Source organism: Deinococcus misasensis DSM 22328, from assembly GCF_000745915.1.
GTDB lineage: Bacteria > Deinococcota > Deinococci > Deinococcales > Deinococcaceae > Deinococcus_C > Deinococcus_C misasensis.
In genome coordinates this window covers 173,015-230,685 of the sequence record NZ_JQKG01000003.1, presented here as the reverse complement: position 1 = coordinate 230,685, position 57,671 = coordinate 173,015, and the positions used below count along the sequence as shown (strand labels likewise).

The window sequence follows — 57,671 nt, the reverse complement described above, 5'->3', positions numbered from 1 at the left end:
ATGAAAATGGAGGTCAGGAATGTCAGACAGACCATCCAGCAACCGTGCACGCAGGGTCAGCAGGTGTTGCTGAATGGCCCTCCCCTCTTCGCGCATGATTCGGGCAGCCATGCCCAGACCCACCACACCGGGCACGTTGGTGGTTCCAGCACGCAAATTCCATTCCTGACCTCCGCCGTAAATCAGCGGTTCCAGAGGAATGCCAGAGGCCCCTCCGCGCACAAAAAGTGCCCCCACCCCTTTGGGACCGTACAGTTTGTGTCCACTGAGCGACAGCAAATCCACATCCCAGTCAATCACATCCAAGGGAAGTTGTCCGATGTACTGCGTGGCATCGGTGTGCATGTAAGCTCCCACCTGATGGGCCATCTCAGTGATGCTGGGAATGTCCTGCAAGGTCCCAATTTCGTTGTTGGCTGCTTGCACGCTGACCATCAACACTTCGTCGTTCAGGTGGGAGGTCAGGACCTCCAGATCCAACCGTCCAGTGGGAGTGACTGGCAAAACCACCAGTTCAAAGCCTGCTCTGGCCAGAGGGTCTTTCAGGTTCAAAATGGCTTTGTGCTCGATGGCTGTGGTGAGGATTTTTCGGCGTTTTCCTGCGTGCTTTCGGGCCACCCCCAGGAGGGCCAGATTGTTGCTCTCGCTGGCTCCACTGGTGAAGATGATTTCGCTGGAAAATGCACCCAGCAGCTCTGCCACCTGTTCTCTGGCCTGCTCGACAGCATTTTTGGCTTGCCTGCCCGGAAGGTGCAGGGTGCTGGCAGGATTCGCAAAATGATTCGTAAAAAAGGGCAGCATGGCCTGCACCACCCGTTCATCGCAGGGGGTGGAGGCACTGAAATCCAGATAACTGGTCATGCTTCACCCCTCATGCGGTTCAGGAAAGCTTCCAGTTCCTCTGAAGACATCAATGGGGCCTGCAAGCGGGTGACTTTGCCCGAGGCTTCCAGATACAGCATGTCTCCGTGCCCCACCAGATTTTCTGCACCGGGCTGGTCCAGAATCACTCTGGAGTCAATGCTGGTGGTGACTTTCAGGGCAACGCGCGTGGGCAGGTTGGCCTTCAGCACGCCAGTCACCACATCCGTGCTGGGCCTCTGGGTGGCGAGAATCAGGTGCAACCCGAGTGCGCGCCCCACCTGTGCAAGGCTCATCAGGTCCTGCTCGAAGGCTTTGCGCTCCTTATCGGGAATGACCGTCAGGAGTTGGGCGTACTCGTCGATCACGGCAACCACCATCGGGAGGGCCTGCTCGGGGAACCTGCGGTTGTACTCTTGAATGTTGAACACCCGTGCCTGTCCGATGATGTCCTGCCGACGGGGCATCTCCTCGTGAATCAGGGCCAACAGGCGTTCTTGCGCTTCTCTGGCGTCCAACAGCACCCGGTTTCCATTCATCAGGTGGGGCAATCCGCCGAACATTGCAAAATCGGTGCGTTTGGGGTCCACGATCATCAATTGCAACTGCTCTGGAGTGTGTTTGGCGGTCAGGCACACCAGCAGGTTTCGCAAAAACACCGATTTCCCAGAGCCGGTCACCCCGGCCACCAGCAAATGCGGAAAGGTGGCAAGGTCTGCTGTGACCATGGTTCCATCGGGTTTCTGCCCGAGCACCACCGGAAGGGTGCCGGGACCTCCTGCGGAAAGGTTTTCCAGGTGGGGCAAAAAGGGAATGGTTTCTTTTTCTGCTCTGGGAATGTCAATCCCGATGAAGTGCGTGGAAGGCACATTGTCGATGAACGGCACCGAAGGCAGGGCCATTTCCCGCTGCAAGTTCACAGCCTGCTTCTGCAATTTGGCGAGGTCTTCTCCGGGCCGCAAACGCACCTTGAAGCGCACAATGGCGGCCCCCACATCGGCTTCTTTCGGGTTCACCGGAAACACCCCGAGGTTGTAGTCCCTGAGCAGGCGTTGAAGCTTGCGGGCCTGCTCTTCCAGCCAGACCTGCAAACGCTCCTGTGCAGGATTTGCAGGTTCCTGAGCCTCATCAAGGGTCATGGGCAAAGATTCTGGTGGAGGCATCACCATCACCGCGCTTTCGGTGGCTTTGAAGGGCACCGAGGAGACAGAAACCGCTTCATGTGTCATCAGAATGGGCAGGTTTTCATGCTCAGATGCCCACACGGGTTCAGGTGGGGACTGCTCTGGTTCTGGTGCTTTTTCCAGTTGTTCCCAGAGGTCGTCGGCAATCTCGATGTGCCGGGTGCTGGCCATTTCACGCAGGGCTTCCCGCAAGGCAGTGCGACTGTAGTGACGGGCGGTGAACTTCACCCCGAGTTGGCTGGCAAGCAGCGGTTCAAAGTCCTGTTTGAGGGTTTTGGATTCGGCGAGTTTCAGGTTTCCCTGCCCGTTGTGGCAGAAAATCCAAGTCTGGCCCTGCACCTCCAGCTCAAAACGTCCAGCCCGCAAGGCTTCGCGAAAAGCTTCCCAGAGAGAAAGTTCCCGTCCGGTGATTTCCATGTTTCCAGCCAGTGCTTGATAAAGCTGGTTGTACCAGTACGCATGGTCCAGATGCACTTTGTGGGGTTTGAAGATCTGCAAGATGCGTTCGGTGCCACGGGTGACCTGCACTTCGGCGTCGCGGGCTTCACGGTCAAAATGGTCGGTGCTGACGCACTTGGTTTCCACCACCCGCATGCACAGTTTCACCTGCCCGGTGGCTGTGTGGTGAAGGCGCACATGCAGCAAGTCGGGCATCTTGTCCCTGAACCAGTGCCGGAAATCATCGAGGTACAGCCAGGTCTGCATCTGGACCTGCTCTGGCAAACCGGACAGCTCCTGCTCGATGCGGAAACGGGCGGTCACCAGTCCGATGATCTCGTTCAGGTAGGCTCCGGGACCCGCAGCCCGCAAAACGATGTCCCCAGAGACATCCCGCGCATGGTCCACCATTGCCGCAGCAAGCTGGGTGAGGATGTGTGCTTGAAAACCGGGCAGCAACTGGTGCCCGAGGTTGCTTCCCAGTCTGCGCACCACCACTTCCCGAACCTGCCGTGAGGAGGACACGGTCATTTTGTGCTGTTTCAATGGACCGAGCCCCAGAGAGTAGCGGATCACCTGAACCGCCTCGGGGAAATTCTGTTCCAGCAGATAACGGTCCACGGTGGTGTCGTAACACACCACCCAGTTGAAGTGTTCGTGGAGTTGCCTCAGTTCACGGTCCCAGTTTTCAAGGGTGATGCGCAACTGAAAGTCGAGGCCCTCCCCCTGAATTTTGCGTCCACGGTGGTGCACAAGGGCCTGCATGCGGTAAAAATCCAGCAGCAGACCGGTTTTCCATCGGGAGGTGAGGTCCACCACCCGGTCCAATTCCTGCCGGTTCACCGGCAACGGTTGGCTGGCAAACTGGGGAACATACCCAGAGAGGGGAAGCAATTCTGTCGGATCGTCACTGGTGTCCTCTACCCTCTGGCCTTTCTCTGAGAGCACATCGGCAAGGATCGCCAGATCGGTTTCTTTGAGACCTTGCAGCACTTCCAGCAGCGGTCCCTGCACCACCCTCAGGTTCACTGCCGGGAAATAACTTCCAGCCAGAGGCAGGGTCTGTTCCTCGTGCTGAACGGTCCATTCGTTCACCTGCTGGTGCAGGGCCACCCCATTGTCGAGGGTGTGCACGGTGAGGTTGAATTTCAGGTTCCATCCCCGTTTGGCAGAAAGTTTGAGCAGTTCATCGGCCAATACACCCGGAAGGGCAGCGTTGCTGCACTGCAAAAGGTAAACCTCCACCCCATCCCGTACGAAAGGGTAGGTTTCAAGGTAATCTTCGATCACCTTGATCAGGGAACGGGTGGCCATCTGGGCATCTGCTCGGGTGTCGGTTCGGCGTGATCCCTGAAGTCCCTGCAACGGCGCATACAGGCTGTACCCCATGTGTTCCTGCATGGACACCAAATATTCCGAATGGACCGATCCTTCTTGCTGGTGTGCCAAAACCGCAGGCAAACTGGCCGAAGCATACAGCCGGTCCAGATCTTCCCGCATGGCCTTGAAATCCACGGCTTCCACGGCTTTCTGGGGATCCAGCAGTTTCCAGATCAGAGCATGCAGTTGGTGGTTGCGCTCAATCCACCAGTGGAGTTTGAGGGGATGCAAAAACGGCATCACCCACTGACCGCTGCGGTCTTCGATCTGCACCATCCATGCCCGGTTGATGAGCGGAAACGCCAGCCGGGACGCCAGCGTGTGCCGGGACAGGTGTAGGTGACAGAGGCCCAGCAAGGTTTCGTAAGCCTCCAGCAGGCGGTACACGTTGACCCGTTGCAACCCGTTTTGCAGGGTCAGGCCCACAAAAGCCTTCCACTGGTCGAGCAGGTGGAGCATGGCCTCCTGAAGGTCCAGAGCCCCTGCATTGTGCAGGCCATACTGCCGACCCAGCACCTCCTGCACAAAAGGCACATCGATGGACTTTGCACTGGAAGCGTAATTCCCGAGGCTTCTGAGGGGTTGCTCCAGATCGATGCCCTGCCCTCCCGTGGTGCCGGGAATGCCGTAGGTCGGAATGCACATCTGCTGGTGCTCAATGGTGTGCAAAAGCTGCTGGTGGATGGTGGCGTTCACATCTTCAGGCTCGTACACCCACACCAGATCCATGGTCTGGCCTCGGGCCTCCACTTTGAACAGCAATTCAGAGCGAGGAGGTTCAGGGTCTTTGGGGTCCATTTCCTCATTCCACTCCGGGGTGATCTCCCAGAGCTTTTTCAGGTCCCATTCGATCATGGGGAAGGCCTCTGCAATGTGACCGTACAGGGCACGGAAAGTCTGTAAAGCCCGGGCAGAAGGTTCTTTTTTGCCTTTCTCTGGCTTGAAGGCAATTTTGAGGACGGGGTTCTGTTCGTCTGAGCGGTCTGTGGGGTCGAGGAGGTCCATGGCGCAACGGGTCACCTCGATGGGAAAATCTTTGCCTTCCCGTTTGCGGCTGCCCCGTTCCTTGCGCAGGGCTTGCAAGATTTTTTTGTCCAGCACGTCTGCCAGATCATCCAGCACCTGTTCGATGTCTTCCACCTGCGGGGCTTTGCCTTCCTGCAAATCCTGCAACAGGTTTCTGAGGGCGTCGCTCTGGTTTTCCAGACGGACATCCCGTTCTTTCAGGGCCAGCTCGATGTCTGAAGCGAGGTTTTGCCGAACATCTTTCTTGTTGATCTTGGCCCGTTTGGACAGGGCAAACTGCACCTCATCCCAGTCCAGTTGCAAGGCAGACAGCAACTCGGGGCCATGAAGGGGCTCGGCCAGAAAACGCCGGAGGGTGGTGGCTTTTTGCTCGGGATTGAGGCCACCAGAGGCGCTCTCGTCTTCAAAATGGAACTGGTTTTGTTCGATCAGTTCCAGATGGCTGCGCTGCTTGCTGGGTTCGATGTGCTCAGAGCCCAGAGAAGCCACCTGCAAAATGCTTTTCAGCAGGCGGTCCTGCTTGGCTGTGCCGATCACCTCATGCTGGCTCTCACAGCGGAAAAGGCCCAGAAAAGGCAAGGATCGGGCAATGGCTTTTTGCAAGGTCATGCCACGGTTTTCCAGCAGGGCTTGATGCACCCCGGTCAGGAAACTGGACAGGTCCCGCAACTGCGGTTTACGCAGGGATTCCAGACGCGTCAGGAAGGAAGTCAGCACCGTCATGTCCTCGGGGCTGAGCTGGTGGTCCGTGAAAGCCGCCCCAAAAAGTTGCCTGAGACCTCCATCGGTTTTCCCCGAGGTCAGGGCCGCCTCATCGATGGTGAAGATGTTTTTGAGGCTCTGGGCGTCTGACGTGGGCACGTTCATCACCAGCAACAGCACCTCATCGGGCTGCACATGGTTGCGGTACCACGTTGCTGAGCGGTTTTCCTCCACGGACTGCCCTTCAAAACCGGGCAGTGGGCTGGTGGTCCGGACCTGAATGGGTTTCCCTCCCAGCACAAAACCCATGTTTGAGAGGGCTTGCAGCAGTTCCAGATAGGTGCTGTCATCAAACCCCTCGATTTTGATGAACCCGCGGGATTTGCTCTGTGCGGAAACCACCTGATGTTCAATGGCTTTGACCAGCGCACGGGTGATGGTGTTCATGCCTGCCCTCCCTGCACCATGGCTGTGGCATCCGAATATTCAAAGGCCAGCCCGGCATTTTTCAATTTCTGCAACAAAACCGCCTGATTGTTTTCGTAGTATTCGGCGTTCAGGCGGTGACGCTCGAAGAGGCCAGAGTTTCTGGCCTGCCTCAGGCCCACCACCAGACCGTATTTCTCAAAGAGCAGGTCCAGAAAATCCGTGAACTCCATGCGGTCTGCTGGCCCGAGGTTGGCGTACACGAGGGTTTTGAGCAAGCTGTTTTGCAGGACATAGCGCTGCGGACTGCCCACCAGAGGGGCCACAAAACCGCAGTACTTGGCGAGTTTTCGGTGCACCCCTTCAAAATTCTTGTTGAAGTCGTTCATCAGGAGGGACTCCAGCTTGTCCTGAAAGAGCTTCCTCTGGGCCTCGATGCCCCGGTCACCGGTGAGTTTGCTAAAACGGGATTCCAGATCCATCTGGTGACCGGAAAGTTCTTTCTTGGACACTGGATAGTGGTCGCCCAGATGCTGGATGAACGCCGCAAGGTTGTCCGTCCAGCCGGTCCCTCCGGGAAACAGGGTTTGCAACTCCTGTTCAAAATGGCACTGCACCGCCACCCGGATCTGGCTTTCCTGCTCCCGAAATTGCACCGCCGACGCCCGCCTCAGGCTGCTGTCCCGGCTGTTTTCGAGGAGGTCCACCAGCAGATGGGGCAGGTTTCCTTCTTTGCCAGAGTGAACCCGTGAACGGTGGTAAATGTACTGGGTGATCTGGAAGGCCATCAGGTAAGACAAGAGGGTCAAGAGTTCGGTGGCGTCCAGTTCGGCATGCAGCAGTTGGTTCACATCGCAGGCCATCGAATGAAAGAAAGCCGAATTGGGCTCTGGGATCCAGCCAAGGTAGCCGTTTCCTCGACTGCCTTCTTCGGTGTCCTCCTCTTCCCAGTCTTCTTTGCCTGCAGAAGGATGCCAGAGTCCATCAATGAAATCGGCCAGTTTTCCGATGCTGGGCTGGCTTTCTTTCATCAGGAATTTGAGGCGCGAGGTGATGGAGCAGGCCAAGTTGGGATCTTCGCGGGTGCCTGCAGAGAGCATCAGGTAATACAGCTGTCCTCCACGCACAAAAAAGTTGGCTGCGGTGAATTCCATGCCCCGGTCAAATTCGTGGTCTTCAATTTCAGCGGCTTCATCCGGGTTGAGGTGCTGGCTTTTGGCCTTTTTGCGCAGGGCCTCCCAGAACAGCAAAGACTCGTGGGCCGGAAACAACGCCCGTGCAAACCATGAGCGGTTGCTTTCCACCGCAGTGAACGACTTCAGCAAAGACCTGGCCGATTCCACCGCATCAAATCCGCTGTCTGCTTCGGTGCCCAGAGCATTGAGTTTCACCAGTTCGCTCTGGCGCAGTTTGCCCAGCAAACGTTCCAGCGCATGGTCGTCTCTGGGGTGTCTGGACTTCTCGGTGGCCGAGTAAAACACAAAGCGGCGCAGTCCCAGACGGGTGGCTTTCTTGAAACCGAGGGTTCTGCGGTCCTGCTCTTCATGTTCTCGGATGCCCCGTCCAAGCTGGTAATCAAAACCATAAAGCACATTCAGGAATTCCAGCAGATACTCCATGGGGTCCTGCCCGATGCGAAAACGGTGGCCCCAGATGTAGGCACTCACCGGATACTGTTTTGGGCCGTTTTCGTAATTGCCATACCAATGCATGTTCATCCCTCCACACTCCGGGGAAGCCGCAACCGCTCTGGACGGTAACCCGCATGGCTCAGGGCAAAAAATTCAATCTGCTCTCCCGAGGGTGCGCTCTGGAAGCGGGTCAGCAATTCGTCTTTCAGGTGGCGGATGTCCAGATCGCATTCCTCGGCCAGCACGTTGGCGGTTCCTCCGGACGCCCTGCGCATCACATGTTCAAAACGCAGCAAATTCACTTTCCAGCGCACCGGATCCGGGCTGAGCTTCACATTGGTGATGTTCAAGGTCATCTGGGGCTGGACAGGCAAAAAAGACTGCTCTGGGAGCTGCACCTCCAGATCCAGTTGCTCGAATGGAATTTTCTGCCGGATGATGGGAATGCTGGTCCGTGCCCCCTGACCGTAATGGGAGGTCACGTACAGGTGGTCGGTTTCCTGCACAAAAAGCCCAGAGAACGCCCGGTTGAGGCCCAGCACCATTTTGCGCACCGGCCATTCCATGCGTGCATTTTTGGGGTCTTTCAGCAACTTCAGGTAACTGGACAGGTGCTGGAACGGCAGCAAGCTGAGGACCGCTTCTTCATCGTGCCATTCGAAGAAGACTTTGCGCCTGCAATGGGGAAGCCAGCCTTTCACAAAATCCACGGCCTTCTCCAAATGATCTCCAAGAAGATAACTTTCCCTCTCCTGATGAAAGAGGGTGTGTCCCAGATCAATGGCAGGGGCGAACACCTGCTGGTAGGCCGGGTGCCCACTGGCCTGATGGTCACTGATGATGAAGTGGTCCACCTGAAACACCGATTGGGTGGCCACATCCAGCCGTCCCATCAGCTTGAGGGCGGTGGCCTTTTTGCGGAAGGTTTCGGTGGCTTCCAGACCCCAGAGGTTGTTGTAATAAGCGAAATTTCTGGCCTTGGCGCGCCACTCGCTCTGGTGTTTTTGCTGTTGCCTGACTTTCTGGCAGGTCAAACCTCCGGTCAGGGTGAAGGCCATGTGCACCAGTTGATCGCGGATGGTGACATGATGCTCCAGATGCTCCAGCAGTTCATACATCCGCAAGACCCTTTTCTGAACCGTGCTTTTGCCAAGCTGGGTGGCGTTGTGCAGGATGGGGCAGTCCGCTCTGGCAGCGCAATTTCCACAGGCGGTCCATTTGGGCCTCTCGGTCATCCAGTCCAGCACCTGCGGGATGTACCCAGAGGTGGGAATCCGGTTCAGGTCGATGATCAGGACGGCTTTTCTCGGGTCTGGTCCCTGCTGAAGTTGACGGTCCACTTCGGCCTGCAACTCGGGGAGGCCCAAAGAGGCCAGTTGTGCCCGCAATCGCCCTTCGTTGGCAGCAATCAGAAAGGGCATGGACGGTGCGCCCAGCAAACGGCGGTGCAAACCTTTGAGGATGGATTCCGAAGACTGCACCCCCATTTCAGAGAGGTCTTTGATCACCCTGAGGGGATGCGCATTCCGGTCAAAATCCTGCTTGACCGCGTCCCGGTCCCAGCCGGGAAAATCTCGACCTGTGAATTTCTCGATGATTTTGCGGCACAGGTAAGTCTTGCCATCTCCAGCATTTCCGGTGAGGATCACCGCAGGGGGACGGTCCTGATCGAACAGTTGAAACAGCCTTTCCCCCACTTCGGTTCTGAGGGCCAGAGGTTCAATGCCATCGGTTGCGGTGTTGGAGGTGAATTCATCAAAGGCGGCTTCGTGCTCGGGGGAAGCGGTGGTGTAGCGGTTGAGGTGGGTCACAAAAGGGTTCATGCAGGGCACCTCCTCACAGGTGACAGATGGAACAGCCGACCTCTTCTTCGCTGTCCATCTCTCCGGTGAAAGCTTCCGCAAGGGTTTTGGGTCTGCGGCGGGCAGCGGCCCTTTTGCGGCGTTTCTCTTCTTCTTGCTTGATTTGCAAAACCCGCTCTGGACGGGCCAGTTCTGCAAGGCTCTCCCCCTCGCGCCAGGTGTACCCCTCCTCGGGTTTCTCGTAGCGCATGGCCTCCTCGAAGCGGTCCGGGTGACGTTCCAGCAAACCCACCCATTCGATGCTGCGCTGGAAAAAACAGAAGGTGCACCCCGAGCGTGAACGCCACTCGTAGTATTTCGGGATGCCGACACTGCTCTCTTCAAGGAGGCGGAAAACATCCTCTCGGGTGATTCCGGCTTCCTTGAAGGGATAAACCGGGGTGACGTTGGGTTTGGAGGTGATGTGCCCGTCCCGGTGCTCGTCGGCCCGGATGGCGATGTAGAGTTTCACCGGGTCCGTGCCGATGTATTTTTCAAAAGGTTCAATTTTCAGTTGCCGGGTGCACCAGCGCATGTTGGGAGAAGGCAAGTAGCCCCGGTACATGTCCAGCCAGTAATCGAAACCCCGTTCATGCTCATCTTCCAAGAGTCGGGTGATGGGTTTGCCCAGAAAGGCTTCCAGACGGGACAGGTATTCGTAGGTCTCGGGGAGTTCCTTGTGGGTGTCGCAAAACAGGTACTCCATCTCGATCTCTGGGTGGTGTTCTTTCATGTGAATGGCCAGAGCGGTGCTGTCTTTGCCGCCTGAGACCAAAAGCACGTGCCTGAGGGATTCAGTCATGTTGTCCTCCAATCACTTTCTGAGTCAGCAGGGCGAGGGCCGAAAGCACCACATTGGGGTCCATGGCCTGTGTACCAGAGCGGAACTGGGAGAGCAGTTTTTCACTGAGCTGTTCGGCTTCGGTTTTCTGGTCTGCACGCAAACTGAACACCTTGCGGTCTTCTTTGAAGTCCTGTCCGAGCACCCCAATGCGGATCACCTGCACCGCAGTTTCTTCGTGCACAGCGTGGTTTTTTTCAAGCACCAGTTCTTCCAGACGGGCAAAATCGCTGGCCAGTTGCCCGAGTTTCACCCCGAAAGCAACCACATCCCCATCCCGCCAGTCGGTGACAGGCTTCCCGAGGTTCACAATCCGTCCGAGTTGTTCACGCCACTGCTGGGCATTGCTGACCAGATTGGAGAGTTGCTGCACCAGAGCGGTCAGGGCCGCATCCGCAGTGTAGTTTTTGAGTGGGATGGCCCTCTGGCGCAGGTTTTCTGCCAATTCAGCAAATGGAGCAGAAAGGTTGAAGGCTTCCCGCACCTGCTCCTCAATCTGGTACAGCACCCCGGAGTAGGCAGAGCCCATGGCATTCAGGCAGGCCAGCAACCAACCGCTGAGAGATGGAGGATTTTCATCCTGTGACACTGCATCACGGTAAAGGTTGAGCAGGTCATGGGTGACCAGTTTCACCGGGTCTTTGATGCGCAGCAACATGTCCCGCAGCAGCACTGCTGAAGGGGGATCGAGTTTTCGGGTGAACCGGCTGTAGGCGGGCAGTTTTGCGGCCACCAGAATCAGGGGTTTCACCACGTCCATCAGGGCCGGAAGGTCCTGTCCATCATCCTTGTTGGCATAAATACGGATGGCTTCCTGCATCTCCTGCAAGGCTTCAAGCGCTTCACCTGAAAACTCCAGTTGCTGAATTTCAAAGAGGTCCGGGCGGCGCATCATGCGTTCCAGCACCTCGATCCGCAACTCTGGCACAAAAAGCCCTTCATCGAAAATGGCGATGCTGTTGCGCAGGTGGATCAACAGGGCAGACACAAAAACCGGAATCGGACCTTCAGCAATCCCGTAAGGGGCCTGACGAAGCAGGTCAAACAGTGCGGTGAGGGGGGTGCGCTGCTCTTTGTGCTGGCCCAGAAAATCCAGCATGGCCTGCCACATCTTCTGGTAACTGCCCGTAGGATGGGTGAAAAACCATACCCCATCTTTTTCTTGATGGAAGCCGCCTTTTCTCAGGATGGCTGCATACATGCTGTACTCAGGAGGAAAACCTTCCATGCCCAGACGGGTTTCGTGGGAACGGGTCAGCATGGCCTCGAACAGGTTGCGCCGGGCTTTGGCAGACTGCGAAGACAACTGGTTGCGGTTCAGAAGCTCATTGTGAATGGTGGGGGCATCCGGATAAATGTCATCCAGAATGCGGCTGATCCACTGCTGGAAGTGCCTTGCATCTGCAACCTCTTGCTGCATTCCGGCGTGGTACCACACAGACTGGGACGGCTCAAAGCGGTATCCCTTCACCCCGAACAGGGCTCCGATGATGTTTTCGAGCCTCTGGCGGGTCAATTGAATGCGACCATCGAGTTCTTTTTTGGCCACCGGGTCCCCTTCGAGTTCGGTGCTGGTGCGGCGAATGGTTTCCCAGGCCAGCAATTCACGCAAGACCCCTTCAAGACCCACCACTGCTTTTGGGAATGCAAAAATCAGGTTGTGGTGGTCTGCATGGTGGCAGGCAATCATTTGCAGTTGCTTCTTTTCCGCTTCGGAGTGGCTCAGCACGTAAAGGATCTGGTGCTTCTGGTGGCCCAGTTTGGAAATGTAAGAGGAAAGCTCCGTGGATCGGCCTTCAAAAATCTTCACCTCAAAAGAACGCAGGTTTCCGGTGCGGATGTAGTGGGCACGGGCCACATGGGGATAGAGTTCCAGATGCTTTTCCAGCGCCCGGGCCAGTTGAATCTGGCCCATTTTCCCGAGGACCTTCTCAAATTCAGCATCCAGATCAATGTCCGAGCCGTCCCAGAGCACATAAGACTGGTCGTACTTGCGGTACACCACAATGGAGCGGCGCACCAGTTCCTCAAGGGCAGCTTGCACATCCTTGCCACACGCAGCCTGCAAGGTTTCCGGGGTGGCTTTCAGGCCCACCTGAGCCCCATAATGGGCAACCAGTCCAAGGGTTTGCACCAGTTGATGCAGGAAGGGATCCGCTTGCTGCCCAATCCGGTCACAGGCCACCTCGATGGCACTCCAGCGTCGGGCAAGGTCGCTCTGGTAGGCTGCACTTCCGAGGGTGTGCACCACGTACTGGTACAGGTGGTGCATGCCGTACATTGGCAGGTGGTCCTGTTCGGCTTGCTGGGTGGTCAGAAAATCCATCAGGCCGTAAGGCTCGGTTCCCGTCAAAAATGCAAACAGGGAACGCTCGTTCTGGGCCAATTTGCTGCGAAACAGGGGCCACAAAATCAGTGCCGTGAGGGGTTCAATGGGCAAACACTCTGGAAGCAGGGTGTCCAGAGCCGGAATCCTCTTACGGGCCTCATCCAGCACACCGTTTTTCAAAACAGACTGCACGTGCTGCTGATAGGCTTGCAGGATTTCGGGGGTGCTCTGAAACTGCACGGCACTGGCAATCAGGCGCAGAAACTGCTCGGCAGGTTCCTGAAAATTCACATCGGTGAACCGTCCCTGAATCTTCTGCCATTCTGCGCGCGCCGTGGGATCGGCTTGCATCAGGTAATCCCCAAAACCCGAGTGCAAAACGGTGATCAGGGCAATGGGAATTTCGCTGCGTGAAACATACTCGGCCAGTTCCTGCATCACGAAAAGGTCTACGGTATCTGGGTGCTGGCCTGCATGCTCCAGAAACTTTCCAAACTCGTCCAGAATGAACAGCACTCCACCTCTGCCCTGCTTGTGGGCATGTTCAGCCACGATGTGCAGCAGATCGGTGGGTTTGGTGTTGGTCTCCTCCCAGTGGGCCAGAGGGGTTTCCAGCTCTGGGAAAGCCGCGGTGGCAGCTTCAAAAAGGGCCGCTTTGAGGGTGATGTGCAGGGGCTTGCGCTGTCCCACCACCAGCACAGGAAAAAAGGGAGGCAAATCAAAACCTGCTGCACCTTTGACAGCCTGCCCTTGCTGGGTGCGAGGGGACTGAAAAGCCAGAACATCGGTCAGAAACAGGGCAAAACTGGATTTTCCAGAGCCGTAAGGTCCGGTGATCGACCATGTGCGAGGCTGCCCGGTGTGGGCAAGCCCCTGCAAGATCCTCGTGGTGAGTTGTCTTGCGTTGGGGGTCAGGATGTACCCCTCCAGATGTCGGGCATCCTGCCAGTCTTTGACCAGTTGCACCGAGCGGTGAAAACGGCCCTGCACCGACACCATTTCACTGAGCAGGGGAACCATCAGTTTCCTCCTTCCCAGCCGTAATGGGCTTTGAGCAAATCGAGTTTGTCCTGTTCAGCCCACGAGCGGTTGCGAATCAGACTGCGCATTCCAGCCGTGTCGTCAAAATGGATTCCAGTGATGGCCTGAAGCTGCTCAAGGCGGTTCAAAAAAGCCGTTTCAGTGAGCTTGAAGGCTGCTCCCGGTGCGCCGGGATGGTACATGAAACGCTCGAGGCCAACGGTGGTGACCTCGGGGTAGACTTTCTGCCAATGGTCCACGAGTGCATAGGCAAAAATCAGGTCCGGCAGGCTGCGGTGTTCTCCGCGCACAAATTCAAAGGTGTTGCGGTCCACGCGCCGCATCAGACCCAATTCCACCAAGGGAGAATCGAAAGACTCCTCTCCCACATGGCCTTTCGGATTCAAGGCGGGCAGGTACGTGCGCACCAACACCTCAAAATCCCGGTCCATGGAATTCAGGTTGGCCCGCACGCCCGGAATGCTCTGCACGTGATCAAAAGTCCACGACACCACCTCCTGCCGGGTGAAGGTGTCTGTGCGAAACACCGTGAACAGCAGGTGCCACAGGGTGGCCTCCTCGGGGTGGGACAGGAGTTGCCAATGCAAAAGCCACAGGGTTCCGGGGTCCTCAAGGTAGGGGTCCAAACCTTGGGCAGAGAGCAGCGTTTGGGCAAGGGGAAGCGCCTGATAGCTGCCTTTTTGACCCGTGAGTGGGGCAATCAGACGCAAAGCCTGACACCAATGCCGGATGCTGCTGACCATGTTTTTTCCCACCCCGAGTTCGGTGGTGGCATCTTCAAGGAGAAACAGGTCGGGTTGGCATTCAAGGTGTTGAATGGCTTTGGGCAGCCAACTGTACCTGAGTGCAAAAGATTCATGTCCACTGAACGAGTAACGGGAGAGCACACTGCTTTGCATGTCTTCACCTTTCGAAGCAAAAGGAATTTCAGGTCCCGAGCAGAAACATGCATCAAGCAAAAACACACCATAAAGCAATGTGAGATGTCGAGACATTGCTTGAATCCCTGCTCGGGTCTATGGGTTTAAATAGAATGGTAAAGACGCCTTGCGACACGAAATGACGTGCATCAAAAATTTGTTCAAATGGCGTCACGAAATGAAAAATAAGCAATATTCAGAAAAGCCTTTCTTTGATGCTATTTCCATCCCACAAACAAGAATTCTCCACAGGCGTCATTGCCTAAGGGTTTTCCCTATTAACCCAAGATTGAACTTCATATTTATCCAAAAACATAACGAGGCTTTGACTTCTTGAGATGTGCTTAAATCCCTTGCGCTCTGTTCTGGGCCATTTGGCAAAAGAATGAGAATCTGATGCATTGTTTGGCATCAGATTCAGGCAGATTGGAATGGCGTGATGGACGTGAACAGGTTTGAACATCGCAACTCACCTGAAAATCAGACGGTTTTCTTTTGTGACATGTTTTTTGAACTGTCAATCAGCTGATTCCCTGCACCCCGAGTGCAAAAACCCCATCCGGCGTAAAGAACACCCACTCTGCCCGCCCAACCTCCTGACCGTTGTCCTTGCGGTAGAAACGCCCAGAGCGGTAAGGGTTGTAGCTGATGTGGATGGCTTCCTCAGGCAAAGAAACGGTATCCACAGGTTCTCCGACCACAAAAGCATGCACTTCCTTTTGCCGGTTGCGGATCACCCTCTGGCGGGTCTTTTCATTCACCTCAAAGGTGCAATTTCGCAATGTGAGGTGGGTGGCATAACCCACCACTTTGCTCCCCTGACGCAGGCTGTACTGTTTTTTATGCAGGTTCTTTGCCACCCGGATCATGCATTGGCCTCTGGCTTGATTGTCCAGCAGTGACATGAGAATGACCAGAGCCTTTCATGCAATGCACGAAAGATCGATCAGAGGATGCAACCAGAGCACATCACCCCTCGTGGATCCCCGTAAAAACAGGTGGATCTTTCAGGAGATCAAGGCACACCACCCGCAGGGTGCGTTCACCTGTCAGTTTCATCGGAGGCAAGTGTTCTGGAAGGCCGGAAACGCTGGGATAAATCAGCCATAACGTTTTTGTGCTCTGGTCTTTTTGAAAGACTTCACTGTAAGCCAGCATCTGGTACGCATCTGCATTCAAAATTCCGTAAGCAGGAATCTGGTCTGGATCAAGCCGTTTCCATTTGGTGTCTGCAACGATCACACCCTCAGGTGCAGTGATCAACAGGTCTGGCCTCAGCCGAAAAACACTTTTATCAAGCACTTTTCCCAGAGCCTTTCCAGTCACCTGGGTTTTCACTTCCCACTCTGGAAATTGGGAACGCAGAAGATGTGCCACATAAGTTTCATACACCCGATTCATGTCGAACAGTACGGCAGTGGCCCGGCTCTGCCCTCCTGCCGTGAGGGGATTGAGTTCATAGAGCACCAGTTTGGACACATCCAATGCAGGTGCAAAATGCCGGTATCCTCGTTCCAGCTTCACGCTCTGGAAGTCCTGCTTCACCTGACGGCTGGGTGAAACATGCTCCAGAGCCTGCAGCAATTCCCGGGCAAGGCGTTTGCTGTCGTTGCGGCGGGTGAGGCGGGCAATGCGTTCTACAGCCAGGCGTGCGAGTCGGGTTTCAGGCCGATCTGGCAAAAATTCGTCGTACTTCACGTGCAACAGATGCATCCTGTGGTGGGGTTGTTTGACCTGCTGTGGAATGTTCAGACGGCCCTTTAAACCCAGCCGTTCCTCCAGAATTTCCTGATACGTGTGCGGCAGGCCATGCTGGATGGCTTTTTTGAGGACCTCGAGTGCGTAACGCAGCACCACCTCAAAAAGTGGCATGCCTGCAGCATTGAGGTCTGCAGGCAATGCTGCCCGATAATTGTTTCCTCCTGCCGCAAGCATCTTGAACAGCATTGTTCTGCTGGCTGTCACGCCATCTTGAAGGTGCTCTGGTTCGTGGGTTTTGGGCAGGATCTCAAGGGTGGTGCCCTGAGGCGTGCAAATCACACCCACCCACTGTCGCAAACGCAAGGCATGCTGCTGACCATGCAGGGTGGAGCGGGCCAACACCTCCGTCTGACCCTTATTGCCCTCTACAGGGGTTTGCATGAACTTTCTCAGTTCATCAAAGGCGTCTGGAGGGACGCCATGCACCGATGGCCCAGAGCCAGCAGGTTTTGCTCCACGCACCAAGAGATCGTGCTCCCGAGCAACAATGTGGGTCATTGGACCTCGTAAAGCCCTTGAAAAGCACTGAGCCGTGAGAAAGCCGCTTCATTGTAGGTGAACCTGCGTCCTTTGCCTTTGTCGGTCACGTGAATGAACTGGTCTTGGAGGTCTTTTTTCTGGTCGTCTCCCAGCACTTCACGGATGCTGGTCCAGTCCTCAAAGAAATACTCTTCCAAGAGGGGCAGAATGCGGGTCCTGAAAGCAGCAGACACCTGCTCCAGCGTGGGAGGCACATTCAGCAGGTAGGCATGACCGATCATCTGGTCCCGACTGAGGCGCTCCTCAATGCGTTCATTCAGCACCTGCAAAAACTGCCGTAGGTTCAGGGTTCCCTCTGACACATCATCCAGTTTCTGATCCTCTGGCAAGAGTGTGGGGTCTGGCCACACTGCTTTGAAGGTGAAACGTCTGCGCAAAGCGGCATCCAACTGGGTCAGGCTGCGGTCTGCGGTGTTCATGGTGCCCATCACGTACAGGCTCTGGGGAACAGAAAGCTGGCGTTTGGAGAGGGGCAGATTTACCACCAGACCCTCTGCAGCACCAGCACGTTTGCTGTCTTCAAGCAGGGTGATCAGTTCACCGAAAATCTTGGAGATGTTCCCACGGTTGATTTCGTCAATGATGAGGACATGTGCCTGCAAGGTGTTTTCTGCGCTCTGGTCACCCACTCGGCCTCCTGCCTTTTGGACAGCCTTCAGAAACAAACCATCTTCCAGCCTGTAAGCCAGTTTGCCATCTTCCATTTCAGGCTTGAGGCCCTCAATAAAGTCCTCGTAGCCAAAAGACTGGTGGAAGGTCACGAAGGTGATCTGGCCTTCCCTCAACAGTTCATCGAAGCGCTGCTTGCGGTCCCGGCGCTTCTCTGGACCCTCATTGGCTGCTGCAAAAGCCGGGTCCACGATCCTGAGGGCCTCGTCAATCACGGTGTAGGTTTTGCCTGTTCCCGGAGGTCCGTACAGGATCTGGTTCAGAGGGATGCCCGGAGGGGCCAAGAACACGGTTTCCTGAGGTTCGACATCTGGGGCCTGAATCACCCGGCCTGTTTTCTGCGCTTCCAGCCACGCTCCATGTGAAAGCAGTGGAAAGTTTTTCTGCACGTTGCGGGACTGCTCCAGCACCTGATGGTAATCCTGCAGGGTTTTGACGCTCTCCACCCCGCCCACACCCATCTCCCTCAGGTAATGGACCACGATGTTGTTTAAAGGCAGGAAAACCTCTGGGTTCAACCAGAACAGCCCCTGGGTGAGTTTTGGCAAGCCCACTTGCAGGATTTTCAGGGCTTGCTCAAAGGTGTCTGGTTGCAGCGTGCCATCCACAGCCTGTTTTGCCAGTTTCCACAGAGTGGGAATATCCTCTGGCTTGCGGACACTACGATACGCAAAAAACCATGCGTTCATACCGGTGATTCCTGGAACACCATGAAATTCTGCAGGTATGGTTTCCTGAATCTCCAGTTTTTGACCAATGAAGGAAAAAAGCTCCTGAACGCGCTCAGGTTTGCGGTGCTTGAGCACCAGCGAAAAGAACGTGAAAGGATCAATGGAAGACAATTCCTCGTTCTCATCTGGACTGATGGAGACATTTGCATCCCTGAGCAACCTTAACAAGACCAGCTGGCGCTCAGGACCTTCAAAATCCAGAAGCTTCTGGCCCAGAGCTTTGAAAAACGGCACCCAGTCGAAATGCGCTGTGGCCCCTGAAAACATCGGACCTGCAACAGGTCCATCTTTCCAGTCTGCAAAAGTCCGATTGCTTCCCACCATCTTCCAGGCAGTTCTACCATTGGAGGCTCGCCCAAGGGTCACTGCTGCGGCAGCGCTCACAGAGTCAAAAAGCACATCTTCTTTGTACATGAACAGGTCTGAACCCGTGGTTTTCACCAATCGTCCCTGATCCAGCAGAGTGGTCCGTAGTTTTGAGTAGTTATTGTCTTTGAAAGCTTCAGTGATTTCGGCTCTGGCTGTGCTGCCTGCTCTGACTATGAAGCCTTTACCTTGAGGATGGCCTGTGGCTTTGATCCCCATAGAGGAAAGTTCGAAAAGGGGGATCGAGGTTGGCTTTCCTGTCATGGCATTTCCTTTCTGGAAGCTCAAATGAGCCATCAAACAACACCAAGAAAAGTGTAGAAAAGGATGGGATTCAACTTTTTCTGACCCATGTTACTGTTTTCAGCTTGGCTGAACATCCCAGAAAACCCTCACTTCATGGGTTTGCTCGTTTTCGGATGACGTTACCCCTTCAATCCTGACCCTCACTTCGGGCCAGAAAACAACCGCGCCAGAGGTCTGGCGCTCTGGTACCATCCTCGGAATTCCTGAAAAGACTGTTCCAGAGCGCCAATGCTCTGGTTGACCCTTTCACTGTCTGACCGTTGGGCATGCAGGATTTGCTGGACTGTATCCTTGTTGCTTTTGTCCACCTCAAGCAGGTGATTTTGCAAACTTTTCAAATCACCCTGCAAAGCTTGCACCTGTTCAGCCAGCAAGTGGTGGTTCTGGTGGTGCTGGTCGTGAAACACCTGCACAGCTTTCTGAACGGCCTCCAGTTGCTGCCCGAGCTCCGAAACCCGATGCTCTTGTGCTTTCAAATGGGGTTCAAGGTCCAGAGCAGGAGATGCAAGAACTGGAACAGAAAATGAAGGGGTCAGTGGCAGGCGGTCCACCGTGTTTTTCAATTGCCTGAGCTGGCTCTGGATGGGCTCCAGGGTTCCACGTTCCAGATTCTGGATTTCACGTTTCAGGAGGTCCTCTAAAGACTGTTCCATCTCCCTTTGCAGGGACCTGCGATCTGGAAGCGGGTTTTGAGGTGCAACAGGTGCAACCTGAACTGCAAGCCGTTGTTCTTCCAGTTGGCGGATTTGCTGCAAGCAACGGTCTGTTTCACTGTGAATGCGGGTCATGGCCTGCTCCACTCGGTTTTCCAGACGTTCCACAGCTTCAATGACCTCAGGCAGTTTTTCAGCCAGCTGGTTCCAGCGTTCCACATTGTGCTCAACCCTTTCCAGTAAGGATTGCAGGCGGTGTGGAAAAAGGCTGGTCTCTGGGGTTTCAGGCATGGTGGGCTCCAATTTCAATACAGTACAGGCTGCCCTGCTCGGTGCCGCACAACAGGGTTTTGCCGTCTGGACTGAGCACCATGCTGGTCACCAGTTGTTCAAGCTGCAACCACTGGCGCGCCCGATTGGAACCGTCCAGCAACCAGAGGGACTGGTTGGCATCTGCAAAAACCACGGTGTGCTGATCCAGCATCAGGGCAGTTTGCACTTCGCCGTCATGCTGATAACGGGTCTGAAGCAGGTTCCCAACGGTGTCCCAGAGCAGGAAACTGCCATCTGTTCCAACACTCAGGACCTGCTGGTTGCCTTTGAGGAGGCTGCACACAGGGGCTTGGTGGCCTGCCTTGGGATCACCCTGCAAGTTTTTGCTCAAGAACACAAGCTGACCGTTTTTGAGGCCCAAAACCACTTTTTGCTGCTCTGACAGCACCAGCATCTGGCTAATGTAGTGCCCCACTTGTGGGCTTTCCAGCAAACGATCACGGCTTTGCAGATCGTAAAGGGTGACCTGACGGCTGCGGGTGGTCACAGCCAGACGGCCTCCCATCACCCCGAGGCCCACCACCGGTTCATCGCAGGTGATGCGGTAAGGCACCGAGTGAAACGGACGGATCACCACCACCCCATCATCTCCGGCAGAGATCAGGCTGTCCCGGTAAAAGGCCAGCACCTGCACCCCTCCCTCATGCTCTGCAAAGGTTTTTTGGGGATGGTCCAGATCCTGCGGGTTCCAGCGTTTCACGGTGTGGTCCAGAGCAGCCGTGACCAGACTCTGGTCTGGCAAAAACAGCATCTGCTGCACTGCACTGTGGTGAATCTCGTGCTCGGTGACCTGCAAATCGTTTTCCTGATAGTCTGGTGCATCGTTCAGCAAAGCCAGAAAATCCAGCACCGTTTGAGGACGGTCTTTCACATTGTTTTTGAGGCATTTCGAGATGGCCCTTTGCAGGTTTGCTGGCACGTGGGCAGGCAAATCGGGCAGGGGCATGCTCACCAGATCGGTGGCCGCTGGAGGAGGACTGCCCTGCAAGCAGTGGTACAGGGTGGCCCCCAGAGCGTAAAGATCGGTGTAAGGCCCGTACCTGCCCTGTGAACTGTACTGTTCCAGAGGGGAATAACCGGGGCTGACCAGACGGGTCATGCTCTGGGTTTTTCCGGTGCTTTCACGGGCAGAACCAAAATCGATCAGGATGGTGCGCTGGTCTTTGGTGCACACGATGTTGTCCGGTTTGATGTCCCGGTGCAGCATCCCCTGATGGTGCACCTGCAAGAGGGCCTGCGAAACCGCGTGGGCCACCGAAAACACCTGATGGGCCCCCAGTGTTCCCCGACTGCGCAAGAGGTCCCCAAGGCTCTCCCCTTCCAGCAATTCCATGGCGTAGTAAGCCGTGCCATTTTCCTCGAAGACATCCAGCACCTTCACAATCGAGGGGTGCTGAAACTGGGCAAGGGTCTGGGCTTCCCGGATGAATTCCTGCTTCTGCTGCGAGAACTCCTGCAATGCAGTGGTGCCCACTGGAACCACATTCTGACCCACCCGCATCATGCCCTGAGGGAAGAACTCTTTTAAGGCCACCCCTTTGTTGTGCAGTTTGTCATGTGCCCGGTAGGTGATGCCAAACCCCCCCTGACCGAGCACCTTTTCGATGGTGTACCTGAATTTCAAGACCGCTCCTGAAGTCAGGGTGCTGACATTCAGGGGCATCCCACACGATGGACAGGTGATGTGGGTGCCCGTGACGGTGGTGTTGCAGTAGGGGCAGGTGTTCATCGGTTGCAACCTCCGGTGTCATCGGTTTTTTCAGAGGCACTCAGGGCTGAGTATTCCAGAATGATCTCCACCCGTTCATTGCGCTGATCGGTGCGGGAAAGCCCGAGGGCTTTGCTCTGCCCTCCACGCCCGGAAGTGGAAATGCTGTTCGCCCGAATGGCACAACTCTTGTCGGTGAACAGTTTCGCAACCGTGCTGGCCCTGAGGTTGGCCAGATCCCAGTTGTCCGGCTTGTTGAGGGGGGTGGGCATGGTGTGGCCTTCAATGCGTGCCCTGCGCCATTTGTCGGTGTTCTGGGCCATCAGGTCTGCAAACTTGGACAGCAACTGCTTGCCCTGAGGGGTCAGTTTTGCTGTGCCCTTCACAAAAAGCACCTGCCCTTTGAAGACCCACCTTTGCGCTCCCGGCGGATCGTTCTTGACCTTGTAATCCAGCATCTGGGGCCTTTGCTGCTCTGGAAAAGCCTGAATCACCCGGTCGTAAAATTCCTCACGCACGTCTTTGCGGGTGTCTTCTTTCTGCAAAATCGCCAGAAGCACCATCACCGTGAACAGGGTCATCACCATCACCATGCTGAGACCGTTGTCCGCCAGAGCGATGTAGGGGTTCACCTCCACCCCGTCCTGACTGCTCAGGCGTCGCATCAGGGATCGCCTGGTCCTTTCTCAAGTTTGACGGTGGGATTGGAGGGGGTGAATGGACCAATCTGGGCAGGTTGCTGCGCTGAATGTCCGTTCCCTCTGTGGGCAAGCGTAGAGACCACCTCAGCCCGCAAATCTTGCAGGTCCTTCTGTGTTTTCCTGAGTTGCCCTTGCAAAGAAAGGGTGTAATGTTCGAGTTGGTCTTGCAACTGGTCGCCAGACTGGGCGATCCACTGGTACACCTGCTGCCGTTCTGGAACCACCGTTTGCAGGGCACTTAACACATCCTGCGTCTTTTGCAAATCCAGATGCAGCTGCGTTCCAAGTCCATCGCTGGCCTGCTGGATGACCGACATCATGCGTTCTTGCTGCTCGATCAGTCCGCTCAAAGCTGCTGTCTGGTACACCTTCTGGTCTTTGAAATGATCCAGAGGGCTCTGGTCCTCAAGGGTGTGCTGCAAGGCACTGAGGCTCTGGTTCTGGGCGCTCAGGGCTTTGAGGAGTTCATCGTGGCGGAGTCTTTCCTGAGCCTGCATGTCTGCAGAGAGGCGCAGGACGTCCAGACTGGATTTGCTGAGGTCTTCAATTCTGGAGGTCATGGCTTGCATGCGCACCCCCAATTCATCCACCTCGTGGGTGTAGGTTTTTAGGGTTCCTTCCAGACGGTCATGCAAATGGTCAAAAGAGGTGCTGACACTCTGGGAGATTTGATTTCCAGACTGAAAGGTCGCCTCCCGGTTCTGGTCCATTTTTTCACTGAAACTGGTCATGGTGGCTGAATTTTGCATCAACTGACTGAGGATGTTTTGAGCTCCATCACTGAAGCGGTTCTGCACCTGCAGCAGGGCAGCAATCTGCTTTTTGGACATGTCTTCAAGATCTTCACGTCCTGTTTGGAACATTTTCTCAAGAGAGGTGTAGGCACTTCGCATATCAAAATGCAGATTTCGCAATGTTTGAGTGCTGTCTGCCAGATCTTTTGCACCTTCCGCGACTTTCCCAGATGCCTCCTCCAACGTAGATTTGATGGCCTCTGTTGATTCTTCTAAACTCTCCAAGGTTTTATGCATCACCAAACCGGCATTTTTGATCTCTTGACCAAAAATATCCGTTACTTCCTTGAACTTATCCCGCAAGTCTTCAAAAAAGTCCTGAGTCTTCTTGATGGCGTCTCGGAGTTCTTCAACTTGTTTTTCGGCTTTGGGTTTGAGGATGATGGGGGCCAAATACATGTGCCCCACATCGGCAATTTTGGCCAGCAACTTCTGACTTCTGCGCTGGGTTTCGGCCACAAACAAACCGAGCACCACAGCCCAGCCCACACCAATCAGTGATCCGTAAAACGCGCCTTTCATTTCTGCAAGGGCTTTGGGCAAAGCATCGGTCAAACGTTGGATGTCTAGAGTGTCGTCCTGAAAAGGCAAATTTCCAATTGTGTGCGCCAGACCCCAGAGGGTTACCACCAAGCCACCCAGCATCAACATGTTGGGAGCACTTTTCAGAGGAGAAAAAGATGCATGCACTTCTTCTGCAAGAGGCGTGAGCATGGTGTCAATGTCAGCAGCAGACAAATACCGCTGCTGTTGGGCTGTACGGGCCAAACGATAAACCAATTCTGGTCTGGTTCGGGCATCCTCCTGATCAGAGGAATTGAGACCTTGACCTTCTGGATTGATGTAGGTTTTCAGCCGTTTTTCAAGTTCATGCGCTGCATGATGCTCTCTGGCCATGTTGACCCATAAAACAATGACCCACGCAATTAAACCTGCTCCCGCGACACTCAAAACCACTGCACCAACGAAACTGTATGGTGTCAATCCCCAATGCTCAACCATGCTGGGAAGCCTTATCCAGTTGGTCCCCAAAGTGATGCTCGGGGTTGATGAAGCAACGCCAGCCGTTCTGGGCCGCTTCCTCTGGGGTCTTGCCAATCAAGCCACCATCATGCTCGCAGTAGAAACCGGGCTCGGGGACCACGCCACCCCAGAGGCCCCTGTCGCCTTTTTCCAACCACAAACGGGCCAGAATTTCCTGATCGGGTGGACTGATGCGCTGGTAAGCCGCAAACAGGTCTTTGCTCTTGGCGATGTAGCGCACCACGTATTCCCAGGTCCATTCTTTGCTTCCCCAATCCCGAACAATTTTGGCCGGATCCGGGTAACGCAGGAAAAACGCATTCACCTGATCGATCAGGAGGCGCACAAATTGCTCGCTGCTTTCCTCGGGGGTGGCCGTAGACTGGTGCCATTTTTGTTCGACGCGGGCTTTCAGAACAGCACGGGCACCTTTGAGTTGACCTCCACGCAGGTCGCGGTGTTCACGGGCCAGCATGCGTGCAGCATCAAAGAAACTGAGGGGCAAGAAGCGGTCTTCCATTGCGCCTCCCATCCCTTTCATGGGGAAAGTCAGGCGACCCGCCTTGATCTGGACCACCTCCAGCAGCACCCCAAGCACCAGCAGTTCTTCGGTTTCCCGCAAGAGGTTCCCCTCTCTGGGAGAAAGCCCGAGCCAGTAGATGTCCCGTCTGGTGTGAAAGGTGGGGAAGTCTTCACACTGGGCTTCGTGGATGCCGCCAGAGCCGAGCACGTCGGTCAGGCCACGCAGGGGAAAACGGTACCATTCGTTCAGCAGCACGATGCGGAAACGCTGCGGAGAGTAAGCAGATCCGCCTTTGTTGGCTGCAAACACCGAACTGATGGCGGTCTTGAATTCATTTTTCTGGCTGTCCGTGACGTGGTTGGGAAGCAGCAAACTGGTGACGTTCAGGATGCGTGAACGGTTGCCTTTTTCCGCCTGATTGCGGTCCACCCGCAAGAAGGGACGGGCCATCTGGGCGGCGTCTCTGGCCCGCATGGCCGGGTCTGCACCGCTCTGGTCGATGCCCAGTTTGGACCAGCGCTCCAGCACATCCACGTTGGCCAGTCGCATGAAGGGCTCCAAGGCTTTTTGCCACATGCGTTTCTGCTGCGGCTCTGGGAGGGGTTCGTCGCTGCCCGAGAGGAAGGGGCGAGACAGGAAATCGTCTTCGGAGGTGACATTGAGGGGGGGCATCAGGAGTTCAGGCACTTCGGTCCAGCTGGACACCACCTGTTCTGCGGCAAGGTTCTGGGCGTCTTCAAAGGTGCTGCTGGGGTCGCCCAGCCATTCTTGCAGGCAGCGGCGGTACTCCTGTTCCACCGAACTGTTGGGTTCAAAGATGGTGAGGCCCACCAGAGGGGGGGCTTCTCTGGAGAGTTCCTGCACCCGGCGGTCCAGCGTGGCGGTCAGGTGAGTCACCCTACCTTCGAGGCCCCGGATGCGGTTCTGGATGGGAATCAAAACATGTTTGATGCGTTCCAGCAAACCTTTTTCGGTTTTTCCACGCACAGTCTGGTTGGAGAGGGCCTGATGGGTCAGCTCGTCAATGCGGGCTTCCATTTCTTCGAGGAGTAGGTTGCGGAACTGGCGCAGATCCTCTTTGCGCTGGGCCTGCTGGTTTTTGTTGACCCCGAACAGTCCACGTTTGAGGGGTTCTTCCAGCCGGACAATCAGGGCGTCCACGTTGCGGCGGGCTTCATCGCTGCTGGTGGGGGTGAGGTTCTGTGACACCTCCTGCACCCAGTCGATCCCGGCTTTGATCACCTTCTTGAAGGGGTCCGGGCCTTCGTACAGGTTCCCGAGCACTTCGGTGCCGTATTCTTTGAGGCGTCCGTAAATGCTTTCGACCACCCTTGGCACGTTGGCTTTGACCCCGGTGGCCACACTGCCCTCGCCAGATTTGAATTTCAGGCGGAATGCCTCCAGAGCTGCACGGATTTTCTCGGGCTGGGTTTCGGCCTGACGGGAGATTTCTTCCACCTGATCGCGCAGGTTCTGTTCCAGTTCCCGTTCGGTGCCGTCCCTGGCCAGCAGCAGGGCTTTCAGGCGATTCCATGACAGGCCCACCCTTTCCAGCACGCTGTCGGTGTCCACATCGTGGCTGTCCTGCCACCTGCGCAGGGAACGCAGCAACAGTTTGCTGGTGCAGGCTTCGGTGAGTTGCTGGGCGGGCACCTCTACGGTGGCAAGGCCAAAAGTGCAGAACACATGGGCCTGATTTTCGAGGTCAAACGTACCAGAGTCCACGCTGTTGCTGTAAGGGTCCGTGGACGGGGTGAACACATTCAGGAAAATGCGGTCAGCGACCATGTTGATGATTTCGGCCTCTCCTGCGGTGGTGGCTTTGTTGGGCATCACCAGATAGGGCAGGTCGTATGGGGGCACTTTCTTGAAGCGCTCACTGCTGGAGCCGTCCGGGAAACGGATCGGTGGTGGATCTCCCTTCTGGGACAGGTGGTGGTGATTCAGTTCCACCAGAGCGCTGTAGCTGTTCTTTTTGATCCTCTGGGCATAAGGGTGCACCGAGTTGGGGTGTGGGAGGGTAAAAATCCCGATCAGCTTTTCCTGCCCCAGGAAAGACCTGAGGAAGTACCCGAAATCTGGGGCCAGTCCAGAGCAGGTGCCTCCACACAGGGTGCCCACAATGAAAATCCGCACCTGTCCATCGGCAGCAAAAGTGACCTCTGGGTTGGTGCCATCTGGCAGGGGGCCTCGGGCTTCCTGTGCTTTGGCTTCTTTGAGGTCTCGCAGTTGTTCTACGCGAGAAAGCACCGAAAGCTTGATGTTCTCGAAGTTCTCTCCGTACAGCAATGCCAACCGGCCCACCATGCGGATGTTGCCTGCTCCACCCTCGGGATCAGGCAGTTTCTTGAGGGTGTCAATGTCGGCCCAATCATCCAGCGCGATGCGCTCGTTGTAGGCACTCATGTTTTGCAAGATGTCGTTGTATTCAGCCGTTCTGAAACCAATCGAGCGAAAATCCCCGTTTTTCTTGAGGGGGGTGGGTTCGTTGCTGTTGGTTTCGATGGCCAGAAAGCGCACCCACGGGGCTTTTTCAAGGCCCCCGAGTTCCCATTCAATGCGGCGCACCAGTTCATTGCAAATGCGGGTTCCAGTGCTGCCCAGTCCAATCACCAGGGTTTTGATGTATGTGCTCATGGGTTTCTCCTTGAAGCTTGAGTTTTATTCACTTTGTTCACTGATGCGGACTTTCAGTTCGTGCTGGAAAGGTCTGGGAGGCAGGGTGGATTTCTCCTGAAACTGCCCGCGCAATTCGATGCGGTAAAGACCCACTTTGAGGGGCAAAACGGGTTTCTGAACGGGTTGACCGTCGATGCTGTGCAGCTTGACCCCGTCCATCACTTTGATCAGGATGCCCTCTGGGGTGCGTTCCAGTTGGGCAAGGTCGGAGGGGAGGTTTTTGTCTGGGATCAACACCACCCGGTCTGCTGCGGCAATGCCCTGATCCTTGCGGATGTGACAGACCAGAGCAGGATCTTTAGGACCCGGAACGCTGAATTTCTTGCCCTGAACTTCAAGTTGCAAGGGCAGTTTGCTGCTTTTCACGGCTCTGGGTGCAGGGGTTCCAGAGGCAGGCTTGCGAGACCTTGTGAGACCAAAGGCCAGAGCGCCCAGCACCACCACACCTGCCAGAATGTAGACCCACAGCAGGTTTGCAGGTGATTTGGCAGCCTCTCTGGCTTCGGTCAGCAGTTCAGTGCGGCTTTTGGTCAAGGCTGCAGCCTGATAGGCGTTTGGCGTGACGATCACGGCATCAAGGGTGCGGGTTTTGCCCCCCTGCTCCTGAAAAGGCAGTTGGATGGACGCACCACTTGCACTGTTGCTGTCCATGCGTTTCCAGCCTTTCAGCACCTGCTGGTAGCTTTCATCTCTGGTTCCGATGGGTTTTTTGTCGCTGGAAGCCACGCTGTAGGCGGTGTTGGTGAGGAGAACCAGCACCGTGTCCTGATTTTGCAGTTGCCCGGCAAGTTCCACGATGGCCTGTTCAGTGTCATGGCCTCCAGTGGTGGCAGGCTGCGCTGAAAGGGGCCAGAGCCGATTGACCTGCTGTTTGGCAGCATCGTCTTTCAGGCTGGCTGGCAGGGTGTAGGGGTTGAGGTCTGCACCGGGATGGGACCACACGTTCATTTCCCATGCATAGGCCGAAATGCGGTCCCCTTCGATGAGGTGTTCCCGGACCAGCAGGTTGGCGATTTCTCGGGCGGCCTGTGCCATGGTGGGGTCTTTGGGGAAATGGCCGGTGCTGAACGCAAAAGCCACATTCAGGTGTTGTTTCTCTGGGTCGGCTTTGCCCTCTTGCAAAGCCTGCGTGATCTGCTGGTACAGGGAGGTGGCAGAGTTTTGCAGCACCTCTTGATCCAGTTGAATGGCATTGTTTTGAGCAGTGGTTTGGGTGTTGTTTTGTGCAACGGCTTGCACCACCAAAAACAATGTGAGACACGAAATCAAACGACGATCACGATACATGCTTCAACCTCCGAAACGAAACAACTGGAAAACCCCTGTGGAAAAATGAACGTCTTCATTTTAATCACCATACGCTCAGAATCCAGTGATGGTTTCCAAAAGAACGATCATCAATCCATTACAAATATTGAAAGTTTTTCATCTCAGAAGCCAAAAACAGAATTCCAGAGCAACATCCAAAATGGTGTTCCCCAAAATCCATTCAAAACCCCACACGCGACAACAAATGACACGGCTCAGCCACAAGAACATCCAAGACAGCTTTTCTCAAGGGTGATCCATTTCACCTGCAAGCAAGAGAAGCACGCTTGGATGGAGGCCTTGGAACTCTGGAGCAGGTGGTTTTCCCTGTTCGTCCATGGATCACCCGAGGCCACCCTGTCATTTGCTGTCGCAGTGGAGGTTTAAAGTGGAGGCATGCCAGGCACCTTGCTGATTCACCCGGACATCACTGCCCTTGCAGATTTTGTGCGGAACAACCACCCGGATTTCCCCACGGTGATTGCCACCAATTTGCTGTCAATGCGTTTTGTGCGCAAAGTCTCTGGCGGAGATTTGCGCACCACCACCTTGAAGCAGCTCTCCAACCGCATGCTGTCAAGGCAGGGCATCCGGGTGCTCTCCCCTTTCGAGAAACGCAAAATCTTGCAGCAGGTGGTGGAAAACACCAGCCTGCAGTACCTGCCGGTCAGCCGTCCCACTTTGAGACAACTGGGCAGGATCTTTTCCGAGTTGATGCACGCAGCCACCCCACCAGAGAAGCCTTTGACGGTGGCCCGCCCCCCCAGAGAGGTGGATGTGGCGGTGACCTATCAGGCGTACTTACAACACCTTTTTGCAAACAAGCTGGCCGATCCTGCTGCAGTGGAGTTTTTTGCACTGTCCTGCCCTCCCGAGCAGGGAAAACACCTGATTTATGGCTACCCTTACTTCGACCGGGCACAAATTGAATTGCTGGAGAAGGTGTGTTTGCCGGGCAGTGTGGTGACCCTGACCAGCTTTGGGCACCGCACCCTGATCAAGGCCAGAGGCAGCCGCAAAGCGTTTGAAGCGCTGGGATGGCAGGTTGTGCAGGCACCGGACGCTGCGCGTTCCACGGTCGGAACCCGGGCTGTAGAGCACCTTTTGAATCCATCAGGCGAGGTGCCAGAACACATCACCCACACGGCTTGCGCAAATCCAGAGCAGGAGGTGCGTCAGGTGATGGGCCACATCCACCACCTGCTGACCTCTGGGACGCCTCCTGAAGATGTGGTGGTGGTGGTGCGCGATGAGCACACCCACTTGCCCCTGATCCGTGAAATCAGCCGACGTTACCACCTGCCCATTTTGTGCGGCCAGATGCTGCCCCTGCACTTCACCCATTCAGCCAAACTGGTGCTCGCCCTGCTGAAAGCCAACGAAAACAACTGGGAGCACCACGCAGCTTTGCAGGTGTTGCAGCATCCTTTGAGCCGCTTTGCAGACGAGGTGGCCCTGAAACGCAAAACCCTGATCCCTCCTCCTCAAGCGCTGGAAGCATGGCAACTGGAAGGCAATTTCCGTGCTTTGCACCTTCCACTGAAAGCCACTGGCAATGTGTACGCCGAAAAAATCCGGCTGGCTCTGGAATTTCTGGGAGTAGACCGCACTGTACGAGGCACCCATCAGACGGTGATGGCGGTCCGTCGGGTGCTGGACGTGCTGGAATCCCTGACTTTGCTGAAAGAAACCACCCTTGCCGAACTGCAGCTCGAACTCACCGAGGATTTTCTGGACATCGGGGTGCCCACTGTGTATTCCCAGAGGGGGGTGCGGGTGGCCAGTCCTCTGGCCCTCAGTGGACGCAAGTACCCCCATGTGTTTGTGCTGGGCCTCAGTGACACGGTGTTTCCTCAGCGGCCTTCGGCGGATGTGCTGCTGGACGACCACATCCGCGAACGCTGGGAGAAAGCCGGGGTGGATCTGGTGCGTCAGGGGGAACGCATGCATGTGGAACGGGCTTACCTGCATGCCTGCCTGAACGCTGCCATCGACCACCTTCACCTGTTCAGGCCCCTGTTTGACCTCAAAGGGAAAGCTCTGGAAGCTTCGCCCCTGATTCGAATGTTTCAGTATGCACCAAGCCTTCCAGAGCCGCTTCCTGTCACCGAGATCGAAAAAGGCCTCAAAGGCAACGTTTCAGAGGAGGTCTTGCAGAAAGCAGAACGGGAAAAGGCCAGACAGGAGCACTTTTTGTCTGAGCACCATGGAGAACTGTTTGTGGATTTGCCAGAGAACCATGTCTGGAGCCCGTCTCAACTGGTGAAATTCGGGCAATGCCGGTTTCAATGGCTGGCCTACAAAGCCATGAACCTGCAGCCTTTTCCAGAGGTGCCCACCACACTGGAACGCACCACCGAAGGCACTTTTGACCACAAGGTGCTGGAAGAATTGCTGAACCCCCACCTCGGGCAACAGGTCCACAAAGAGCAGCTTTTGCAGGAATTGCCTGCAGCTTTCGAGCGTGCCGAACGGGCACTGCAAGAATCTGGAGATTTGCCCCCTTTGCCCCACTGGAGGTTTCAGCGTGCAGAACTGCATTCCCACCTGAAGCACTTTGTGGAAAGTCCAGAGTTCCTGCAAGAGCACAGCATTGCTGTGGCTCTGGAGTTTCCCATCCAGCACACCTTGCAGCTTTCAAAAGGAAATTTCACTTATGGTGGAATCATCGACCGAATGGAAAGGCAAGGGGAAGATTTGCAGATCATCGATTACAAACGCCACAAATACATCAGTGAAATCGAAGGTCCAGAGGGGAAAAAACTGGAAATCCAACTTCCCCTGTATTTGATGGCCACAGGAGCACAAGAAGGCCGCTACCTGAGTGTGCTGGACCGCAAAAAGCGGGTGATCCGGGCTGTAGGACCTGCCAAAAACAGCAAAAAATACCAGTGGGAGGAGCACCGAAAGCAGGTGCTGGACTTTTTAGAGGACACCCAAACACATGCCCTGCAAAACGATTTTCAGCCCACCCCCAGCAATGGGGCCTGCCATTTCTGTGAATATGGTTCCCTTTGCCGGGTGAAAGCATGACCCTGACGCCCAGACAGAAATTGGCCGTGACCGCCCCCGGCAATGTGGTGATTCAGGCCGGAGCAGGCTCGGGGAAAACCCACGTGCTGGCCGAGCGCATCCTGTTCTTGCTGGAGCAGGGCCTCAAACCCAGAGAGCTGTGCGCGGTGACCTTCACAGAGGCGGCGGCCAGCGAATTGCGCAGCCGAGTGGAAGCCTATCTGGAAAAGAAACTTCCCGAGAACGAAACTTACTGGGGTGAGGTGCTGGATGACTTTCCGGAGGCGCAAATCTCCACCATCCACAGCCTGTGTGGACGCATTGCCCGGGAGCACCCTCTGGAAAGCGACGCCAGTTTCACCATGCAGGTGCTGGATGAAGGGGCTTTTCAGAACTGGTTGGACCGGATTTTTCCGGAGATGCTGCAAGACCTGCCCAGAGGGGTGTTGCAAGACCTCCCCTATTCCCTGCTGTCAAAGGCTTTGCGGGAACTGCTCAGCGATCCGCTGACCGCCGAACTGGCTCTGGAGCACATCGACAACCAGAGCCCTGAAGAACACCAGCGCATGCTCGAAAACCGCCTGCAAACTGCATGGAATGCCTTCGCTGAACAGCGAAACCTGCACTTGCAGGCTTTGAAAGGGATTCAGTGCCGGGATTTGTCTGACCCCCTGCACCCGATGTACACCTTTTTGCTGCAAGCTCTGGGTGAAGAAAGCTGCCAGACGTTCAGCCAGAGGTTTTTCAGTTTTCCCTACAGCAAAAGTGCAGGTCGGGCTCCAAGCTGGAGTGACCATGGCAAGGCAAAAATCCATGATGCAGTGCGCTGGCTGCAAGAAAAATTTGCACACCTGCAGGTTCGGGAAGTGGACCTCTGGCACCACCGGGCTTTGCAGCAGCTTCAGAACACTTACCTGCACACCCTCAAAAAACGCTACGCACTGTCGGTGCGGGACAACGTGATGGGTTTTGCCGATCTGGAATACCACGCAAGGCTGGCCATGCAACATCCGCATGTGCAAAAACATTATCAGGAACGCTGGAAGGTGCTGCTGATCGACGAGTTTCAGGACACCAGCCCGGCCCAGTGGACCATCCTGAAAAACCTGCTGTCTGACCGCACCCTGTACACCGTGGTGGGCGATGAAAAACAATCCATTTACGGCTTTCGTGGATCAGATGTGCGGCTCATTCAGGCCCTTGCCAGAGACACCCTGCAAGGGGGCAGTGTGGTGGACCTCGACACCAGTTTCCGCACCCACCACAGTCTGGTCGAGGCGGTCAACCGGGTGTTTGAAGTGCTCTTTGCAAAACAAACGCATCCGAGCAGCGTCCCCATGCGACCCCTCAAAGCCGCCCGTGCAGAAAAACCCTCTGCCCAGAGCTGTGTGGAAGTGCATGCTCTGGCCGGGGACACCATCACGGAACTCCGGGAGGCCGAAAGCCGTTTGCTGGTCCTGAGGATTCAGGATTTGTTGCGTCAGGGCACCGAAATCCATGACAGGCAACGTGGGCAAAAAAGGCGGGTGCAGCCCCGGGACATCGCCGTGCTGTACCGGGCCAAGACCCACCTCGACACCTACCTGACCCCGTTCAAAAAAGCGGGGATTCCCCATGTGGTGGAGTCGGGCAGCAGCCTGTTTGGAAGGCAGGAGGTTCAGGACCAGATCACTTTCCTGCAATTTCTGTCCAACCCTTTTGATGACCTTGCCCTCGCAGCCCTCTTGAGGGGTCCGTGTTTCATGCTCAGCGACCCAGAGTTGCTGTCCCTGACCCGCAACATGCAGCAAAGCCTCTGGCACACCCTGCAGGAAACCCCTGCATACACTGGCATCACCCGACTGCTGAAATCGGTGTTGCAAGAACGCACCGACAGCAGCCCTGTGGAGGTCCTCGAAGCCCTGCATGAACGCACCCGTTACCCTCTGGTGCTGTCCCGCCTGCCCGAAGCAGAGCGCCAGTTGCTGAATGTGTCCCGTTTCAAAGAGGTGCTGCGCGACCTGTACCGTCAGGGCCACACCGACATTTTTTCTGCCACTGCTGCCCTTTTGAAGCTGGTGGATGCCGGAGCCGAAGTTCCCGAGGCTGTTCCCCCCTCCCTGAATGCTGTGCGTTTCATGACCATCCACAAATCCAAAGGTCTGGAATTTCCAGTGGTGTTTCTGCTTGATGCCCTGCACACCAGCCCGAACTTCAAGGATCAGGTGCTGGTCGCCCATGACCTTGGGGTGGCCTTGATGCATCCGGATGAAACGGTGGAAGAATCCGAGAAATACCAGCACCTGCATGAAGAACTCAAGGTGCGCAGCCAACTGGAAGAACTGCGCGTGAAATACGTGGCATTCACCCGAGCGGCAGACCTCCTGCTCCTCTCCATGAACGTGACCCCCAAACAGGAGTTGGCTTACCACCAGATCATGCAGGCCCTGGGCACCACCGACCATGAAGTCTACCCCTATGAAGCATGGCAGATTCCCTCTCTGGAACCCATCATCTTGCCTCCACTGCCTGCACCTTCTGAAAATGACGCGTCAGGCAGCGGTCCTTTGCCCTTCTTGCTGCCCGAGAGCCTGCCCGTGACTTCGGTGGGTGTGTACCTGAAATGCCCCCGTTCTTTTGAATACCAGCACCTGAGGGGCATGAAGCCCGTCACCTTGCACTGGGGACCCAAAACCGAGCGCCCCCGCATCTTGAGGGGCAAGAACATCGGGGGGTTGGTGCACACCGCTCTGGAAAACCACTGGTTGACCTTTGAAGACATCCAGAGCCACCTTGAAGGAGAACACCCCGCAGTCCTGCACGAGGTGTTCCGTCTGGTGTCCAGCCTTGAAGATGAAGCCTTCAAGGACCTGCAAGGGCTGACCTTCCAGAGGGAACGGGCTTTCCGCATTTCGTATGGCGACATGGCTTTTGAAGGGGTGATCGATGCCTTCACCGACACGTGGATCATCGACTACAAAACCGATTCGCATCTGGATCCCGAGCACCACCTGCCACAAATGGCCCTCTACAGCCACCACCTGCAGATTCCAAAAGCCTCTCTGGTGTACCTCAGGCACAACACCTTGCACACCTTCTCAGCAGAGGAGTTGCAGAAGGGGCTGCAAGACATTGACCGGATGCTTTCGGGGTTGCGCTCTGGTGTCCTGAACGCCAATCCCAGTGCATTCAATTGTCGGTTTTGTCCGCATCAGACACACTGTCCGGATGCTGTTCCTCTGGATGATCCTTGCTGAGTTGATCCGTACTGAGTTGATCCGTGAAGAGGAGGATCCAAACGGATCCTCCTCTTTCAAAAAACCTTTTCCAGCGAGACAACCTCTTGTTCTTCTGTCAAATGCTTTTGATCACTCCAGAGCCTCCAAAGGCAACACCACTTTGAAGGTGCTCCCCTGCCCGAGGGCACTTTCCAGGAACATCTGGCCACCATGCGCCTCCACAATCCAGCGGGCAATCGGCAAACCCAGACCACTTCCACCGGGGTCCCGGGCGTCCACACGGGTGCGGTCCACGCGGAAAAACCGTTCAAAGACCTTGTGGTGGTGCTCTGGAGCAATTCCAATACCAGAGTCCTGCACGGTCAGGATGGCCTGCTGTTCTTCTTGCTGCAGGGAAATGTGGATTCGACCTCCAGCAGGTGTGTATTTCACAGCGTTTTCCAGCAAAATCAGGGTCATTTGTTTCAGGCGGTCGGTGTTGCCGTACAGTTCGATGCTCTGGACGTCGCCAAGGTCAAATTGGTGGCCGGGAGAAATGCGTTGCACCTCACGCCATGCTGAATGCACGACGGCATGCAAAGGCACTTCTTCATCAAGGCTGATGGCCCGGTCTGCACGGGCCAGTTGCAGCATGTTGCTGACCAGTCGGCTCAGGCGGGTGGCACTCTGGTGCACGTCCTGCAAGATTTCTTTCTTTTCATCCTCGGGGATGTCTTCATAGCGCAAGAGCACATCGAGGTTGCCCTGAATGGCCGCCAGAGGGGTTTTCAGTTCGTGGGCTGCGTCGTTGATGAACTGCTCTTGCCGATCTGAAATTTCACGGTTTTTCTTTTCCAGTTCGGCGGTTTCGGTGATGTCTCTGGAGGCAGCGACCATGCCAGTGACCTGATGGCCTTCCATGATCGGCATCACCACCACGTCCCAGCAACGCATCTGGCCTCTGGCTGTGGGACAAAAACCCTGAAATCGGCCGATTTTGCCATTCAAGGCGTCTTGCATGGATTGCAGAAGGGCTGGGTGGGCATCCTCGGGCCAGAGGGAAACCCACTGTTGGCCTTCCATCAAGGCGAAATCATCAATTTGCATCAGACGCATGCCATTGCTGTTCATGCGCAAAAGTCGGCCTGAGGGGTCCAGAAACTTCAAGCAATCCGGACTGATTTCAAAAAGTGCTTCCGAGGTGGCAGGGGTCTGTCCGGCCACTTGCACCGTAGATGTTGCCATGTTGATGAGGGTGATGCTGGCCCAGACCGAACCATCGGTTTGCACCACAGGAAAATACTGGACATGCAGGTTTTGCACCCTTTCCTGATGGGTGTGACCCAAAAAAGCCTGCCGGATCCGGTGGGGATTCAGGTTGTGGCATTGCTGGCAGATGTCTTCCAGATGCATGTGCAGCACAGGTTGATCCTGCAGGTGAAGGGCCTTGATCGCAAGGTCATTGAGGTGTTGCAATTCCCCTGAAGGTGCAAACATCAATATGCCCAGAGGGACCTGTGAGATCAGGCTGGTGGCCAGTGAGGCATGGATTTGATTTGAATCACCCTGGGTTGAAGCATTCATCTTTGCCTCCAATCATACCCAAGAGGTCAGGTTTAAGCAAAAAGTGTAACTCTTACTTTCTTCATGAAGGATGTGACATCCATTTTGATTGTAAGCCAGCATGATATCTGGAGCCGGAATTGATTTGAAGCTGTAAAGCCTCCTTTGCAGCAAAACCCACATTTCTTGCGAATGAAAACCATGACGTTCAGGGGACTCTGGAGGGTGGGATTTCTGAGGTGCATCCGCACCCCTCCAGCAGATGACGAAAATCCCATGTTTTGATTGCAAACCCCCTTATTTTTGGCAAATCCATGATCGTTTTTGATTGACTTTGATTTCTGGTCGGTCTATGCTGGGTGCAAACCACCCCATGAGGACCCTGAAATGCTTGAAATCCGCCTGAAAAAAATCCAGCAGTTCCTGTACTCACATGGCACCGCCACCGTGCAGGAGCTGGCAGACCACACCGGTGCCAGTGTGGCCACCATCCGCAGAGATCTGGTCAAAATGGAAGAAGACGGGCTGATCAGCCGCACCTATGGTGGAGCGACCCTCACCAGTGAAAACGGTGTGGAAATTGCCTTTCAGGTGCGTGAACATCAATTCTTGCGAGAAAAACGCGCCATTGCTGAAACTGCCTACAGCCACCTCAAAAGTGGCATGACTGTGTTTCTGGATGCTGGAACCACTGTGCTGCAACTGGCCCGCATCATCAAAATGCAGCCCCTGCCCCTGATTGTGATCACCAACGGCATCAGTGTCGCTCAGGAGTTGATCGGGGTCGCCGAAGTCAAAGTGATGCTGCTCGGAGGACAAATCCGCCCCGAGAACCTCTCCAATGTTGGTCCTTATGCGGAAAGGATGCTGGAACACTTCTGGTTTGATCTGCTGTTTCTGGGCACCAGTGCGGTGCGTCTGGAACATGGCTTGTTCACTCTGGACGCTGCCGAAGCTTCTTTGAATTACCGCATGCTGGAGCGGGCTGGAGAGAAAATCCTGCTGGCCGATTCCAGCAAATTCAACCGGAGTGCCCCTTACCGGGTGGCGGAAATCTCTGCCCTGGACTGCATCATCACCGACCAGCACCTGCCCGATGAACTGGCCAAGCGCATTCAGGACCAGAGGGTCAGGATTGAACGTGCCCCTGTGGCCTCCATCGACCCCCTATGACAGGCCTCTCGGGATGGGTGTTGACCTCCAGTGGTTTTCAAACCGGCACTTTGACGTTTGAAGGCCGGGTGCAGCATTTTGAACCGCAAGACCTTTCAGGAAACCTGCCCCATGTGGTGCCGGGCTTTCTGGATGTGCATGTGCATGGCGGGGGCGGTTTTGATGTGATGGACGGTCCTGAAGGCATTTTGGGCATGGCACGGTTTCACGCGCAGCACGGCACCACTTCCCTGCTGGCCACCACCATGACCCGACCCTGGGAACAGGTGCTGCAGGCCCTTTCAGACATCCAACAGGTGATGGGGACGAGCGCAAAAGGGGCAGCGCAAGTGCTCGGTGCCCATCTGGAAGGGCCTTTCATTTCGCCTCATCGCCTCGGGGCACAACCAGATTTCACCCTTGAACCGACCCCAGAGCGCGTTCAGGAGGTGCTGCAGGTGGGGTGCATCCGGTTGGTGACCCTTGCGCCGGAACTCCCAAATGCTCTGGAGGCCATCAAAACCTTTGCAGACCATGGGGTGCGGGTCAGCATGGGTCACACAGCAGGCAACGAAAACCATGTGCTGGAAGCTGTGGCACATGGGGCGCGAGGCTGCACCCACACCTTCAATGCCACAGGGGGCCTGACCGGACGTGAACCGGGGGTGCTCGGGGCGGTGTTGACCTGTCCAGAGGTGCAAGCAGAGGTGATTCTGGATTTTCACCATGTACATCCGCTTTCTTTCAAGCTGCTGCACACCCTCAAGCCAGAAGCCACCCTGCTGATCACCGACGCCATGCGGGCCGCGGGCCTACCAGACGGTGTTTACGATCTGGGAGGGCAAGCAGTGCAGGTGAAAGAGGGGGTGACCCGCACCCTTTCGGGATCTCTGGCCGGCAGTGTGCTGACCATGGATCAGGCGGTGCGCAACGCTGTAGAGTGTGGGGTTGCTCTGGAGGAAGCCGTACGCATGGCGTCACGGTATCCCGCACGTCATCTGGGTCTCCAGCACAAAGGGGAAATCAAAGTCGGTCATGATGCCGATCTGGTGGTGCTGGACACAGGTTTGCAGGTCCAACAGGTGTATATAAAAGGCCAAGCTGTGTTGCCTGCTTGAAGCGTTTGGAGTTCACAGGATGATTCTGGAGTTCACCTGACCCACAAGGTCAGGTGTTTGTGCTTTCTGGTGCAGTTTCACAGATGATGTTGGCCGATGTTCTCTGGTGCGCTGTAGGCAAACTTCCTGCCGTGAACTGTTCTGCACGAGGATCTGAAGGCACCACCTCTCCCATGAACCACCACTGGATCATGAAGAATCAAGGAAAAATCAATTCTAATCATTATCGCTTATCTAAGTGATTGACTTTGATTGAATCTTGACTTAGGATGAAGACACCCAGAGATTCAACCTGAAGCGGCCCATGCCGCCACATTGCCATTCATCACCATCCACCGGAGGAAGCCATGCAAAGAAAACACCTGATTGCCCTCGGAGCTGTTTCGCTGACCTGCTCACTTGCAGCCGCCCAGAACCTCAAACCGGAGTACATCGCGCAGGCCACCGAGCGCACCATCCAACTGGACGGGGACCTCAAGGATTGGAACGGCCTGCCCAAGTACACCATCGAGATGTCCAATGGATTCCCCTCGGTTCCGGTGGGTTCCAAAGGGTACTTTCAGGTGGCTTACGACCAGAGAAACCTGTATCTGGTGGGGGTGTTTGATCAGGAGAAATCCACCGTGCTGGCCAAGCTTGCACAGGATGCCCCCGAGTGGTGGAACGATGACGTACTGGAGATTTACTTCCAGCCCAACCGCACCGACAAAGTGCCCACCACCCAGCATTTCGCCATCAGCCCATCTGGAGTGCGCTTCAAGAACTACACCGCCACCACCGAATACCAGACCGCCTCCAAAATCGAAGACAACCGCTGGATTGTGGAAGTGGCCTTCCCTCTGGGACAGGGGGTGTTTGCCTCTGCACAGGATGGCAGTGCATGGAACCTCAAGGTGGGCCGCGAGCACCAGAAAGCCGGAGAATACCCCCTCTGGCCGATGGGCGGCGACTTCAATGCCGAAACCAATTACGGCATCCTCAGCTTCAACAAAACCTTGCAAGACGCCAACGCCCTGCTCAGCAAATACCAGGTTGCCACTGAAGCCGCCGCACCCATCCAGAGCCAGCTTTCGGACATCTCCTCTTTTGCCACCTATTACGGGCAGGATGCACAGTCCATCAGCAAACTGAGCAACTTTGATCTGGCGATCACCCAGCCAGTGCTGACCAGAGCACAACTGGACGCCCTGCACGAAAACGGCACCCGCGTGGTGGCTTACCTGAGCATTGGGGAACTCGATCCCGGAAGCGTCTGGGCCAGTGAAGTCAAAGACAGCTGGGTGCTGGGCACCAACGAAAACTGGGGCTCCAAATTCATCAATGCCAGCGAAACCGGATGGCAGGACATCATGGTGCGTGAAACGGGCAAACTGCTGGCACAGGGCTACGATGGGGTGTTCCTCGACACCCTGGACACCGCAGATGTGTATCCACAGGCCGCCTCTGGTCTGGTGGCCACGGTGTCCAGGCTGCGCAGCACCTATCCCAATGCAGTGATCGTGCAAAACCGGGGCTTTTCCCTGCTCAAACAGACCGCCGAGCAGATTGATGCTGTGATGTTCGAGGGTTTTTCCAGTGCGTGGGATTTCAGCAAAAAGGAGTACCACACGGTGCAGGGCGACCCCAACTTTGTGGCTGCATACGCCAAACGGGGACTGGTGGTGCTGGCCCAGGACTACGCCAACAGCGACGACACCCACACCATCACCAGCGACTACCTGCGGGCCAGACAGTTCGGATTCATCCCATACGTCTCCAACCTGATGCTCGACCAGCTGTACATCCCCGAGCTGTGAGGCCCCTTCAGCGATCTCAGGAGCTGCCATGCTGATCCAGAATGCCCCCAAAACCCCCAAAACCAGAGCCCAAAAAAGCCAGCTCAGGCAGCAAGAAGCCCTGCTTGCCTACCTGCTCATCCTGCCGTCCACCCTCGGGATTCTGGTCTTCGCGGTGTTTCCGATTCTGGCCTCCATGGGCATCTCCATGACCAGTTGGGGCGGATTGACCCAGCCCACCTTTGAGAACTTCAAAAACCAGTTCACAGGGTTGCAAAACTACCAGACGGCCCTGAGTGACGACCGGGTGCTCCGTTCCATTTCCCACACGCTGACCTATGTGCTGCTGTCCGTTCCGGTGGGGGTGGCGGTGTCCCTCGGGATTGCCACCCTGATCCACAACCTGAAATCCAGCTTCCTGAAGACCTTCTTTCGCACCACCTATTATCTGCCGATGGTCACCATCGGGGTGGCGGTGGCCCTGCTCTGGCAACTGATGCTGAACCCTCAGGGCCTGATCAACCTGATGCTGGGCTGGTTTGGCATCAAAGGCCCGAGCTGGCTGGCCTCACCAGAATGGGTGCTGCCCGCAATTGCCCTGTTTTCGGTGTGGCAGGGCTCTGGAACCAGCATCATCCTGTTTCTGACCGCCCTCAGCAACGTCAACAAAGAGCTGTATGAAGCGGCCCAACTGGACGGGGCCACCGGCTGGAACGCTTTCCTGAAAATCACCTTCCCGATGATCAGCCCCACCCTGTTTCTGGTGCTGGTGCTCTCCCTGATTTCCAGCTTGCAGGTCTTTGATGCGGTGCTGGTGATGACCAACGGCGGACCCGGCGATTCCAGCACCACCATCGCGGTGTACATCTACAAAACCGCCTTCCAGTACTTCAAGTACGGCTACTCTGCTGCTCTGGCATGGATCCTGTCGGTCTTCCTGATCGTGCTGACCCTTGTGCAGTGGCGCATGCAAAGGGGCTGGGTGAACCATGACCAACAGTAACAGCCACAATTTCAAAGCCGTCCAGAGCGAAACCCGCAAGAAGACCCGCTTCCCCCTTCCACAACTTCTGATTGTGCTGGTCCTGTCCATCGGTGCACTGATGATCTTTGTTCCGTTCTTCTGGATGGTGTTCACCAGCTTCAAAACCCCCACCGAAGCTTACGCATGGCCTCCGGTCTGGCTGCCCAAAAACTGGAATGGCAGCAACTTTCAGCAGCTCTTTGACACCATCCCCTTCTTCAAGATGTTCCTGAACAGCGTGTGGACCTCTTTTGCCATCGCCACCCTGAACATCCTGACGGCAGCACCTGCGGCTTACGCCTTCGCCCGGCTGCGCTTTCCCGGCAACAACCTGTTTTTCGGGTCCCACCTGCTGTCCATGATCGTGCCGTGGCAAGTCACCCTGATTCCCACCTTCCTGATGGTCAAGCAATTCGGCTGGTACGACTCTTACGCCGCCCTGATCATCCCCAGCATCTCCAACGCTTTCACGGTGTTCTTGCTGTACCAGTTCTTCAAAGGGCTGCCCAAAAGCCTTGAAGAAAGCATCCTCGTGGATGGAGGCACCTGGTTCACCGCCCTGTGGCACATCGGCATTCCGGCCTCCAGAGGGGCAGTTGCGGCTGCGTGGCTGTTCGCGTTCCTCGGGAACTGGCAGAACTTCCTCTGGCCCCTGATCGTGCTGCAATCGCAGGACAAGATGGTGCTTCCGGTGGGTCTGCTGAGCCTGCAAAACCAGTTCTCGGTGAATGTGCCGGTCCTGATGGCCGGCGCCACCCTCTCCAGCCTGCCCACCATCATCGCTTACCTGTTCGTGCAACGTTACCTCACCGATTCCGCCATCACCAGCGGCATCAAAGGATAAAAAGGAGTCTTCATGAAAAACGCACTTGGTCTGACCGTTTCCCTGCTGGCCCTTGGACTTGCTTCCGCCCAGAAAGTCACCATCGAATACGCCACCTGGGATGCCACCCGCCAGAAAACCGATGAAGCCCTGATTGCTGCCTTTGAGAAAGCCAATCCCACCATCGATGTGAAATACAACCTGGTGCCTTGGGGGGTGTACTGGCAGAAAGCCGCCGCCATGACCGCCGGAGGCAGCACCTTCGACGTGATGTGGATGAACCTCGACAACTTCCCGTTCTACCAGTCTCAGGGGGCTCTGGCACCCCTCTCGGTTCCCGAGAAGTCCCTGTCCGGCATCAACAAAAACATGATCGATCCTTACCGGGTGGGAGGCAAACTGTACGGGGTTCCGCTCGGGCCTCAGGCGGTGACGGTGTTCATCAACCGGCAACTGTTCAAAGAGCGCGGGGTGGCGATTCCCACCAATGCGTGGACGTGGGAGCAGATGCTGGACGCCGCCAAGAAGCTCACCTTTGAAAAAGACGGCAAGAAAATCTGGGGCATCAATGCACAGGATCTGCAGGTGGACCTCGAATACGGCATGAGTTTCTACTACTCCAACGGTGGAAAAGGCATCATCAAAAAATCAGGCAACACCTTCAAGGCCAATCTGGACCGCAGCTTCAGTGACACCGCCCAGAAACTCAGCGACCTGATCTACAAGCACAAAGTCAGCGCAGGTCCTGCCGATGTCGGGCAGCAAGGTTACCAGCAGTTTCTGGCCGGACAGGTGGGCATTTTCGTGGAAGGCTCATGGATGGTTCCGGTGTGGTCCCAGAACCCGGACCTCGACTGGGCTTATGCCCCCTTCCCCAGCCTCCAGAAAGGCAAAGCCGCCAAACCGGTGTTCAGTGCCCACGCTCTGGTGGTGCCCGCAGGCAGCAAGAACAAAGAGGCCGCCAGCAAACTGATCGAGTGGCTGAACACCAGCACCCAGGCCCAGAGGATGATCGCCCAGAAAGGCCTGTTGCCCACCCTCGCAGACCAGTACAAAACCCAGTACCTGCAGGCCCTGCCCGGACGCAACGCAGGGGTGGTGTTCGATCAACTGAAAAACAGCGTGATCATCAACAGCGATGTGCGCAACCTCTCGAATCTGCCTGAAGTGCTCACCGCACTCAACACCAGCATGAACCTCGTGTGGACCGGCAACGCCAAAGTGGCCGATGCCGTCAAGAACGCCACCCGAGACATGCAAGACCTGCTCAATCAGGGGAAAGTGATCGGGAGCAACTGATGGACTTTGTGCTCGGGCTGGATGGGGGTGGCAGCAAAACCGCTGCCCTCCTGCTCAGCAACACCGGGGTGGTGCTGGGTCCGTACACCACCTCTGGAATCAATCCTTTTGACAACCCCCTCTGGCAGGACACCCTGATGGACCTGCTGAACACCCTGCCAGAGGTGCACCTGAAAGCGGCCTGCTTTGGCATGCCCGGTTATGGCGAAGTGGAAACGGTGTCCTTGCAGCAACTGGAAACCGTGCAAGCGTGGGCAGGTCCCACCCCCATCTCGGTGATCAACGACGTGCAGGTGGCCTTTGAAGGGGCCTTTTGTGATGGATTCGGCGTCTTGATGCTGGCTGGAACCGGCTCGATGGCATGGGGTTTTGACGGACAACAACACATCCGGGTCGGGGGGTGGGGCGAGAAGCTCGGGGATGAAGGCAGTGCCCACTGGATTGGGCAGCAGGCCCTGAACCTCTTGACCCACACGCTGGACGGCAGGTTACAGGATGACCCGTTCAAACGCCACTTCTCTGGGCACCTTGACCTGAGTCCCACCCACCCGGATCGGGACCTGCTGGGGTGGTATTACGGCTTGCAACACCCCCGGTCACAGGTGGCCGCTCTGGCCCAGCAGGTGGACCAGTTGGCCAGAGCAGGCAACCCCACCGCTTCAAAGATCCTGTCCGAAGCCAGCACCCATCTGGCCCTGCACCTTCAGGCAGCATGGCAAAAGCTGAACCTGCCAGACCGGCCCCTCATTTGGAGCCATGCGGGTTCCCTGTTCAAAAGCCAGCAGGTGCTTGAAGGGGTCCAGCAACACCTGCCCGAGGCAAGGTGGCATCCTCCTGTGTTTCGTCCTCTGTATGGCGCTGTGTGGCATGCCGCGAAAAAGGCAGGCTGGGACCAACCTCTGGAACGGGTGCAGGATGCCGTTTCTTCCGTCGGGCACTCAGGCTGAAAGCCCTCTCTTTTTGCACGCTGCACCCCTCGCACTTTCAGAAGCCGTCTTGTCTTCTTGTCCCTCCTTTCAAACGTCCCGTTGTTTCATGACCACCCCTCAAGACCGCTTCTTCAGAAAGGAAGTCCCATGAACGTCACCGAACAGAGCATCTTTGAGCAGTTCCCCTTCTGGAAATCCGCCCTTGACCTTGAACTTCCCGAGCTTGACCCTCAAAAGCTGACCATTGTGGTGGGCTGTGGAACCTCTTTTTATCTGGCCCAGACGGTCAGTGCCCTGCTGAACCGGCATGGTTTCCGCTCTCAACCGGTGGCAGGCAGCGAATGGACCCACCACGCCAGCAGTTACACCCCCGAGCAGGTGCAAGTGATTGCCCTCTCCAGAAGTGGCGAATCCACCGAAACCATTGAGGCTGTGCAGTACAGCAAACAAAAAGGGTACACCGTCATCGGGATCACCTGCGAAAAAGGCAGCACCCTGGAGCGCATCAGCGACCTGCCGATTTACGCCCGCACCCATGCCAGAGAAGGCATTGTGATGACCTCCTCGGCCAGTTTGATGCTGCTGGTCAGCATGCGCCTGATGGGGATTGGGGTGTCTGAGGCAGACATTGACCGTGCCGAAACTTTCCTGCACCTCGCAGACACCGAAATGACTGCACTCCTGCAAGGCCGTTCCCACTTCGTTTACCTCGGAGGGGGGCACCTGTACGGCATGGCCAACGAAGGGGCCCTCAAGCTGCAAGAGATGAGCCTCAGTTACACGCAGGCGTACCACCCTCTGGAGTACCGTCACGGACCCATCACACTGGTGGATGAACGCACCCTCGCGGTGCTGCTGTACAACGAGGAAACCGCCCCACTGGAGGCCAAACTGGCCTCAGACCTGCAAGCCAAAGGGGCCAGGGTGCTCGGACTTGGCGGTGCAGGGGACGTGTCTCTGGCTTACCCCACCGAAAACAATGAACTTGCAGCCCTGCTCACCCTGCCTGTGCTTCAACTGCTCGGGGAACGTCTGGCGCAACAAAAAGGACTGGACACCACCCAGCCCCGTCACCTGACCAAAGTGGTGGTGCTGTCATGACAGCGGCCCTCAGGCTCAAACCCAAGAACCGTGCAGCCTCCCTGCTGGCCCACGCCAGAGAGCACCGTTACGCCATCGGGGCCTTCAATGCCGTGAACATGGAAACCGCAGAAGCCATCGTTCAGGCAGCAGAACTGGAGAAAGCCCCGGTGATCTTGCAGGTGTCTGAAAACGCTGCCCGTTACGCTGGCCTTGAGCACCTGACCGCCGTGTGCCAGAGCCTCAGGGAGCATGCCAGCATTCCGGTGATCCTGCATTTCGACCATGCTGAAACGCTGGAGAGTGCCCTGACCGCAGTGGCTCTGGGTTACGACATGGTGATGCTGGAAGGAGGCGACCTCGATCTGGATGGCAACGCCAGACGCCTCAAACTGCTCTCCAAAACCGCCCATGCTCTGGGGGTGGCGGTGGAAGGTGAATTTGAAGTCACCCTCAAAGGGGATCGGGACGCCACCCACCTGTCTGCCAGTTTGCTGGAAGACTTCATGAAAGTCTCTGGCGTCGATGCAGTGGCGGTGGACATCGGCACCAGCCACAAACAAACCGAAAAAACCGCAAAGCTGGACCTGCACCACCTGCGCGACCTCGCACGGCACACCGCTGCCCCTCTGGTGCTGCACGGTTCCAGCGGAGCCACCCCCGAGGATTTGCGACTGGCCATCTTTGAAGGCATCTCGAAGGTGAATGTCGCCACCGAACTGATGCTGGAATTCACCCGTGGGGTCCGTGAACAGCTGTCTGACCCCCAACTGTACGATGCGAGAAAGTACCTCGGGTACGCCAGAGAGGTGATGACCGAGCGGGTGCGGACCCTGATTCAGAACTTCGGGAGCAGTGGGCAGGTTTTATGATTGTGGCGCTCACCCCGAATTTGTGCATGGATCGGGTGCTGCATCTGGACCGCCCCATGACCCCGCACAGCCTGCACCGGGTCACACAAGTGCATGAGTACGCTGGAGGCAAAGGGGTGAATCTGGCCCGTGTGGTGCGTGCTCTGGGCGGAGAAGTGCTGCTGGCCGGATTTCTGGGGGGGTTCAATGGCCTGAAGTTCCGGCACCTGATGCAGCAAGAAGGGCTGGATGGGGTTTTTGCAGAGGTGCAGGGCGAAACCCGGGAATGCCAGATCCTGCTGGACGGTTCAGCACACCCCACCGAAGTCTATGAAAAAGGCCCTGAGGTGCAGGTTCAAGACTGGCAGAATTTGCTGGAAAAACTGCCCAGAGGGAGGCTGGCCATTTGTGGAAGTTTCCCCCCCGGCAACCTGCTGGCCCACTTTCCAGCCCTTTTGCACCACCTGTCTGAAAAGCCCGTGGTGGACACCAGTGGCCCGGCCCTGAGCACCGCCCTCGCTGTGGGGGTCAGGCTCTGCAAACCCAATCAGCATGAACTCTCTGGCATTCTGGGAAAAGACATTCACACCGTTCCAGAGGCTTTTGAGGCTGCACTGGACTTGTACCAGAGGCACAAAACCCCCATTTTGCTGACCCTCGGGGAGAAAGGGGCCGCTCTGGTGACCAATCAGGTGCATCACGTGCTTTCCCCTCAGGTGGAGGCCAAAAACCCAATTGGAGCAGGAGACAGCCTGCTCGGGGCTTACCTGTGGGCCACAGAACAGGGATATGGCCCGGAAGATGCCCTCAGGTGGGGCGTGGCTGCAGGGGCAGAGTGTGCCCGCAAAGGGGGAACGGCTTTCGTGACCCGAGCAGGCATCACCGAACTGTATCAGCAAACCCGCCTGTTGCAAGCTTTTTGACCTGATTCCTGCAGAACAGGCGTCAGGCCGTTGACCTTCAGACGGAAGGTCTGTGCGCTCAAACAAAAGCGTGACGGTGTGCTTTTTGCTGACCGCTTGCTCCGTTGACCTGCCCAATCCCACACTTTGAAACGTGCAAAACACCAGAACCACGGAGGCCCGAGGTGTCCGGACCATCCGCAGACTGTACAGCAGACACCCTGCTCAGAGAGGAAAAACCATGACCAAGATCGTCATTCTGGGCGCAGGCAGCGCCGTTTTCGCGCAGCAGATGGTCACCGATGTGCTGTGCATTGCAGGACTGGATGCAGGTGAATTTGCTCTGGTGGACATCGATCCCCTCCGTCTGGAACTGGCCCACCAACTGGCCGAACTGGCGGTGCAAAAATCCGGGAAACCTTTCCGCGTAACGGCCACCACCAACCGCCTTGAAGCCCTTCCAAACACCGATTTCTTGATTTCCTGCATAGAGGTCTCTGGGTTGGAAAATGTCCAGCACGATTACCAGATTCCCCTGAAGTACGGGGTGGACCAGTGCATCGGAGACACCATCGGACCGGGAGGGCTGTTCAAATTCCTGAGGACCGCCCCGAGTTGGCACCAGATCCTGCAAGACATCGAGCGGATCTGCCCGAGGGCCGTGGTGATGAATTACACCAACCCGATGAGCGCTCTGGTGCTGCTGGCCACCCGTGCCACCCCGTTGCAGGTGATCGGGCTGTGCCACAGCGTGCAGGGGACCGCTCAGCAAATTGCTGGGTACCTCGGGGTGGAGGCCCAAAAGTTGCGTTACCAGTGTGCTGGCATCAACCACCTGAGCTGGTTCACCCAACTGGAGGTGGAGGGTCAGGACGTGTACCCGGACCTGATGGCAAAGGCCAGGGTGCCTGAAATCCATGAGCAGGACCCAGTGCGTTTCGAGATGCTGTTGCAACTCGGGGCCTTCACCACCGAATCCAGTGGGCATGTGTCTGAATACACCCCCTACTTTCGCAAGCGCAAAGACCTGATCGAGCGTCACACCCGCGCTGGATACCGGGGCGAGAGCGGTTATTACGCCCACAACTGGCCCCTCTGGCGCGCAAGCCACGACCGGCACGCCCGAGAAACCATCCAGCAGGGTCTGGATGCCCTTGAACTGGAACGCAGCCACGAGTTTGGATCTCAGGTGATCGAAGCCCTGACCCTCGGAAGACCGCAAGTGATTCACGGAAACGTGAAAAACACCGGTCTGATCGAGAACCTTCCTCAGGGGGGATGCGTGGAGGTGGCCTGTTTGCTGGATGCCAACGGCATTCATCCCACCCATTTTGGTCGGCTGCCCGAGCATCTGGCCGCTCTGGACCGCCAGCACATGGCGTTTCATGAACTGGCCGTTGAGGCGGTGCTGCAAGAAGACCGTGAGGCTGCCGTGCACGCCCTGATGCTCGATCCCCTGACCGCAGCGGTATGCTCTTTGCAAGAAGCCCGCAGCATGTTTGATGAACTGGTGGAGGCCCAGCAGGCCCATTTGCCTGCGTTTCTGGTTCGCCATTGAGGTTGCAGGGCCAAGTGTGCCTCGCCCCATCCTGAGCATTTTCCCATTCCAGAGAGGTGTTTTCCATGACCAGACCCATTCAGGCCCTTCTTCTGGGCGCAGGCAGCCGGGGTTACGATGTGTTTGCCCGCTGGGCGCTGCAACATCCCGAGCAACTGCAATTTGTGGCCGTGGCCGATCCAGATCCGGCCAAACGCCAACGCATGATGACCGAGCATGGCATTCCAGAGCACAGAAGTTTCGCCAGTTGGCAGGACGCACTGGAGGCCAACTTGCCCATTCAGGCGGTGGTGAATGCCCTGCCAGACCACCTGCACGAAGCCAGTGCCACCCGTGTGATGGAACTCGGGCATCACCAGTTGCTGGAAAAACCCATCACCAATGACCTGCCCGGCGCAGTGCGGATCGCCAGAGCTGCGGAAGCCTCTGGCAAGGTGTTGATGCTGGCTTATGTGCTCAGGTACACCCCTTTTTTCTCCACGCTGCATGGGGTGGTGCAGTCCGGGCAACTCGGGGAGGTGGTGCACTTCGAGTGGTCGGAGAACGTCTCTGCAATCCATTACAGCCATTCTTTTGTGCGCGGCAACTGGTCCAACACCCAGCGCTCCAGCCCGATGATTCTGGCGAAATGTTCCCATGACCTTGATCAACTGGCATGGATTTTGCCCCAAAAGGTCCAGAGGCTGTCCAGTTTCGGGTCTCTGGTGCACTTCCGGTCCCAGAATGCACCCCAAGGGGCACCAGAGCGCTGTCTGGACGGTTGCCCCGCGGCAGAAAGCTGTGCCTTTCATGCCGCCAAAATTTACCTGAACGATTACGTCCACTGGCCGGTCAATGTGATCAGCACCGACCTGAGCCTGCAAGGGCGCACCAGAGCTTTGCAGGAAGGCCCTTATGGGAAGTGTGTGTACCAGACCGACAACGATGTGGTGGACACGCAGGTGGTGATGTTTGAGCTGGAGGGGGGCGCAACCGGGGTCCTGTCCATGCATGGTCACTCGGGCGAAGAAGGGCGATCTGTGCGGATCGATGGCACCAGAGCCACCTTGCGGGGGGTGTTCACAGACCGCAAGCAGGAAATCTGGCTGGAACCCCATACTTTTGAGACCTCTTATGTGACTGGAGGCCACCCGATTCCCATTGAGGCCCCCAAAGGCACCGCTGGAATGGGCCACGGAGGGGGCGACGATGGGGTGTGTCAGGCTTTCATCGAGGCAGTGCGCTCTGGAAGCCCAGTTCCCACCCGCCAGTATCTGGAAAGCCAGTACCTTGCGTTTGCCATCGAAGAGGCCCGTTTGCAGCGGTCTCTGGTGGACATGGAGGCTTTCAGGGGACGATATGGGTTGGAAGAACCTGTGAAGTCTTTCTGAGGTCAGGGTAGGGGCAAAGTCGCTGGTTAGAGCCGTCAAGAGCCATCAGCCGTCAGCATTCAGCATTCAGCCAGAAGGAAGGTCTTCTTCATTGAAAAACCTGAGAGGGTTTTCTGTTTGGTCTTTGTGCTTTCGAAAGCAAAAGCCTCTGGATCAGCTTTTCGCTGAATGCTGATGGCTGACCGCTGAGCGCTTTTCAGTTGAGGGGCCAAACCCCAGACTTTATGCTTTCTCTGATGCCAAGACATCCACTTCTGCCCCAGCCATGTGCTGGGGTTTTTCAATTCCAATCATTGAACCAGATCTATAAATCATTTTTGATCATAGAAATGATTGACATTGATTGCATGCAGTGATAACTTCAATACAGTTCCATTACGTTTATGACCACGCTTTGATGCACCAACCAGAAGGGAAACTGATTTGCCTGTCCAGAACGGAGAGGCCACCGGAGGTATTGCCTGTGAAAACCATTCGCACCCTGACTTTGCTGCTCACCCTTGGATTGCTTTCCGCTTGTGGAACCACACCACAACCCCCAGAGGCCACCACCACACAACAACAGGCCACCAAAGCCCCCTCCCGCCTGAGGGACAGTCAGGGGAACCTGAAAGTGCTGAATTACGCGACCTTTTACAGCACCCCCACCACCGCAGATCTTGATGAACTGCAAAAACGGGACATTGCTTTCGTGCAGCCCAACGCGGTCAGCAACGAAAACATTCAGGCGCTGCAAACCATCGGGTATGCCATCTCTTACCTTTCCATCGGAGAAATCGGCATTTACAACACCTACTACATCAATGGGGTGCCCAAACTGGGATGGGAACTCCTCGGGTGGGACAAGGGCGATCCCCAGAACCACACCATTGTGGGAACGCCAGTGATTCCAGCTTCATGGGTGGTCGGCATGAACAAAAGCTATCAGGCACCCATGCTGGACCTCACCAACCCCGGTGCCAGAGCCTTTCTGGTGTCACAGGCACAGGCGCTCTGGAGTAGGCAGTTTGATGGCTTGTTCCTGGACACCGCAGATGATGCAGAATTTTTCGGTGCAGGCACCCCCAGCACGGTTTTTGAAAACGAAAACCTGATCCTGTATGCCAGCCGCCCCAGTTACGCACAGATGCGGGCAGGGTACATCACAACCATCAAAGCGCTCAGGGAAGCCTACCCGAGCGGCATTCTGGTGCAAAACGGTGGTTTTGATCTGGTGCTGGACAGTGAGAACAGTGGAGACGGCACCGAAGGTTACATTGATGCCGTCATGCACGAGGTGGCCACCACCCGTTACCTTCCCCCGAGCACCACGCAGACCAACCCCACCTTGAATGGGGCCAATTACCTGAGCTGGAACACGTATTATGCCCAGACCCCAGAGCCACAACGCACCAACGATCAGAATTACCGCATCAACCGTGACCAGCACGCCGATGCTTACCTTGCTCGGGGTGGGGTGGTTTTTGCACAGGATTTTGCCACACCAGACCGCACCGACCTCGCCTGCCTGTCTTACGAGGTGTCCCGTGCCCACGGCTGGATTCCGGCTTACTCGGATGCATACTTCCAGAAGCTGTTCAGCTACCCGGACAGCACCGCACAGATCCGCAGTTTCAGTGGTTGCAGCAATTACACCTACAAGAACGCTTCAGACTTTTCGGTGGTGTTTCAGCCCCGAGCGCTGACCAGCAAACCCGGCAGTGTCAGCACCGCCATCCTCAATGTGGGGGCCGTGAACGGGTACACCAGTCCAGTGAAATTGCGGTTTGGGAAAATGCCCTCTGGGGTGACGGGAAGTTTCAGTGCCACACAGGTGACACCCGGCCCAAACACACAGGTCACCCTGACCATGAACATCGCCAGCGCCACCCCCCTGAAAACCTACATCGTGCCAGTGATTGCCAGCAGTGCTGGAGCGAGCATGCGGTACGACCTGCGCCTGAATGTGGTGAACGTCAATGGGGAAACAGTGTGGGTGGCCAATGCCGGGAATGGCACCGTCTCGGCTTTTGATTCGCAGGCCAACCTGACCGCAAGCAGCACCGAAAACCGCAAAGCCAGCAACATCTCCCAGCCTTATGACATTGCGGTGGCCCCGGATGGAACCCAGTTTGTGGTGGAAAATGTGGGCAACCCGGCTGCACCTCAACCTGCTGGACGGGTCCTGAAATACGCCCCTTTCAGCCTGAGCGAGCCCATGCAAATCCTGAGTGGCCTGAATTACCCGACCAGTGCAGCTCTGGACAGCACAGGAAACCTCTGGGTGGTCAGCAGTGCACTTGACTGGTCAGGAGCGGCCAGAGGAACCCCCAGAATCAGCCGTTTTGCCCCCGGATCCTCCACCGAAACCTCTGGTTTCAATTTTCCTGCGGGCACTTATGGTTATCCCTTCCGGGCAGCCATCGACAGCCAGAACCGCCTGTGGGTCAGCACCACTTACGGACTCATCACCCTGTTTGCCAACCCCCTGACGGCCTCAGGCAGTGCTCCCGATCTGGTGTGGCAGGTCTCTGGCCTGAACCCCAAAGGGCTGACGTTTGATGGGCAGAACAACCTGTACGTGGTGGGCAACGATGGACCCAACAGCAAAGCGGTGAAACTCAGCACCCTCAACCTGATTTCCAGTCCATACACAGCAAACGCCGATTCCAGAGTGCTGGCCACTTACACCTCTGGCCTTTTCAGCCCGTTTGATGTGGATGTGGACAGCTTGGGCAACCTGTGGGTGGTCAATTCCACCAACAGCACTGGAAGCGGAGCAGGCAGCGTGGTGCGTTTCCCTGCCGTTTCAGGCATCCCGGCCAACACCCCCAATCTGTTGTTGAATGGCCCAACGCAGTACACGCTGGGCATTGCGGTCTCTCATCCACTGTGATCTTCTGAGTTATGAATTTCTGAGTTGTGATCTTTTCTGTTGCAAAGGAGCATGTATGAAAAAGTTGGTTTCATTGCTGTGCGTTGTTTCTCTGGTTTCCTGTGCCCAGACCCTCTCTGCTGAAACCCCAAGCAGGCAGGCGGTCCCCGATGTGTTCGCCTCTCCACAGGTGCCCAGAAGCTGGGATTACCGCATCGCTCAGGTGTTGACCTCCTCGGCATCGCAGGTGGTCAGTCAGGACGCATGGAACGCCACCCCCAGCAGCGTTGCCAGCCTGCATGCCGCTTCCAAAGCCGTGTTGTGTTACTTCAGTGCAGGCACCTGGGAGTACGACAACTTCAGTCGCCTGAACATCAACAAAGTGCTCACCAACGGCTCGGGCAATCTCTCAGAAGCACAGGCGGTCTCTCTGGCCATTCAGGCAGGCAAAAGCAGTTACACCTACGGAGGCCAGACCAGACAGATGACCGGAGACCAGCTCACTTTCAAGAAACTGGCTGGCAGCCAGCTTCCCGGCTGGGATGAATACGTTTACAAGATTGCAGGATTCACCGCCTCCAGCAGCACCGCTGAACACATCCTGCTGAGGCGCATCCTCACCGAGCACATGCAACGGGTGAAAACGCTGGGATGTGAGGCCATCGAACCGGACAACATTGACGCCCACAAGAATGTCTCGGGCATCACAGCCACCGACCAGTACAACTTCAATGTGTGGCTCGCCAACACCGCACACAGCATGGGCCTGAAGATCCTCCTGAAAAACGACCTCGGGCAAATTGCCGATGGTGCCGCAGAGGTTCCAGCAGGCAAACCCGGACTTGCCCGGATTTTTGACGGCATCATCAACGAAGAGTGCTTCAAGTATCAGGAGTGCGGGGAAATGAAGCCTTTCAGGGACCTGAACAAGCCCATTTTTGTGCGCGAATACCTGGTGACCAACTGCACCACTTTCAAAAGTGGCCGTTACAGCAGCAGTGACACCCGAACCCGGGTGCAGGTGGCAAGCAGCCTGAAGCTGAACGTCTCGGGTTCAAAATACGACAACGGTGGTTCTCCTGACGCAAACGCCAACCCGACCACCTGTGCTTTTGGCACCTGGTGATCTGAACGGCTTCAGAGGCTGGAGGGGTGACCTTCCAGCCTTTCCCCTGTGATTTTGTTGTGATCTGAGAACCTGCCAGAGCCCTCCCAGCAACCCTCTGGGGGCATCTGCCCCGAGGTCCGGGATTATGCTGCGTGTGGCACAGACCGCAGGGTTTTGAACTGGGGCATTCCCCACCCCATGGGCAAACCCTAAGACAGACTTTATTTTTCAAATCCTGCCCAAATCAAAAATATATATGGTATAAAGTGAGCCGACTGCTACTTTACTTCGCCGCGAAAGGACCAAATGAGAAAATTCTTCCGCTTGCCAGATGTATACAATCCCGTCCTGCACGCCCTTCAACAGGCCCCCGGCGTTCAGGATCAGGAGCATGCACTGCAAACCAGCGGAAAAACACAGCATGGTCTGCTCAGCAGAAAGTGATGTCCCCCTCGGGAAAAACCCGAGAGTGTACAGGGGTGGATCGTCCACCCGACCGAACCACAGGAATCCCCGTGAATCTGCACGGAAACACGGTCCCAAGGAGAATGCATGAAAAAGTCCATCGTTTTAATGGCCGCCTTGATGTCCACCTCTTTCGCCGCTCCTTACGTGTGGTCTGCCAACGTGACCACCAGCAAGCCCAGCGAAGTGAAAACCGGTGGCACCCTGCGCATGGTCCAGCTCAAAGACTTCGACACCTACAACCCCTTCACTTCTCAGGGCCGTCCCAGCCTGCCCGAGCTGCATGACGGTGAAGGCGGACTGATCAAAATTGATCCCGTCAGTGGCGACTACGAGCCTTACATGGCCGACAAAATGACCATCTCCAAAGATGGACGCACCTTCACCTTCACCCTGCGTCCCGAACTGAAGTGGTCCGATGGTCAGGCCATCACCGCCGACGACTTCATCAGCACCCTGAACATCATTGCCGATGAAAAAGTGGGCGACAGCCTGTACTCTTACCTCTACGAAGGGGACAAGAAAGTCACCTGGAAGAAACTGGGCAACCTGTCCCTTTCCATCACTTTCCCTGCCAAAACCATCCAAAACCTGGAGACCATCTCCTACCTGAACCCCCGTCCTGACCACGTGTTTGGTGCGACCTACCGCTCCAAAGGCGCAGAAGGTGTCAAGGCGCTCTGGGACCTGAAGACCGATCCCAAAGACCTCGTGGTGGCTGGCCCCTGGAAAGTGGAACGTTACGTGCTCGGTGAGCGCGTGGTGCTGACCAAAAACAAATACTTCGGCGACTGGAACAAGGACAGTGCTGGACGCGCCTTGCCCTACATCAACAGCCTGCAATACAACATCGTGCCTGACCAGAACGCCGCTCTGGCCCAGTTCCTCGCTGGCAACACCGACATCTACGCCCCCAGCAACCGCGATCAGCTCTCCCAGATCGCTGAAGCCAAAAAAGGCGGCAAGCTGGACGTGGAAATTGCAGCCAACGTCGGACCACAAACCTCTGTGGACATGATGTACTTCAACATGAACAAATCCAGCGATCCTGTCAAACAGGGCTGGTTCCGTGACAAGCGCTTCCGTCAGGCCATGAGCATGCTGGTCAACAAAGAAGCCATGATCGATCAGGTGCTGGGTGGCTTCGGTTTCGCAGCCTGGACCAGCGTGTACCCCCTGTACAAAGACTGGGTTGCCCCCAACGTCGACAAGTACAAGTACAACCCCGCTGGCGCAGCCAAACTGCTTGCACAGATGGGCTTCAAGAAAGGCAAAGATGGCATGCTGCAAGACAGCAAAGGCCGCAAACTGTCTTTCATCCTGATCACCAACTCTGAGAACAACCGCCGTCAGCAACTGGCCCGTCTGTTCGCCGACGAAGCCAAAAAAGTGGGTGTGGATGTCAAAACCAACTTCATCCCCTTCAACCAGTTGCTGGACACCGTTGGACCAGAGGGTGACGCTGCCAAACTGGACCGCAAATTCGATGTGGCCATCAGCGGTCTGAGCGGTGGTGGATTCATCAACCCCGTCGGTGTGGCTGCTGTGCTCCAGTGCGGTGGTGACCTGAACAACTACAACGCTTCCAAGAAGTGCATCGCTCCCTGGGAAACCCAGATGTACAACCTCTACCTGCAAAGCCGCAAAGAGTTTGACATCAACAAGCGCAAGGCCATCGCCAACAAGATTCAGGCCCTGCAAGCCGAAAACCTCGGCAACATCTACCTGGTGAGCCAGAGCGCCCACTACGCCTGGGACAGCCGTCTGCAAGGTGAATTGCCCAAGAAACTCGCCACCCCCCTGTGGGCCAGCAGCTACTTCGGTCTGCGTTACGGCGTGCTGAGCTGGATCAACGAGAAGTAAATTTCAACATGTGCTGTGCTGCGCGAGGACATCCTCGCGCAGTTTTTTTGAGGGGTCAAAAGGATTTGAGGTGACTTGCTGCGTTTAACAGTGAAACAGAAGGATTCACAAGAATCCTTCTATTTCAAACAACACGACCTCAAGCATCAACCTCTTATTGCTCTGTCAAATGCTTTGAAATGAACTTTCGCACCGCTTCCCACACTTCGGTGCCTCCGATTTCTGCACGCTCTGGACGCAGGATGCTGGCCCCATGTACCCCCATCAGGGACGGCACAACCTGAATCTTGTTGGGGCTTTTGATGGCTTCGAAGACTTCCTTTGCAGCCTCCACTTCACTGGACGCTTTTGCACTGCTGATGAACACCGCTGATTTGTCCAGTTTGCCCAGTTTTTCCACCATCAGGTCTTTGTCGCCAGACAGGGTCGGAGAAAAGCTGAGCACCCCCTGCACCTCGGGATGGACGGCAGCCGCCTGCAACACCAGCATCGCAGAGTAACTGCTGCCCACCAACCAGACAGGCAGGTTGGGGTGTTGGGTTTTGGCCCAGAGGATTGCGGCTTCCACATCTGGCATGGCTTCATCGTAGAAGTAGCCTCCACCATTCACCCGGATGGTGTCGTTGCCTGCACCAAACAGGGTTCCACCCACCCGCTGGTCCACCGCCAGAGCCACAAAACCCAATTTCACAAACTCGGGCGCGATGGGGGCATACTCGGTTTTGTTGGAATGGGCCTGATGGACAGCAGCACAACCGCCTTTGCTTCTGGATTGGGGTACTCAAGGGCGTGGATGGTCAGGTCGTCGGAGGTGGGAAAGGTCACGGCATTCTGGGCGGATGCAGCACCCAGTCCCAGAACAAGCGTCAGGGTGAGCAGGGATTTCGATAGGGATTTCGACATGGGATTCCTTTCATCAGAAAGCAGGGAAATGGAACCAAACGACAGCAAAACAGCATCCAGCATGACTTGAACGGTCATGGCCTGAACAGAAGTGATGCTCGGGTTGGGCT

Annotated in this window: 37 protein-coding genes (1 of these 37 cut by a window edge); 18 read left to right on the top strand and 19 right to left on the bottom strand. The window is 56.1% G+C overall.

The features are described from left to right. The 16 genes from Q371_RS04110 to Q371_RS04035 all read right to left on the bottom strand — a co-directional run. A protein-coding gene (locus Q371_RS04110) for a cysteine desulfurase family protein (RefSeq protein WP_034336437.1) crosses the window boundary here: on the bottom strand, window positions 1-861 show its 5' portion. The gene continues 279 nt to the left of window position 1, outside the view; 861 of the gene's 1,140 nt are visible here — the first part of the coding sequence; the start codon lies at window positions 859-861; its stop codon lies off the left edge, out of view. Beyond that, window positions 858-6,038 (bottom strand): DNA translocase FtsK, encoded by a 5,181-nt coding sequence (locus Q371_RS04105; RefSeq protein WP_034336435.1) that lies wholly within the window; start codon window positions 6,036-6,038, stop codon window positions 858-860. The genes Q371_RS04110 and Q371_RS04105 overlap by 4 nt, the downstream gene beginning before the upstream one ends. Beyond that, on the bottom strand, window positions 6,035-7,729 hold the full coding sequence (locus Q371_RS04100; RefSeq protein WP_157442504.1) for a hypothetical protein: 1,695 nt from the start codon (window positions 7,727-7,729) through the stop codon (window positions 6,035-6,037). The genes Q371_RS04105 and Q371_RS04100 overlap by 4 nt, the downstream gene beginning before the upstream one ends. Before the next feature lie 2 nt (window positions 7,730-7,731). After that, on the bottom strand, window positions 7,732-9,471 hold the full coding sequence (locus Q371_RS04095; RefSeq protein ID WP_034336429.1) for a hypothetical protein: 1,740 nt from the start codon (window positions 9,469-9,471) through the stop codon (window positions 7,732-7,734). A 13-nt stretch (window positions 9,472-9,484) separates the two neighbouring features. Next, window positions 9,485-10,291 carry a phosphoadenosine phosphosulfate reductase family protein gene (locus Q371_RS04090; protein ID WP_157442503.1) on the bottom strand — a complete coding sequence of 269 codons (807 nt, stop codon included), beginning with the start codon at window positions 10,289-10,291 and terminating at the stop codon, window positions 9,485-9,487. Beyond that, window positions 10,284-13,679 carry a hypothetical protein gene (locus Q371_RS04085; protein WP_034336424.1) on the bottom strand — a complete coding sequence of 1,132 codons (3,396 nt, stop codon included), beginning with the start codon at window positions 13,677-13,679 and terminating at the stop codon, window positions 10,284-10,286. The genes Q371_RS04090 and Q371_RS04085 overlap by 8 nt, the downstream gene beginning before the upstream one ends. Next, window positions 13,679-14,599, bottom strand: coding sequence for a DUF4007 family protein (locus tag Q371_RS04080; RefSeq protein WP_169743786.1), 921 nt, complete (start codon window positions 14,597-14,599; stop codon window positions 13,679-13,681). The genes Q371_RS04085 and Q371_RS04080 overlap by 1 nt, the downstream gene beginning before the upstream one ends. A 542-nt stretch (window positions 14,600-15,141) precedes the next feature. Continuing rightward, on the bottom strand, window positions 15,142-15,525 hold the full coding sequence (locus Q371_RS04075) for a hypothetical protein (protein WP_034336420.1): 384 nt from the start codon (window positions 15,523-15,525) through the stop codon (window positions 15,142-15,144). Window positions 15,526-15,589: 64 nt separating this feature from the next. Then, window positions 15,590-16,879 (bottom strand): McrC family protein, encoded by a 1,290-nt coding sequence (locus Q371_RS04070; RefSeq protein ID WP_051963198.1) that lies wholly within the window; start codon window positions 16,877-16,879, stop codon window positions 15,590-15,592. Continuing rightward, window positions 16,876-18,906 (bottom strand): DUF4357 domain-containing protein, encoded by a 2,031-nt coding sequence (locus Q371_RS25290; RefSeq protein WP_084571225.1) that lies wholly within the window; start codon window positions 18,904-18,906, stop codon window positions 16,876-16,878. The genes Q371_RS04070 and Q371_RS25290 overlap by 4 nt, the downstream gene beginning before the upstream one ends. Before the next feature lie 227 nt (window positions 18,907-19,133). Further along, the gene (locus Q371_RS04060) at window positions 19,134-19,937 is read right to left on the bottom strand and encodes a hypothetical protein (protein WP_034336417.1); all 804 of its coding nucleotides are present in this window, start codon (window positions 19,935-19,937) and stop codon (window positions 19,134-19,136) included. Next, the gene (locus tag Q371_RS25285) at window positions 19,930-21,708 is read right to left on the bottom strand and encodes a protein kinase domain-containing protein (protein WP_051963194.1); all 1,779 of its coding nucleotides are present in this window, start codon (window positions 21,706-21,708) and stop codon (window positions 19,930-19,932) included. Before Q371_RS25285 ends, Q371_RS04060 begins: the two co-directional genes overlap by 8 nt. Continuing rightward, a complete protein-coding gene (locus Q371_RS04050) occupies window positions 21,705-22,352 on the bottom strand; it encodes an OmpA/MotB family protein (protein ID WP_034336415.1) in 648 nt (215 codons plus the stop codon). Before Q371_RS04050 ends, Q371_RS25285 begins: the two co-directional genes overlap by 4 nt. Beyond that, window positions 22,352-23,896: a coiled-coil domain-containing protein gene (locus Q371_RS04045; protein WP_157442502.1), complete on the bottom strand. Its 1,545-nt coding sequence runs from the start codon at window positions 23,894-23,896 to the stop codon at window positions 22,352-22,354. The genes Q371_RS04050 and Q371_RS04045 overlap by 1 nt, the downstream gene beginning before the upstream one ends. 280 nt (window positions 23,897-24,176) lie before the next feature. After that, entirely contained in the window at window positions 24,177-27,365 is a 3,189-nt protein-coding gene (locus Q371_RS04040) for a tubulin-like doman-containing protein (protein ID WP_034336409.1), read from the bottom strand. A 24-nt stretch (window positions 27,366-27,389) separates the two neighbouring features. Continuing rightward, entirely contained in the window at window positions 27,390-28,694 is a 1,305-nt protein-coding gene (locus Q371_RS04035; protein WP_034336407.1) for a hypothetical protein, read from the bottom strand. Window positions 28,695-28,739: 45 nt separating this feature from the next. Here Q371_RS04035 and Q371_RS04030 point away from each other — a divergent pair, with 45 nt between their 5' ends. From Q371_RS04030 to Q371_RS04020, 3 genes are read left to right on the top strand one after another with little or no spacing between them, the layout of a single operon-like run. Beyond that, window positions 28,740-29,102 (top strand): hypothetical protein, encoded by a 363-nt coding sequence (locus tag Q371_RS04030; protein WP_034336404.1) that lies wholly within the window; start codon window positions 28,740-28,742, stop codon window positions 29,100-29,102. A gap of 9 nt (window positions 29,103-29,111) precedes the next feature. Further along, window positions 29,112-31,748, top strand: coding sequence for a PD-(D/E)XK nuclease family protein (locus Q371_RS04025; protein ID WP_034336401.1), 2,637 nt, complete (start codon window positions 29,112-29,114; stop codon window positions 31,746-31,748). Further along, entirely contained in the window at window positions 31,745-34,963 is a 3,219-nt protein-coding gene (locus tag Q371_RS04020; protein ID WP_034336398.1) for a UvrD-helicase domain-containing protein, read from the top strand. The genes Q371_RS04025 and Q371_RS04020 overlap by 4 nt, the downstream gene beginning before the upstream one ends. A 111-nt stretch (window positions 34,964-35,074) precedes the next feature. Here Q371_RS04020 and Q371_RS25280 read toward each other — a convergent pair whose 3' ends face one another. Next, window positions 35,075-36,508: a sensor histidine kinase gene (locus Q371_RS25280; RefSeq protein ID WP_051963187.1), complete on the bottom strand. Its 1,434-nt coding sequence runs from the start codon at window positions 36,506-36,508 to the stop codon at window positions 35,075-35,077. Between the two features lie 366 nt (window positions 36,509-36,874). Between Q371_RS25280 and Q371_RS04010 the strand changes: the two genes are divergently transcribed. From Q371_RS04010 to Q371_RS03930, 15 genes are all read left to right on the top strand, one after another. Beyond that, window positions 36,875-37,660 (top strand): DeoR/GlpR family DNA-binding transcription regulator, encoded by a 786-nt coding sequence (locus tag Q371_RS04010; protein ID WP_084571219.1) that lies wholly within the window; start codon window positions 36,875-36,877, stop codon window positions 37,658-37,660. Continuing rightward, on the top strand, window positions 37,657-38,757 hold the full coding sequence (gene nagA, locus Q371_RS04005; protein ID WP_034336395.1) for an N-acetylglucosamine-6-phosphate deacetylase: 1,101 nt from the start codon (window positions 37,657-37,659) through the stop codon (window positions 38,755-38,757). Before Q371_RS04010 ends, nagA begins: the two co-directional genes overlap by 4 nt. Window positions 38,758-39,104: 347 nt before the next feature. Then, complete coding sequence (locus Q371_RS04000; RefSeq protein WP_034336392.1) at window positions 39,105-40,553, top strand: endo alpha-1,4 polygalactosaminidase; 1,449 nt, start codon at window positions 39,105-39,107, stop codon at window positions 40,551-40,553. A gap of 28 nt (window positions 40,554-40,581) precedes the next feature. After that, the gene (locus Q371_RS03995; protein ID WP_051963185.1) at window positions 40,582-41,535 is read left to right on the top strand and encodes a carbohydrate ABC transporter permease; all 954 of its coding nucleotides are present in this window, start codon (window positions 40,582-40,584) and stop codon (window positions 41,533-41,535) included. Beyond that, complete coding sequence (locus tag Q371_RS03990; RefSeq protein ID WP_034336389.1) at window positions 41,522-42,400, top strand: carbohydrate ABC transporter permease; 879 nt, start codon at window positions 41,522-41,524, stop codon at window positions 42,398-42,400. The genes Q371_RS03995 and Q371_RS03990 overlap by 14 nt, the downstream gene beginning before the upstream one ends. Before the next feature lie 12 nt (window positions 42,401-42,412). Continuing rightward, window positions 42,413-43,678: an ABC transporter substrate-binding protein gene (locus tag Q371_RS03985; protein WP_034336387.1), complete on the top strand. Its 1,266-nt coding sequence runs from the start codon at window positions 42,413-42,415 to the stop codon at window positions 43,676-43,678. Then, window positions 43,678-44,625 carry an N-acetylglucosamine kinase gene (locus tag Q371_RS03980; protein WP_034336385.1) on the top strand — a complete coding sequence of 316 codons (948 nt, stop codon included), beginning with the start codon at window positions 43,678-43,680 and terminating at the stop codon, window positions 44,623-44,625. Before Q371_RS03985 ends, Q371_RS03980 begins: the two co-directional genes overlap by 1 nt. A gap of 129 nt (window positions 44,626-44,754) precedes the next feature. Further along, window positions 44,755-45,708: an SIS domain-containing protein gene (locus Q371_RS03975; protein WP_034336382.1), complete on the top strand. Its 954-nt coding sequence runs from the start codon at window positions 44,755-44,757 to the stop codon at window positions 45,706-45,708. Beyond that, window positions 45,705-46,559 (top strand): class II fructose-bisphosphate aldolase, encoded by an 855-nt coding sequence (locus Q371_RS03970; protein WP_051963183.1) that lies wholly within the window; start codon window positions 45,705-45,707, stop codon window positions 46,557-46,559. The genes Q371_RS03975 and Q371_RS03970 overlap by 4 nt, the downstream gene beginning before the upstream one ends. After that, on the top strand, window positions 46,556-47,461 hold the full coding sequence (locus Q371_RS03965; protein ID WP_034336379.1) for a 1-phosphofructokinase family hexose kinase: 906 nt from the start codon (window positions 46,556-46,558) through the stop codon (window positions 47,459-47,461). The genes Q371_RS03970 and Q371_RS03965 overlap by 4 nt, the downstream gene beginning before the upstream one ends. Before the next feature lie 220 nt (window positions 47,462-47,681). After that, a complete protein-coding gene (gene melA, locus Q371_RS03960; protein WP_034336570.1) occupies window positions 47,682-48,998 on the top strand; it encodes an alpha-galactosidase in 1,317 nt (438 codons plus the stop codon). A 65-nt stretch (window positions 48,999-49,063) separates the two neighbouring features. Beyond that, complete coding sequence (locus tag Q371_RS03955) at window positions 49,064-50,368, top strand: Gfo/Idh/MocA family protein (RefSeq protein WP_034336376.1); 1,305 nt, start codon at window positions 49,064-49,066, stop codon at window positions 50,366-50,368. Between the two features lie 463 nt (window positions 50,369-50,831). Continuing rightward, window positions 50,832-53,243, top strand: a complete 2,412-nt coding sequence (locus Q371_RS03945; RefSeq protein ID WP_034336371.1) for a hypothetical protein — start codon at window positions 50,832-50,834, stop codon at window positions 53,241-53,243. Window positions 53,244-53,298: 55 nt separating this feature from the next. Beyond that, window positions 53,299-54,348: an endo alpha-1,4 polygalactosaminidase gene (locus tag Q371_RS25275; protein WP_051963181.1), complete on the top strand. Its 1,050-nt coding sequence runs from the start codon at window positions 53,299-53,301 to the stop codon at window positions 54,346-54,348. A gap of 534 nt (window positions 54,349-54,882) precedes the next feature. Next, the gene (locus Q371_RS03930; RefSeq protein WP_034336366.1) at window positions 54,883-56,658 is read left to right on the top strand and encodes an ABC transporter substrate-binding protein; all 1,776 of its coding nucleotides are present in this window, start codon (window positions 54,883-54,885) and stop codon (window positions 56,656-56,658) included. Between the two features lie 154 nt (window positions 56,659-56,812). On the opposite strand, the gene Q371_RS03925 is transcribed toward Q371_RS03930, so the two are convergent. Next, window positions 56,813-57,364 carry an alpha/beta hydrolase family protein gene (locus tag Q371_RS03925; RefSeq protein WP_245618217.1) on the bottom strand — a complete coding sequence of 184 codons (552 nt, stop codon included), beginning with the start codon at window positions 57,362-57,364 and terminating at the stop codon, window positions 56,813-56,815. After that, on the bottom strand, window positions 57,346-57,561 hold the full coding sequence (locus Q371_RS03920; RefSeq protein WP_157442501.1) for a hypothetical protein: 216 nt from the start codon (window positions 57,559-57,561) through the stop codon (window positions 57,346-57,348). The genes Q371_RS03925 and Q371_RS03920 overlap by 19 nt, the downstream gene beginning before the upstream one ends. Window positions 57,562-57,671: the final 110 nt, after the last annotated feature.

Excerpts from the sequence above, each read along its gene's own strand:
- Q371_RS03965 (WP_034336379.1), top strand. The coding sequence starts at position 46,556 with ATGATTGTGGCGCTCACCCCGAATTTGTGCATGGATCGGGTGCTGCAT.
- Q371_RS04040 (WP_034336409.1), bottom strand. The coding sequence starts at position 27,365 with ATGAGCACATACATCAAAACCCTGGTGATTGGACTGGGCAGCACTGGA.
- Q371_RS03980 (WP_034336385.1), top strand. The coding sequence starts at position 43,678 with ATGGACTTTGTGCTCGGGCTGGATGGGGGTGGCAGCAAAACCGCTGCC.
- Q371_RS03920 (WP_157442501.1), bottom strand. The coding sequence starts at position 57,561 with ATGTCGAAATCCCTATCGAAATCCCTGCTCACCCTGACGCTTGTTCTG.
- Q371_RS04010 (WP_084571219.1), top strand. The coding sequence starts at position 36,875 with ATGCTTGAAATCCGCCTGAAAAAAATCCAGCAGTTCCTGTACTCACAT.
- melA (WP_034336570.1), top strand. The coding sequence starts at position 47,682 with ATGACCAAGATCGTCATTCTGGGCGCAGGCAGCGCCGTTTTCGCGCAG.
- Q371_RS03955 (WP_034336376.1), top strand. The coding sequence starts at position 49,064 with ATGACCAGACCCATTCAGGCCCTTCTTCTGGGCGCAGGCAGCCGGGGT.
- Q371_RS04095 (WP_034336429.1), bottom strand. The coding sequence starts at position 9,471 with ATGAACCCTTTTGTGACCCACCTCAACCGCTACACCACCGCTTCCCCC.
- Q371_RS04035 (WP_034336407.1), bottom strand. The coding sequence starts at position 28,694 with ATGTATCGTGATCGTCGTTTGATTTCGTGTCTCACATTGTTTTTGGTG.
- Q371_RS04020 (WP_034336398.1), top strand. The coding sequence starts at position 31,745 with ATGACCCTGACGCCCAGACAGAAATTGGCCGTGACCGCCCCCGGCAAT.
- Q371_RS04085 (WP_034336424.1), bottom strand. The coding sequence starts at position 13,679 with ATGGTTCCCCTGCTCAGTGAAATGGTGTCGGTGCAGGGCCGTTTTCAC.
- Q371_RS04060 (WP_034336417.1), bottom strand. The coding sequence starts at position 19,937 with ATGCCTGAAACCCCAGAGACCAGCCTTTTTCCACACCGCCTGCAATCC.
- Q371_RS04090 (WP_157442503.1), bottom strand. The coding sequence starts at position 10,291 with ATGACTGAATCCCTCAGGCACGTGCTTTTGGTCTCAGGCGGCAAAGAC.
- Q371_RS25280 (WP_051963187.1), bottom strand. The coding sequence starts at position 36,508 with ATGAATGCTTCAACCCAGGGTGATTCAAATCAAATCCATGCCTCACTG.
- Q371_RS04105 (WP_034336435.1), bottom strand. The coding sequence starts at position 6,038 with ATGAACACCATCACCCGTGCGCTGGTCAAAGCCATTGAACATCAGGTG.
- Q371_RS04030 (WP_034336404.1), top strand. The coding sequence starts at position 28,740 with ATGAACGTCTTCATTTTAATCACCATACGCTCAGAATCCAGTGATGGT.
- Q371_RS04050 (WP_034336415.1), bottom strand. The coding sequence starts at position 22,352 with ATGCGACGCCTGAGCAGTCAGGACGGGGTGGAGGTGAACCCCTACATC.
- Q371_RS04100 (WP_157442504.1), bottom strand. The coding sequence starts at position 7,729 with ATGCATTGGTATGGCAATTACGAAAACGGCCCAAAACAGTATCCGGTG.
- Q371_RS25275 (WP_051963181.1), top strand. The coding sequence starts at position 53,299 with ATGAAAAAGTTGGTTTCATTGCTGTGCGTTGTTTCTCTGGTTTCCTGT.
- Q371_RS25290 (WP_084571225.1), bottom strand. The coding sequence starts at position 18,906 with ATGGGGATCAAAGCCACAGGCCATCCTCAAGGTAAAGGCTTCATAGTC.
- Q371_RS25285 (WP_051963194.1), bottom strand. The coding sequence starts at position 21,708 with ATGAACACCTGCCCCTACTGCAACACCACCGTCACGGGCACCCACATC.
- Q371_RS04045 (WP_157442502.1), bottom strand. The coding sequence starts at position 23,896 with ATGCTCACGCCTCTTGCAGAAGAAGTGCATGCATCTTTTTCTCCTCTG.
- Q371_RS04075 (WP_034336420.1), bottom strand. The coding sequence starts at position 15,525 with ATGTCACTGCTGGACAATCAAGCCAGAGGCCAATGCATGATCCGGGTG.
- Q371_RS03930 (WP_034336366.1), top strand. The coding sequence starts at position 54,883 with ATGAAAAAGTCCATCGTTTTAATGGCCGCCTTGATGTCCACCTCTTTC.
- Q371_RS04070 (WP_051963198.1), bottom strand. The coding sequence starts at position 16,879 with ATGACCCACATTGTTGCTCGGGAGCACGATCTCTTGGTGCGTGGAGCA.
- Q371_RS03985 (WP_034336387.1), top strand. The coding sequence starts at position 42,413 with ATGAAAAACGCACTTGGTCTGACCGTTTCCCTGCTGGCCCTTGGACTT.
- Q371_RS03995 (WP_051963185.1), top strand. The coding sequence starts at position 40,582 with ATGCTGATCCAGAATGCCCCCAAAACCCCCAAAACCAGAGCCCAAAAA.
- Q371_RS03970 (WP_051963183.1), top strand. The coding sequence starts at position 45,705 with ATGACAGCGGCCCTCAGGCTCAAACCCAAGAACCGTGCAGCCTCCCTG.
- Q371_RS03990 (WP_034336389.1), top strand. The coding sequence starts at position 41,522 with ATGACCAACAGTAACAGCCACAATTTCAAAGCCGTCCAGAGCGAAACC.
- Q371_RS04025 (WP_034336401.1), top strand. The coding sequence starts at position 29,112 with ATGCCAGGCACCTTGCTGATTCACCCGGACATCACTGCCCTTGCAGAT.
- Q371_RS04080 (WP_169743786.1), bottom strand. The coding sequence starts at position 14,599 with ATGCAAAGCAGTGTGCTCTCCCGTTACTCGTTCAGTGGACATGAATCT.
- Q371_RS04000 (WP_034336392.1), top strand. The coding sequence starts at position 39,105 with ATGCAAAGAAAACACCTGATTGCCCTCGGAGCTGTTTCGCTGACCTGC.
- nagA (WP_034336395.1), top strand. The coding sequence starts at position 37,657 with ATGACAGGCCTCTCGGGATGGGTGTTGACCTCCAGTGGTTTTCAAACC.
- Q371_RS03975 (WP_034336382.1), top strand. The coding sequence starts at position 44,755 with ATGAACGTCACCGAACAGAGCATCTTTGAGCAGTTCCCCTTCTGGAAA.